This is a genomic window from Bacteroides sp. 90-K9/2, from assembly GCF_047310725.1.
Taxonomy (GTDB): Bacteria; Bacteroidota; Bacteroidia; order Bacteroidales; family Bacteroidaceae; genus Bacteroides; species Bacteroides vicugnae.
In genome coordinates this window covers 207,790-265,460 of sequence record NZ_JBCGVL010000006.1, presented here as the reverse complement: position 1 = coordinate 265,460, position 57,671 = coordinate 207,790, and the positions used below count along the sequence as shown (strand labels likewise).

Below are 57,671 nucleotides of genomic sequence, written 5' to 3'. Positions count from 1 at the left end.
TTATGGTAAGTATCCGGTAGAGGCTGTGAGAACAATGACTAAGATTGCTGCCCAGGCTGAAAAAGATAAATTGGAGGAAAATGATATCCGTATTCCATTGGATGAGAATAGTAATGATGTTACGGCATTCCTTGCTAAACAGGCAGTGAAAGCTACCTCTAAACTAAAAATACGTGCCATTATTACTGATAGCTATAGCGGACGCACTGCCCGTAACTTGGCAGCTTTCCGTGGAAAGTATCCGGTGTTGGCTATCTGTTATAAAGAAAAGACGATGCGTCATTTGGCTTTGTCTTATGGTGTGGAAGCTATCTATATGCCGGAACTGGCTAACGGGCAGGAGTATTACTTTGCAGCATTGCGTCGTTTGTTGAAAGAAGGTCGTTTACAGCCTTCTGACATGGTTGGTTATTTGAGTAGTGGTAAGGCGGGAACGAAAACATCATTCCTTGAAATTAATGTGGTGGAAGATGCTCTGAAGCATGCAGAGGAGACTGTATTGCCTAATAACAACCGCTATTTGTAATTTGTAAGAGCTACTTTTATGCAGGAAACCGAATCGATAGACGAATATATTTTGCAGCATATTGATCCCGAGAGCGATTATTTAAAATCGCTCTACCGGGACACACATGTAAAACTGCTCCGTCCTCGTATGGCTTCCGGGCATTTGCAGGGACGGATGCTGAAAATGTTTGTAGAAATGATTCGCCCCTGTCAGATATTGGAAATAGGAACGTATAGTGGTTATTCTGCCCTTTGTCTGGCGGAAGGTCTGGCCGAAGGTGGAATGTTGCATACGTTTGAGATCAATGATGAACAAGAGGATTTTACCCGTCCATGGTTGGAAAAATCACCATTTGCCGATAAAATTCGTTTTTATATAGGTGATGCTTTAGAACTTGTTCCGCGTTTAGGTGTTACCTTTGATATGGCTTTTATTGATGGTGATAAGCGTAAGTACATTGAATATTACGAGATGACGTTGGTGCATCTATCTGCAGGCGGATATATCATTGCTGATAATACTTTGTGGGACGGTCATGTTCTCGAACAGCCTCGCAACACGGATGCACAGACGATTGGTATTAAAGCCTTCAATGATTTGGTGGCGGAAGATGTGCGAGTGGAAAAAGTGATATTGCCTTTACGTGACGGATTAACGATCATAAGGAAGAAAATAGTAAGTAGTAAATCGTAAAATAGTAAATAACTTTATGGAAACAACCAGACAGAATAAGATATCTCGCCTATTGCAAAAAGAACTAAGTGAGATATTCCTGCTTCAAACAAAGTCCATGCCGGGTACACTGGTCTCTGTTAGCGCAGTTCGCATTAGTCCTGATATGAGTATTGCCCGTGTCTACCTCAGTGTTTTCCCTTCAGAGAAAGCAGAAGAGATGGTGAAGAATATCAATAACAATATGAAATCCATTCGTTATGAGCTTGGGACTCGTGTACGTCACCAGCTACGTATCATTCCTGAACTGAAATTCTTCGTGGATGATTCATTGGATTATATTGAGAAAATAGATTCATTGCTGAAGTGAAATAACTCATTGCAGAGGTGAACTTTCCTTTTTATATAGCCAGGCGTTATCTTTTTTCAAAGAAAAAGCATAATGCTATTAATATCATATCCGGCATTTCCGTATGTGGGGTGGCTCTTGCTACACTTGCTTTGGTTTGCACTCTTTCTGTTTTTAATGGTTTTCAGGATATGGTGGCCAGCTTTTTTACGGCTTTTGATCCGCAGTTGAAAATTACGGTCCGTGAAGGAAAGGTTTTTGATGCACAAGATGAACGGATTCGTGCGGTTTGTGCGCTTCCTGAAGTGGAGGTGTTTACAGAGACGCTCGAAGAGAATGCAATGGTGCAATACAAGGACCGTCAGGCTATGGTTGTACTAAAAGGGGTGGAGGATAATTTTGAAGAACTGACAGCCATAGACAGCATACTTTATGGCGCGGGAGAATTTGTTCTTCATGATTCGATCGTGAATTATGGCGTCATGGGAGTGGAATTGGTTGCGACCTTGGGAACTGGTTTGGAGTTTGTCGATCCTCTTCAGGTATATCTTCCCAAGCGAAATGCCAAAGTGAACATGGCAAATCCCGGCGCTTCTTTTAACCGTGATTATCTGTATTCTCCAGGTGTCGTATTTGTGGTGAATCAGCAAGAATATGATGGAAAATATATTCTGACTTCTCTTGATTTTCTTCGTCAGCTTCTGGATTATACAACAGAAGTCTCTGCGATGGAATTGAAATTGAAACCTAATGTAAATACTTCATCGGTACAATCTAAAATAGAAAACATACTAGGTGATGATTTTGTTGTTCAGAATCGTTATCAGCAACAGGCAGATGTTTTCCGTATTATGGAGATAGAGAAACTAATCTCTTATTTGTTCCTCACTTTTATTTTAATGATAGCCTGTTTTAATGTGATAGGCTCTCTTTCTATGTTGATCTTGGATAAGAAGGATGATGTAGTAACTTTGCGGAGTCTTGGAGCTAGTGATAAACTCATCTCCCGAATATTCCTCTTTGAAGGACGTCTCATTTCTCTTTTTGGCGCTATCTCCGGTATTGTCCTGGGCTTAATCCTATGTTTTATCCAACAGAAATTTGGTATAATTTCATTGGGAGGCGGTGGTGGTACTTTTGTTGTAGACGCCTATCCTGTCAGCGTTCATGCTTGGGATGTGGTACTTATTTTTATCACCGTTTTGGCAGTCGGATTCCTTTCTGTGTGGTATCCTGTACGTTATTTAAGTAAGAGGCTTTTATAAATCAATACTTGGGGCTTTCAAAAGTCCCGATGCTTTCTGATTGCTAAAAGCATCACTTTAAGTGACCATACAGGAAATGTTGAGAACATACCCTTCACTCTTCACCTTTTCTTCGAAATCCTTTATTCATCAGCGATAGCGGGTGAAGGGGCACTCCTTCACCTCGTATTTAATTAAAAAATTGAATTGTACCGGATGCAAATGCATGAATGATGATTGTGTCATTCTTTTATGTAATTTAGTAATAGCTTACATGTAGTCTATTACTGGATAAGTTGCTTTTGCTCCTATGCAAACTTCTTTTGGTCTAGGAGTAAAGTTGTTTTTCAATGGATGCAAACTATAAATACAAGTTTTGTTTTTATAAATGAAGCTTGCGTTTATAAAAACAAAGCTTGCATTTATATGATCAGAATTTGCGTTTATAGTTTCCATACTATCGGAAATAACTTTATTATTAGACGAAAGTAACTTTACTCCTAATGAAACAGAAGTTATCTATTAATAGATTGGAGATGAAGTAGTGGGTTACAATGACCAGTCAACTAAATTGAAAAAGAACCACTAGAGTAAGGACGGTACAACGTTCAGAGAGAGAAATTCGGTGAAAAGAAGAGCCTTCACCCGCTACCATCGATGAATAAAGGGTTTCGAAGAAAAGGTGAAAGGTGAACTCCATGTTTGAAAACTTATTGCGTGAGGCGTAAAAGAATCTATCTTTGATGGCACGTCCTGCCAAGTTACTTTTTAATCTTTCGTAATTGATAACTTTTAATCCGTTTTTGTGGTTTTTATTTTTATAATTGCTGATATACTACTATATTTGGCACAATTTTGTTAATTAGAAATAATCTGTAAAACACTTCCGTGAAACCTGAAAGTAATGACATAGACAGAATTATAAACAGTGATGAAGCGGCTTTTTGCCGTTTTATGGAACGTTATTCTTCACGTCTATATCATTATGTTTTTGCTTTGATTGGTCAAAAGGAACCGGCTGAAGAGGTTGTAAGTGATGTTTTCTATGAGGTTTGGAAAAACAGAAAAACCTTGGGTGGTATAGAAAATATGAATGCCTGGATACAGACGATTACTTATCGGAAAGCTATTTCTTATTTGAGGAAGGAAACGGGAAAAACTGAATTATCGCTTGACGGTATAGGGGATTTTATATTTGCTCCTATCCAGTCACCTGACGAGGCGATGATTAGTAAAGAGGAGATGGAGAAAATAAACAATGCTATCCAACAGCTACCACCTAAATGTAAACATGTCTTTTTCTTGGCGAAGATAGAAGGGTTACCTTACAAAGAGATTGCAGACATATTAAATATATCTGTGAAGACTATCAATAATCATATTGCTTTTGCTTTAGAAGAAATTGCTCAAAATCTGAATCTGGTTTTGCGTAAGAAATGATTGAAGACTTACTGTTAATTGTTTGTATTTTAAGGATTTAATTATTAAAAGGAGCTTCTTGCTATTTTTACTTTTCGAGAAAAATAGAAAAAGTTCATTTTTAACTAGGAGATTTTTTTGAATGTTGCGTCTTTATTTATAGAACAACATTAAAGAAGATTATGGACTTAAAAGGATACCATTGCCTTGCTGATTTATTTGGTAAACTGAATTCTCAAGAAAAGCTTGAGGATGATTTTACTACTATACCTGAAGGCGGGAAACTGAAATTCTTTTGGGAAAAATGCGGGCATGAAAAGATTGATGCTTCTTCTATAATAGAGCGAACTAAACAAAAAATCCGGAGAGATGTAATGAGGCGTCGAAGAAATTATTTCTTAGTAGCTTCTGCTTCTGTCGCAGCTTCTATTTTAATTTGCATTTCAACCATCCACTTCTTAACTCATAGTGAAAACACTAATTTAGATTTTCAGGCTATTGCCGAACAGATGGACAGCCAGTCTGTTGAAGAAGTGACTCTTATCACTGCTAAAGAACAGCTCAATTTGGATGAGGATGCTTTTGTTACCTATTCAAAAGAAGGAAAGGTTACTGTTAATTCTAAAGTAATAAGAGAAAAAGAGGAAAAGAAAGTAAAGGTCGAACCGGAATATAACCAGTTACTTGTTCCCGCAGGGAAAAGAGTGCGGGTTGAACTGTCTGACGGAACCCGATTGGTTGTCAACTCTCAATCAAAAGTGATTTATCCTTGTCGTTTTAATGGAGATATTCGTAAAATATATGCCCAGGGAGAGGTGTTTCTGGAAGTTGCTCATGATAAGCAACACCCTTTCATTGTAGAATCTGAAGATTTCAAATTACGGGTATTAGGTACGAAGTTTAATATTTCAAACTACAAGGGGGAGGCAACTAATATTGTATTGGTGGAAGGTTCTGTTGAGGTGACCGATAGGAATGAGAGAAAAGCGCAACTGGTACCTAGTGATTTGCTGAATATAGCCAATGGCGCAATTGCCTATCAGAAGCAAGTGGACGTAGCCGAATATATTAGCTGGGTGGATGGTGTCATGTTGTTAAATGGTAATGATTTATCTCATATTATTCAGAAGTTGAGTATTTATTATGGCATTCCTATTCAATGCGAACCGATGGTAGGTAAAGAAAAGGTTTATGGAAAACTGGATTTGAAAGATGATATTGATGAGGTGATTGAATGTATCCGGCAGACAATCCCTATTGAAGTAGAAAAAAGTGATACTAGTATATACTTGAGTAAATAATGACAATTTAATTAATCTTATAAAACCAATATAGCCTATGAGAAACAGATAATACTATTCATGATACACAAAAAAATCGGATAAATATTGCCGTATTTACCCGATAGTAATTCCTTGAGTTAAATCAATAAATCCAAAATTGTTAACCTAAAAAGAAATTTTTATGGTAAAGAAAAGTATTTTTTTACACTTAAAGAAAAGACTTAAGCTTTTTTGCATTATAAACGTCTTTTTTATGATTCCATTTTCTTCATTCGGTGCTAATTCTATTAGTTGGAATTCCGAAGAAGATCTATTCTCAGTACAGTATGAGAATGCTACAGTTAAAGATATTTTAGATTATATCGAAAAACATAGTAAATATATTTTTATATACTCTGCTAATGTTCAGAAAAATCTGAATAACAAAGTCTCCATTTCAGTTTCCAATAAGAAAATAGATGCTGTGTTAAAAGAGCTGTTTTCAGAGACAGGACTGAATTATAAGATGTCGGGAAGACAAATTACTATTTCGGTGCCAGAAACTCCTAAGGTACAGCAAACTACACAGCAAAAGGGTATTAAGGTAACAGGTAACGTTTCAGATGAAAAAGGTGAGCCTTTGATTGGTGTAACAATCATTTTGAAAAATGATTCTACAGTACATGCGTTGACAGACATGAATGGTAATTATAGTATTATTGTTCCTGAAAGAAAATCTGTACTTTCTTTTCGTTATATTGGTTTTGTTCCTAAAGAAGAGGTTGTTAATAACCGGAAGGTTGTTAATGTACAAATGGTAGAAGATGTTGGTCAATTAGATGAGGTTGTAGTGGTTGCCTATGGCGCACAAAAGAAAGAGTCTGTTGTTGGTTCTATCACAACGATTGAACCTGCTAAGTTAAAGGTTTCTACTACTCGTTCAATAAGTAATAATCTGGCTGGTACAGTTGCTGGTGTATTAGCTGTGCAACGTTCTGGTGAACCGGGATATGATAATTCTTCTTTCTGGATTCGTGGTATTAGTACATTCCAGGATGCCGGACAAAACCCATTGGTTTTGATTGATGGTATAGAACGCGATTTGAATAATATTGATCCTGAAGAGATAGAATCTTTTTCTGTGTTGAAAGATGCTGCTGCAAGTGCTGTTTATGGAGTGCGGGGAGCTAATGGTGTTATTTTAATTAATACAAAACGCGGACAAGTTGGTAAACCTCGTGTGACTGTAAAGGCTGAATTTGCAGCTACACAGCCAGTTAAACTTCCCGAGTATTTGGGTGCGGCAGATTATATGCAGGTTTTGGATGATATCTTGATGGATACAGGACAACAGCCTAAATATACAGATCGTATTGCAAAAACTCGTGCAGGTTATGATCCTGATTTATATCCGGACGTGAATTGGATGGATGCAATTGCAAATGATTATGCTTCGAATCAGCGTGTAACAGTAGATATTTCTGGTGGTACAGAGACATTACGTTATTCTTTTGTTGCTGCTGCGTATAATGAACGTGGTATTTTGAAACGTGATAAAAGTTATGATTGGGATCCTACTATTAAATTGCAACGTTATAACGTTCGTTCTAATGTGGATTTGAAATTAAGTCCTACTACGCAATTACGTTTTAATATTGGTGGATATTTGCAAGATAGAAATTCTACAACGAAAGATATATCTCAAATTTTCCAGAAAGCGTTCGTTGCTGTTCCTCATGCTTTCCCTGCACAATATTCCAGTGGGCAGATACCGACAACAGAGGAGCCAAACGTTTGGGCATGGGCTACTCAAAGTGGATATAAAAGAAGAAGCGACAGTAAGATTGAAACACTGTTTTCTGTAGAACAAGATTTGAAATTCTTACTTCCGGGATTGAAAGTAAAAGGTACATTCTCATTTGACAGGTTTTCTTCAGGTACTGTTTCTCGTGGAAAGACACCGGATTATTATGTACCTGCTACAGGACGTGATGATGAAGGTAATTTGATTATAGCATCAAAATCCAATGGTACTAATTTCCTGGATTACTCAAAAAGCGGTGATTATGGAAATAAGAGCGTATATATGGAAGCTACTTTGTCTTATGACCGTACATTCGCCGAGAAACATTCCGTTGCTGCAATGTTATTGTTTAATCGTCGTAATTATGATGATGGAAGCAAGTTGCCTTACCGTAATCAGGGATTGGCAGGACGTGCATCTTATACCTATTCGGGTAAATATGTAGGTGAATTTAATTTTGGCTATAATGGTTCTGAAAATTTTGCCAAAGGTAAACGTTATGGTTTTTTCCCTTCAGGAGCTATTGGTTGGATTGTATCGGAAGAGGCATTTATGCAACCATTGCGTAAGGTCATATCTAAATTGAAATTGCGTGCGTCCTATGGTCAGGTAGGTAATGCTAATTTAGGTGGACGCCGTTTTGCATACCTTTCTACAATTACTGATGACTATGATACATTAAACATGTATAAATGGGGATTGGATAGCAGTTATGGCTTAACTGGTATGGCAGAAGGTGAGTTTGCAGTACAAGATTTGACATGGGAGATTGTTAATAAGATGAATTTGGGGGTTGAGCTAGGTTTCCTGAATGGTATGATTGATTTGCAATTAGACTATTTCGATGAACGCCGTAAAGATATATTTATGCCACGTGAGTCTGTTCCGATGACGGCTGGATTTATGAAGCAACCTTGGAAGAATTTTGGAAAAGTGACTAATCAGGGTGTAGAAGTTTCTTTAAATGTTAATAAACAGTTTGGCAAAGACTTATTTGTCAGCTTAATGGGAACATTTACCTATGCTCATAATGAAATAACAGAAAAGGATGAACCTAGTGCAGTAGTTGGTACTAACCGTGCTGAAACAGGACATCCGGTAGGGCAATTAACTGGCTATATAGCAGAAGGTTTGTTTACAGAAGACGACTTTGAAGACGTAAGTACAGGTAAACTGAAAGAAGGAATTCCGACTCAAAGTTTTGTAGGTAAATTACGTCCGGGGGATATCAGATACAGGGATGTCAATGGTGATGGTAAAGTGGACGTATTTGATAAATCTCCAATCGGAGGAACAAAAGATCCGGAGATAGTATATGGCTTTGGACTGAATATGAAATATAAAGATATAGATTTTGGGGTTCTCTTTCAAGGAATAGGCCGTAGTTGGAATATATTAGGATCAAGCATTATTCCGGGTGCCAATAGAGGAGTGACAGGCAATATGTTTACTAATGCAAATGATCGTTGGACTGTAGACAACCCAAGTCAGAACGTATTTTATCCGCGTTTGGATGACGGTATAAATAGTAATAATAACCAACCATCTACATGGTGGCTGCGGAATATGAGTTTTTTACGTTTAAAAAACATTGAACTTGGTTATTCTTTACCAAAGAATTTGTGGAGAAATACTACAGTTATATCGGGCATTCGTCTTTTCGTGAGAGGAACAAATCTTTTAACATTCTCAAAATTTGATTTGTGGGATCCGGAAGTCGAGAATACTACAGGGGCTGCGTACCCAATTATGAAATCGTTATCTGCAGGTTTTGAAATTAAATTCTAATAATAGGGCATATGAAAAATAGCATATTAAAATTTATAGTATTAAGTATTATTACGACATTTGCTTTTTCTTCTTGTTCTGATTATCTGGATAAGCAACCGGATGACCAGTTGGACTTAGAATCAGTATTTGAGAATAAAAAGAATATGGAACGTTGGCTGGCATATGTTTATCGCGGCCTGCCTGAATATTATACTTATGATGGTCCGGATGCCATAGCTGATGAACTGATTCCTTCGGTTGGTTGGGAAGCGCAAGGATTTAAAGCCATTCAATATCAAAAAGGTAACTGGACAGCAGACAATCCCGGAGTAATTACTTATTGGAATACTTATCCTAAATATATCCGTTCCGCTTATTTGTTTATTAAACATGCTCACCCGCTGGAGGCTGTACCGGCTGAAGAAGTGGACTTTATGAAAGCTGAATGTCGTTTCTTTATAGCTTATTATAATTCTATGATGGCTATAGCTTATGGTTCGGTTCCCATTATTCGCGAGGCTAGTGAAAGTACTTCGGCTGATGATCTGATGTTGAAACAAGAGCCGTTTTATAATGTAATTGATTGGGCAGATCAAGAAATGCTGGAAGCTTCAAAACAATTGCCTGCCACTCAAACTGAAGATAAGAAATATGGCCGTGTGACTTCTGTTGGATGTTTGGCAATGCGTGCGCGTATGTTATTATTTGCTGCTAGTGACTTGGTGAATGGTAATCCTGCATTGGCGAATATAAAAAACATTGATGGAACTCCTATCTTTAATTCTGCACATGATCCGGAACGATGGAAAAGAGCAGTAGATGCTTGTAAACTGGTTATCGATGAGGCGGAAGCTGCTGGCTATCATTTGCATTATGAATATTTGGATAACGGTGATATTGATCCTTTTCTTTCTTATCAGAATGCAGTGATGAAGAGATGGAACGAAGCAAACAGAGAATTACTGTTTGTTCGTACAATGGATTCCGGTGGATGGTATGATAAAAACTGTATTCCACGTGGTTTGGGTATTAATGGAGTGGGAGCGATCGGAATAACCCAATCTTTGGTTGATGCTTTTTTCATGAGAAACGGTCAAAGACCTATTATAGGCTATAATTCGGATGGTTCTCCTAAAGTTAACCCTGATGCTAATTATTCAGAGACAGGCTTTAGTACGCAAAAAGAGACTTATTCTACAAAGTGGCAGTATGGGTCTTCAGAAGGAGATCGTAATAAAGATGAAAATGTAGTTGTAGATGCCAATACATATAAAATGTATTGTGACCGCGAACCTCGTTTTTATATTTCAGTATTGCATAACGAACAATGGCATATTGGTGGTAAGAGAAATACAGATTTCTATATGGATGGTAAAGACGGTGGTCCTTCTCACGACGCTCCATGGAGCGGCTATCTGGTACGTAAGAGAGTAGACCCATCTGCAAATCCCAAAGAAGGCAGTGGAGATTATAAAAACCGTCATGGTGCATTATGTCGTTTGGCAGAGATCTATTTAAGTTATGCTGAGGCGTTAAATGAATATAGCATTGAGAAGGGCACTTATACTGCTAATCAAAAAGAGATTCTGAAATATGTCAATTTGATTCGTGAGCGTGCGGGTATTCCTGAATATAGTGTTTCAGCTGAAGAAGGCAAGATAACAGCCCCATCAGATCCTGTAGAAATGCGCGAGTTAATTCGTCAAGAAAGGCGTGTGGAATTGAATTGTGAATCTGGACTTCGTTTTAATGATCTGCGTCGCTGGAAATTAGCCGAGAAAGTATTGGATGGTGATTTTTATGGCATGAATGCTTATATTAAAGTATCCGATGCGGACTATAGAAATAAATATTATACTCGTACAGTATATCAGACACGTAAATTTATAAGCTATTGGTGGCCTATTCCACAGGACGATATTGATAAGAATTGGAATTTGGTACAAACTCCTGACTGGACCGTCGGAAACCAATAAATAGTTATAATATTAATATATTGAATATAGATATGAAAAACGGATATATATTTAAGAAGAACCTTTTACGGTTCTTCTTCCTGACACTTGCTTCGTGTTTCATAGTAGCATGCAATGATGATGACGATGCTACTAATTCGCTCGACAATCGTACAAGTTTAGTTCTTACTCCTTCTGATTATGAAATAGAACTCAAGGAAGATACCCCGGATGAGGTTGCATTGACGTTAAACTGGACGGAAGCTGACCCAATAGGCTCTGACTATTATATTTCCTATCTTTATAAAATGGATCTGGAAAATAACAGTTTTGGAACAAACACAATGATAAGGGAGTATATTGATGATGATTTTTCTAAAAGTTATACTCATAAAGAATTGCAGAGTTTATTGGTGTCAAAGTGGAAGCAGCAGCCTGGTGATTTAGTAAAGTTACAAGCCCGTATTATCGGTTCTGTAGAAGGGCCTAAGTTTGTAAAACCGGAAGTTTCTACAGTTACTATAAAAGTAAAGATGTATTCTGAAAAGACTTTTGTAGCAGACCATCTTTATATGTCAGGCACAGCTGTTGATGGTGAAGATATTGAAATCTTGCCAATGGAAAGTCAGCCGAAGCGTTATGTTTCCATTTGTGACTTGAAGGCAGGTAATCTTCACTTCCCGATTGTTTGGAAAGATGAAAATAAGATTAATGCCATCTCACCAGTTGCTGCAGAACAACAGATAACTGATGGAGCAATGGAAGCTAAAATTAAGGGGATAGATAATGCTGGATATTGGGTGATTCCTGAAGATGGGCAGTATCGTGTAGTGGTAGATTTTGAAACACGTACCGTTACTATAGGTTTGGCTAGTAATTTTATAGAAGCTGATAAAATCTATATTGCCGGAACTTGTGTTAGCGCAGATGTAGAGATGACTCGCACGATAGAAGATGAAAATCAATATGCGTTCCATGCAGAACTGCAACCAGGTACTATTTATTTCCCGATCTTGTTTAATGGACAGAAAGATATGGCTATTGCTCCGGAAGAATCAGGCGATTTTACAGATGGTACAGCAATGAATATCTCGACAATGAGTCCGGAAACAGCTGCGCTTGGTTATCATTGGAATATTAAGATTGCGGGTGTCTATCGTATTGTGATTAACATAAATACTAAAAAGGTTACGATTTACTCCCCCGAAACAGATCCTAAACCAATGGTTGTTTCGTGGACATGGAACAATAATACGGTGACTACCACTATTGAAAGAGTCTTTATTTGGGGACCATACGATGGATGGGCTAAAGATGGCACTGGTGATACAGGATTCACTATGGCTCATTCTATGACACCTAGTTTGGCAAATCCTTATTTGTTTATATACAAAGGAGCGGAGTTACCCAGAAAGAATTCCATTAAAGATAAAGATGGAAATGCACATCCGGGTGGATTGAACTTTAAAGTCGGACCGCAAAGTGCAGGTTGCTATACCTTTGGCTCAACAGCAGATGCCATCAGAGGATCTTATGACGGTTGCCTTGATATTGCAGAGAGTGACTACAATCAAAAACAGACTGTAGTCGGTGGACAAGCTAACAACCGCTATGCTTTCTTTAGTGTACCTGTAGGAGTTAATTACATAGAATTAGATATTAAAGAACTGACAGTATTCTTTGATAAGAGATAATCAAGCAGGATAATATTAAGAGTGCTATATCAATCTCGTGATTTTTATATGAATAAAGAGAACAATGATATAGCACTCTTTAAAAAAACAATTAGTAGTATGGTTGTAAGAAAGATTAGTTATTATAGAGTAATTGTGTCTCTTTGTCTGTTTATGTTTCTTTTATCTCCTGTTTTCGGAGACGAGAATTCAGCCGTTTCATTTGATAAGGAACTATCAGAGAATAACATAGTTACGATTCAGCCTGATTCTTTGCGTATTCTTCATAACCCGCTTACAGGATGGGTGCTCTATGCAAGTATGGGAGTGGATGCTGCGGATTTTTGGGCACAGTATGACCATATGTATATTCCTGAACTGGGACACAATGTTAGTGTGACAGATTATGCTCATACGCTTTATATTCGCGCTAGTTGGACAGATTTTAATCCACAGGAAGATGTATATGGTTGGAAAATTGATTCTAATTTGAGAGCATATATTGAAGGAGCTTATCAGCGGAATATGCGTTTGGCATTTCGTGTTGTAGTTGACAGTCGTGATAAGAGAACAGAATTTACTCCTCAATTTGTAAAAGATGCCGGTGCAAAAGGATTTATGAATAAAAGTAAATGGTCACCTTATTCTGACGATCCTGTTTTTCAGAAGTACTATACTAAATTTGTGAAGGCTCTGGCTAAAGATTTCAACGATCCTTCGAAAGTTGAATTTATAGATGGATTCGGACTTGGGAAATGGGGAGAATATCATACAATGATTTATTCAACAGGTGATGATACTCCAAAGAAAGCTGTTTTCGATTGGGTGACAGATATATATTCTCAAGCTTTTGATAAAGTTCCGGTAGTAATTAACTACCATAGATGGATTGGTGCGGGAAAAGATTGGGTAGATGATGAACATTTTGCTGCTGACAGTGAAGAAATGCTGGAAGAAGCAATCAAGAAAGGATATTCATTACGTCATGATGCATTTGGTATGACAACCTATTATGGCAGTTGGGAACGTAGGTTTGCAGAAAAATATCGTAATATATGCCCTATTATTATGGAAGGTGGCTGGATTGTCAAATCACATAATTATTGGCAGGATCCTAGAGGATATCGCAAGGATTCACACGAGGACGTAAGACGCGGTGAGTTTGATGACAGCAAAGAGGCACATGTCAATATGATGGATTTTCGTTTTGGTGATACAGAGTCCTGGTTTAAAGATGCTTTTGATTTAGTACGCCGATTCCTTCGGGAAGGGGGGTATAGGCTCTATCCCAGTGAAATCTCTTTGCCGTTAGAAGTCTCTAAAAAAACAACGCCGACTATTAAACATTGCTGGAACAATCTGGGATGGGGGTACTGTCCTACTAATATTCCGCAATGGAATCAAAAATATAAAGTAGCTTTCGCTTTGCTTGATTCTGAAACGAATGAGGTGCGATATACATTTGTGGATACGGATACAGATTTATCCAAGTGGATAAAAGGAAGTCCCGCTGAATATGTATTTGAGCCGGATATGTCCAAAGCTGAAACAGGTACTTATGTTTGGGCTGTGGGCTTGGTTGACCGGAGTAATAAAGATCTCGTAGGGCTGGATATTGCCGCCAAAGGGGATATATTGGATTCGGGCTGGTTAAAATTGTCGAAAGTAAGCATAAATAAATAAGAGCTATAGGTATGAAGATTAATTTTCAAAATATGTGCAGTTTGAGAAAAATAAGTTGCGGGCTTATTTTTTCTATGGCTATATCATTAGTCGCTTGTGGCAGTGATAATGATAAAGAAGGAGGTGATAATGGTGATGATGGTTTGGTAGAAGATACTTCTATTCCTGGGAACAGCATTGTCACGGTAAAGCAGAATCGAAATATCATTTTGCATAATCCTCTTTCCGGATGGGTATTATATGCGGGTATTGGTGATGGTTTATCTTCCACATTCTGGCAGGATTATGATAATTTCCCGTCATCGGAAGGCACTGTAAAGGTCTCTGATTATGCAAATACCTTATACCTTCGTGGTGCCTGGGCTGATTTTAATCCTGAAGAAGGAAAATACGCATGGAATTCTGATTGTGATACCCCTTCGGCTAAGCGACTGAAGATGTTGATAGAGGGAGCTAAGCAAAGAAATATGAAATTGGCCTTTACTTTTGTGGTGGATAGCCGTGATAAGCACTATAATTTTACTCCGAATTTTGTAAAAGAGGCTGGCGCGAAAGGATATGAAACACAAACAGGTTCAGTAAAAGTATGGTCTCCCTATCCGGATGATCCTATTTTCCAGAAATATTATGAGAAATTTATCAGGGCTTTGGCTAAGGATTTTAATGATCCCGACAAAGTACAGTTTGTAAGTGGTTCAGGATTTGGAAAATGGGGAGAGTATCATAGTGTATGGTACTATCAGGTGCGTGAGTTGGGAAAACCGGAGCTGCCGACTCGTGAGGCTGTTTTCGATTGGGTGACAGATTTATATTCTCAAGTATTTGATAAAGTTCCTGTGTTTGTAAATTATCATCGTTGGATAGGTACAAGCAAGGAATGGGACGGCAATAATTATGATAAGGATACTGAAAGATTAATAGGAAAAGCAGTAGCTAAAGGATATTCATTACGTCACGATGCGTTTGGTATGAAAACTTACTATTCTACTTGGGAACGCAATTTTATAGCCAAGTGGAAGTATCTCGTTCCTGTAGTAATGGAAGGTGGCTGGGTGAAAAATTCTCATGGAAACTCGATTCAGGGAGATGGATATGCCAATTATGCAGAAGTACGTCAGGGTGAGTTTGATGAGGCTAAAACAGCCTGCGTCAATATGATGGATTTACGCTATAATTCAGACTTTCGCAATGGAGAAACTTATTCATGGTTTAATGAAGCTTTCCAATTAGTTAAACAATTCTGTACAGAAGGAAGCTATCGTTTATTTCCGGACAGAATTTCTTTGCCTACAACTATCTCTAATGGTAAACAGATTGAAATAGCGCACCGTTGGAATAATTTTGGTTGGGGATATTGTCCGACGAATATTCCCCAGTGGAAGAATAAATATAAAGTGGCTTTTGCTTTATTGGACACCAAGAATGATAAACCGAAGTATGTATTTGTTGATGGAGAACCGGAAGCTTGTGATTGGGTGAAAGGTACGGCTAAATCATATACGTTTACAACCCGGGTTGAAGGCGTGGAGGCAGGTAAATACATGTGGGCTGTTGGTATTGTTGATACGACAAAGCAGAATGAGATTGGAATTCACCTTGCTGTGAAGAACAATGTAACATCTGCCGGATGGTTGAAATTATTTGAAGTTACCGCTCGGTAAGTCATAGTCAATTGCTACGAGATACATTAATTGTTGGAAATGAATGTATTGGCAGGGCATAGTTCTCCGGCTCGTTGGGCATATATCTCCAATGAACTGATTGTAAGTGTCTGGTACTTAGCTAAATGATAAGAGCATGGAATGGCTGGAATAAGTATCTGCTTACGTATTGCTTGATATACATCTGAAAACTAGAAATAATAATTAACTGACGAAAACATTGATGAGAAAAAAAGTTTTGATTTTGGGATTGTGCCTATTGGGAGTCACACATTCTCTTTCGTCAAAAGATAAAAAGAGTATTCCTTTGTATAAGGATGCCAAAGCTCCAATTGAAAAACGTATTGATGATTTAATATCGCGTATGACATTGGAAGAGAAGGTTTTACAACTAAACCAATATACATTGGGACGAAATAACAATGTGAATAATGTTGGCGAAGAAGTGAAAAAAGTACCGTCAGAGATTGGTTCTTTGATTTACTTTGATATAAATCCAGAGTTGCGTAATAGTATGCAGAAAAAAGCGATGGAAGAATCTCGTTTGGGCATTCCCATCATTTTTGGCTACGATGCTATTCATGGATTTCGCACCATATATCCTATTTCGTTGGGGCAAGCCTGTTCATGGAATCCGGGATTGGTAGAACAGGCATGTGCGGTATCTGCACAAGAAGCCCGCATGTCTGGGGTTGATTGGACTTTTTCTCCCATGATCGACGTGGCACGTGATCCTCGATGGGGACGTGTAGCCGAAGGATATGGTGAAGATCCTTATACAAATGGAGTGTTTGCCGCTGCTTCGGTGCGTGGGTATCAGGGAGATGATATGGCAGCAGAGAACCGTATGGCTGCTTGTCTGAAACACTATGTAGGTTATGGTGCTTCGGAGGCTGGGCGAGATTATGTTTATACCGAAATTTCAGCTCAAACTCTTTGGGATACTTATCTACTGCCCTATGAGATGGGAGTGAAAGCTGGTGCGGCCACTTTGATGAGTTCTTTCAATGACATCAGTGGAGTACCTGGGTCAGCTAATCCTTATATCATGACCGAGATATTAAAGAAACGCTGGAAACATGACGGGTTCATTGTGTCTGACTGGGGGGCTGTGGAACAGTTAAAGAATCAGGGATTAGCCGCTACAAAGAAAGATGCTGCTCGGTATGCTTTTAATGCGGGGCTTGAAATGGATATGATGTCTCATGCCTACGATCGTCATCTGAAAGAGCTTGTAGAGGAAGGTAAGGTAACAATGGCACAAGTTGACGAATCAGTCCGTCGAGTATTGCGTGTAAAATTCCGTCTGGGTTTGTTCGAACGTCCTTATACTCCGGTTACTAATGAGAAGGATCGTTTTTTCCGTCCGCAAAGTATGGCTGTGGCCGCTCAACTGGCAGCAGAATCAATGGTGTTGTTGAAAAATGACAATCAGATATTACCACTTACAAACAAAAAAAAGATTGCCGTAGTAGGTCCAATGGCAAAAAATGGTTGGGACTTATTGGGTTCCTGGTGCGGACATGGAAAAGATACGGATGTGGAAATGCTCTATGATGGGTTGACTGCCGAGTTTGGAGGAGACGCCGAATTACGTTATGCAATGGGATGCAAACCGCAGGGCAATGACCGTTCAGGTTTTGCTGGCGCATTGGACGTTGCTCGTTGGTCTGATGTAGTCATTGTTTGTTTGGGTGAGATGCTTACCTGGAGTGGTGAGAATGCTTCCCGTTCTACGATTGCTTTGCCACAGATTCAGGAAGAATTGGTGAAAGAACTAAAGGAGGCTGGTAAACCTATTATATTGGTGCTTTCTAATGGACGTCCCTTGGAGTTAAATCGCATGGAACCTCTTTGTGATGCTATATTGGAGATATGGCAACCGGGTATAAATGGTGCGCGTTCAATGGCAGGAATTTTATCCGGGCGTATCAACCCTTCCGGTAAACTAGCCATGACGTTCCCTTATTCCACAGGACAAATTCCTATTTATTATAATCGCCGCAAGAGCGGACGCGGACATCAGGGATTTTATAAAGATATAACAAGCGATCCGTTATATCCGTTCGGGCATGGATTAAGTTATACCGAATTTAAGTATGGCACTGTTACCCCTTCTGCTACTAAGGTGAAGCGCGGCGATAAACTGTCGGCAGAAGTGACTGTCACCAACACCGGTTCCCGCGACGGAGCAGAGACTGTTCATTGGTTTATTTCCGATCCTTATTGCTCTATCACCCGTCCGGTGAAAGAACTGAAACACTTTGAGAAACAACTTATCAAAGCCGGAGAAACGAAGACTTTCCGTTTTGACATCGACCTGGAACGTGATTTCGGTTTTGTCAATGAGGATGGTAAACGCTTCCTTGAAGCCGGTGAATATCATATTCTGGTACAAGGACAGACCGTTAAAATAGAACTGATAGACTAAAAATGTAAAGAACAAAAGTGTGTGAAGAGCTGATAGCTAAGTTGGTTTTTTACACATGTTATATTAACACAGAATCACCATGAAAAAGAAAATAGGAGGCATAGGTTTATGTATGCTTGCATGGAGCATATTAACCTGTGCACAAACAATCACTCCCCAAGCCGAACAACGTGCGAAGGACATTGTATCAAAAATGACTTTGCAAGAGAAAATAGAGTATATCTCCGGATATACCAGTTTTTCTCTGCGTGCCATTCCCCGTTTGGGAATACCTGAAATCAAGTTGGCTGACGGGCCGCAGGGAATTCGTAATCATGTTCCCAAGAGCACTTTATATCCTTCCGGAATACTTTCCGCTTCTACTTGGAACCGGGAATTACTTTATAAGTTAGGGCAAGGCTTGGGACAGGATGCCAAGGCAAGAGGAGTTAGTATCCTGCTTGGTCCGGGCGTGAATATCTATCGTGCTCCGTTGTGCGGCCGTAACTTTGAATACTTCGGTGAAGACCCTTACTTGACAGGTGAAACGGCGAAACAATATATCCTGGGAGTACAATCGGAAGGAGTCATTGCTACAATCAAACACTTTGCTGCCAACAACCAGGAATGGAGCCGCCACCATGCCAGCTCTGACATAGACGAGCGTACTTTGCAGGAAATCTATTTCCCGGCTTTCCGGAAAGCAGTACAGGAAGCCAATGTCGGCGCCGTAATGAACAGCTACAATCTGTTGAACGGTGTCCATGCCACCGAACATAAATGGTTGAATATTGATGTCTTGCGCAATCTTTGGGGCTTCAAAGGTATTCTGATGTCTGACTGGACTTCTGTATATTCCGCCGTAGGCGCTGCTAACGCCGGACTTGACCTCGAAATGCCGAAAGGACGTTTTATGAATTTGGAGAATCTGTTGCCTGCTATCAAAGCCGGCACAGTGACAGAAGAAACCATCAACCTGAAAGTACAACACATCCTGCAAACTCTGATTGCTTATGGTATGCTGGATAAGGAACAGAAAGACAGCAACATCGCAGAGGATAATCCTTTCTCCCGCCAGACAGCTTTAGAGCTGGCGCGCGAGGGTGTAGTCCTGTTGAAGAATGAAGGAAACTTGCTCCCGCTGAAAGGAAAGACAGCCGTAATGGGACCTAATGCAAGTTTGATTCCTACCGGTGGCGGCAGTGGGTTTGTCACTCCTTTTTCTACCGTCTCAGTGGCTCAAGGCTTGAAGGAATTGAAGAAAAGGAATCTGTTACTATTGACGGATGATGTGATTTATGAAGATATTGTCCATGAGTTTTATACTGATGCTAATCGTCAGATGAAAGGCTTCAAAGCTGAATACTTTAAAAACAAGACTCTTTCGGGCCAGCCTGAAGTAATACGCACGGAATCCTCTGTTGATTATGACTGGGGATATGGAGCACCTTTGGACGGCTTTCCGACAGATGGATTCTCTGTCCGTTGGACAGCCTGCTACATGCCACAAACTGACGGTCAGTTGAAACTTCATATCGGTGGTGATGACGGTTATCGTCTGTTTGTGAATGACAAGCATATTACAGGAGATTGGGGAAATCATTCATACTCTAGCCGTGAAGTTGAACTGCCGGTTGAGGGTGGTAAGGAGTACCGTTTCCGGATTGAATTCTTTGATAATATTTCTTCGGCCATCATTCGTTTTAATGCTTATAGCCTTAATGAGGCGAAACTTCGTCAAGGATTGGCAAAGGTGGATAATGTTGTGTTCTGCACAGGTTTCAATAGTAATACCGAAGGCGAAGGCTTTGACCGTCCGTTTGCCTTGCTCCGCTATCAGGAATTGTTTATCAAGAAGATTGCGTCCATGCATCCCAATGTTGTGGTTGTACTGAACGCTGGTGGCGGTGTGGATTTCACCAACTGGTATGATGCTGCAAAAGCGATTCTTATGGCCTGGTATCCGGGACAGGAAGGCGGCCAGGCGATAGCTGAAATCCTGACCGGTAAGATTTCTCCAAGTGGAAAGCTACCGATTTCTATCGAGCGGAAATGGGAAGATAATCCGGTGCACGGCAGTTATTACGAGAACTTAAAGGCGGAGATTAAGCGTGTAGACTATTCCGAAGGTGTCTTTGTCGGTTATCGTGGATACGACCGTTCGGGAAAAGAACCTTTCTATCCGTTTGGCTACGGTTTGTCTTATACTACTTTCGCTTATAGTAATATGGCTGCGGAGCAAACGGGTGAGCATCAGGTTACCGTTAGCTTTGATATAGAGAATACAGGTAAGATGGATGCTTCGGAGGTGGCACAGGTGTATGTGCATGATGTACAATCTTCTGTTTCCCGTCCGTTGAAAGAACTGAAAGGATATGAAAAGGTATTCTTGAAGAAAGGGGAGAAGAAGCGGGTTTCTGTTGTGCTGGATGAGGATGCATTCTCTTTTTATGATATGAATCAACACCGCTTTGTAGTGGAAAAAGGAGACTTTGAGATCTTAGTCGGTCCTGCTTCCAGTCAATTGCCTTTAAAGGCTATGGTTGAACTGTAATGACCGAATGATAAACAAATAAATATATAATGAAAAAAACACTTTTATTGGGAGCGTCTCTGTTATGTTCCGTTTTTATAATGGCAACAGAGATTCCTTTTCAAAAAGCAGAAATAAAGTCTATCATGCGAAAGGTGGCGGATTGGCAGATTGCCAATCCACACCCCGCTCCTGAACATGACGACTTGAACTGGCCGCAAGGTGCTCTTTATGTCGGCATGGTGGATTGGGCGGAATTAACTGAAAAAGAAGACGGTGATGATACATATTATAAGTGGCTGACTCGTATCGGGCGGCGGAATTGTTGGCAGCCGGACAAACGGTTTTATCATGCTGATGACATCGCTGTTTCACAGTCCTTTTTGGATTTATACCGCAAGTACAAAGACGAAGCAATGATTATCCCTACGCTCGCCCGTACGGAATGGATTGTCAATCATCCGTCTGAAGGCAGTTTCAAGCTGGTGGAGGGAGACTTAAAGACCTTGGAACGTTGGACTTGGTGTGACGCTCTCTTTATGGCTCCCCCTGTATATGCCAAACTGTATATGCTGACCGGAGAGAAAAAATATATCAAATTTATGAATCGTGAGTATAAAGCGACTTATGGTTACTTGTTCGATAAAGAAGAAAACTTGTTTTACCGTGACTGGCGTTATTTTGATAAGCGCGAAGCCAATGGTAAGAAAGTCTTTTGGGGACGTGGCAACGGTTGGGTGCTTGGTGGTCTGGTTGAAATATTAAAGGAACTCCCCAAGAAAGACAAGAACCGCAAATTCTATGCGGAATTGTTTGTAAAACTGGCCACACGTGTTGCCGGATTACAGCATCCGGACGGTTTCTGGCATGCCAGTCTTTTGGATCCTGCCTCTTATCCATCGCCGGAAACGAGTTGCACTACTTTCATTGTCTATTCCATTGCTTATGGAATAAACGAAGGTTTATTGGATAAGGAAACCTATCTTCCAGTGTTGGTAAAAGGCTGGAATGCATTAGTCTCGGCTGTGGAACCGAATGGGAAACTGGGTTATGTGCAGCAAATCGGTGCCGACCCGAAGAAAGTGACTCGTGACATGACGGAAGTTTATGGAGTTGGTGCTTTTTTGATGGCAGGCAATGAAATTTATAAAATGGCGAGATAATCTGTTCCCTCTGTGAAGATAGTAAACAATAATCATAAAAACGCTGTACTGTGATGAAAAAATTCTTACTGATATGCATAGCCGTAGCCTGTAGCCTTGTGGCTGTAGCCGAAGAACTGCTCATCGAAGCAGAAAGCTTCAACCAGCGAGGCGGCTGGGTGCTCGACCAGCAGTTCATGGATCAAATGGGTTCACCCTATCTCATGGCACATGGCATGGGCATCCCTGTGGCGGATGCTACGGCAGAAATCAACATTCCCCAGGCGGGCACTTACTACGTATATGCCCGTACTTACAACTGGACTTCGCCTTGGACCAATGCCGAGGGTCCCGGAAAGTTCCGCCTGGCTTTAGGCGGCAAGTTACTGAAAATGACGTTAGGACATACTGGTAATTCCTGGCAATGGCAATTTGCCGGAAAGACAGTATTGAAAGCAGGGACTACCACCCTTGCCCTGAAAGACCTCACTGGTTTCGATGGTCGTTGCGATGCCATTTACCTTACGACCGATGCGAACACGCAGCCTGCTACCTGGGATGCGGCAGAGACAGCCGCACTTCGTACCCGCTTGCGACAACAACAGACGGTACCCGCTCATCAATACGACTTTGTGGTAGTAGGAGGGGGAATAGCCGGAATGTGTGCTGCCGCATCTGCTGCCCGATTAGGCTGTAAGGTAGCACTAGTGAACGACCGTCCTGTATTGGGCGGCAATAACTCGTCAGAGATTCGTGTACATCTCGGCGGTATCATCGAAATGGGGCCTAATCAGGGATTGGGTCGTATGATACGTGAGTTTGGCCATGAGCGTTCCGGCAATGCCCAACCGGGCGACTACTATGAAGACCAGAAGAAGGAAGACTTTATAGAGGCCGAAAAGAACATTACCCTTTATGCTTCTCAACGTGCGGTAGCCGTGAAGATGCAAGGAGACCGCATTTCGTCAGTCACTATCCAGCACATCGAGACAGGCGAACAAACCGAACTTACCGCTCCTCTCTTTAGCGACTGCACAGGTGATGCTACCATAGGCTATTTAGCCGGTGCCGATTGGGCTATGGGGCGTGAAGGTCGCGATGAATATGGCGAGAGCCTTGCTCCCGAGCAACCCGACTCATTGGTGATGGGCGCCTCTATACAATGGTATAGTAAGGATATGAAGAAGAAAACCTCATTCCCTCATTTTGAATATGGCGTACGTTTTGACGCTGAAAACTGTGAGTCTGTAACTATGGGCGAGTGGAAATGGGAAACGGGTATGAACCGCAATCAAGTCAGCGAAGCTGAACGTGTACGCGACTATGGACTTTTGGTGATATATTCCAACTGGAGCTATCTGAAGAATCACTATAAAGACCATAAGAAGTATGCCAACCGTTCCCTCGACTGGGTGGCGTATGTTTCAGGCAAACGCGAATCGCGCCGTCTCTTGGGCGACTACGTACTGTCACAGGACGATATTGATAAGAATGTGGCGCACGAGGATGCTTCGTTTACCACAACTTGGAGCATCGACCTTCACTTCCCCGACAGCGTGAACAGTGTCCGCTTTCCCGGCAATGAATTCAAGTCGGCTACGGTGCATCGTTGGATTCATCCTTATGCCGTTCCCTATCGCTGCCTCTATTCTCGCAATGTGGACAACCTCTTTATGGCAGGTCGCAATATGAGCTGCACCCATGTAGCTTTGGGTACGGTACGTGTGATGCGTACTACCGGCATGATGGGTGAAGTAGTAGGTATGGCAGCCGGACTCTGCCACAAGCATAGTGTAGAGCCGCGCGACATCTATCATCATCACCTGCCGGAACTGAAGCAACTTATGCAAGCGGGTCTGGGCAAACGCGATGTGCCCGATAACCAACGCTTCAACGAACCCAACAAATTGTTGGAAGTTCCGGGAGCTTACATCAAACCGTAGACAAACTATGAGCAAAAAAAATATTATCACGATATTTCTATCGGCAATATGGACATTGCCGCTTTGGGGAGGACAACAGTATTACGCTTTTCTGAAAGGTGACACGCTACGTATGGGCAATAACTATATGGAACGCGCCATGCTGTGGAATAACGGTGCGCCTGTTACCATCAGCCTTACTGACAAACAACACGGAAAAAACATTCCGGCACAGGGCAAACAACCCGATTTCTCGATTGTGAAAGGTATCCCTACGGATGCTACACTTACCGTGAACGAGATACCGACGAACGGCATCCACGCCAGTTATCTACAGGCTACCGTGGCTTGCACTATCGGTTCGCTGAATATAGAGCGTCGCTATCGCATTTACGCAGACTGTCCCGCCATTGCTTGCGACACCTATCTGAAAGGGCAAGTGGAACTTTATCAGAATAAGGAGGATAACCGTTCTAACGCCGACCGCAAAAATATAGAGCACACGACCGATATGGCTACGGGGGTGAAAACTCCCACGCTCGACAGGCTGCAACTATCCGGCAATCATTGGAGTGCCCGCACAATAGAGTTTTTCGACTACACCGATTGGAACGACAATCTGGTGACCGGGCGTACCTGGCTTCCTTATCGTCGCAATACGTATCGTGGTAATTTGCTTTTTGCTCATGACGTCACTACGTGTCAAGGCTTCTTTTTCTTGAAAGAGGCTCCTAGCAGCAGTACCCAATTACATTATCCGGGTTCTGACTTCGTGGCGGACTTTAGCGATTTTATGGTAGTGGGGCTGGGCATTGCGTCTCATGATGTAAAGCCGGATAGCTGGACCCGCGTTTATGGATGCGTTACCGGCATCTATACCGGCGGCGAGCAAGAAGCGCTTACTGCCTTGCGCCTTTATCAGAAACAACTGCGTCATCATACCGCCGCACAGGATGAGATGATTATGCTCAATACCTGGGGCGACCGTAGTCAGGATGCCAAAATAGATGAGGCTTTCTGTTTGGCAGAACTAGACCGTGCCGCACGCATGGGCATCACCCTCTTTCAACTGGACGATGGCTGGCAGAGCGGAAAAAGCCCTAACTCAAAGACCGCCGGAGGTAGTTTTAAGGATATCTGGAAAAGTGGCGATTACTGGACGCCCAACCCCATAAAGTTCCCTCATGGGCTGAAACCTATTGTAGAGAAAGGCAAGAAATTGGGTATTCGCATCGGATTATGGTTCAATCCCAGTATACAGAATGATTTTGCCGATTGGCAAAAAGATGCGCAAGCCATTATCGGACTTTATAAGAAGTACGGCATCTGCTGTTTTAAGATAGACGGTCTGCAGATACCTACCAAGATAGCCGAACAGAATCTACGCCGACTGTTTGATACCGTGTTGGAGCAAACCAACTATGAAGTGATTTTCAACCTCGATGCCACTGCCGGTCGTCGCGGCGGGTATCACTATATGAACGAGTATGGTAATATCTTCCTGGAAAACCGCTATACCGATTGGGGCAACTATTACCCTTATCGCACCTTGCGCAACCTCTGGATGCTGTCTCGCTATGTACCGGCGGAGAAGATGCAGATAGAGTTCCTTAATAAATGGCGTAATGCCGACAAGTATGACGCTGCCGACCCTTTTGCCCCCGCCCGTTACAGTTTCGATTACCTCTTTGCCATCACCTTGGCGGCACAGCCGTTGGCTTGGATGGAGGCTTCGAACCTGCCCGAAGAGGCTTATATTACGGCATCTCTGCTCAAGAAATACCAACCCTTGCAACTCCGGTTTCATCAAGGCGTCATACTGCCCATTGGTGAAGAACCTTCGGGACGTTCGTGGACAGGATTCCAATCGACCGTCTCCGGCACGCAAGGCTATCTTGTGGTTTACCGCGAAGATAATGAGCAAGCTAGGGGGACTATTGATACTTGGCTTCCTGAGGGTAAGAAAGTTACTTTTACCCCTGTAATGGGAAGTGGCAAAAAGTTTGCCGCAAAAGTCGGCGCACAGGGTAGAGTAAGTTTCGAGCTAAATGACAAGAACTCTTTCGCACTCTATCAATACGAAGTAAAACCATAAAAAGGCGGCTATCTGCATTTTACGCTAATGACGAATGATGTGTTAACTTCTGATTAGCAGAGTATTATGATGTGTGGAGAGGAGTATTAATATCTCTGCTGTTGGATGTTAATAGTTGAGTTGTTAGGTATTAATAGTTGGGCGGATAGGTATTAATAGTTGAGACAATGGGTATTAATAGCTGATAAATGGAATATTAATATAGCAATGACAAATGAAATAAAATAGGGAACTATGATAAAAAGTGTACGTTTTCTTCTTCTCCTGATAGCATTTGTCTCCATGCAGATAGTTGCATGGGGGCAGCCACAGGAAAGACTGGTTCAAGTGCAGGTCACTCCCGACCACACCAATTGGCTGTATAAACCGGGAGAAAAAGTGAAATTCAAAGTGGCGGTATTGAAATGCAATATCCCGCAGGATAATCTGGAAGTGCGCTATGAGATTTCGGAAGACATGATGAAACCTCATCAGACAGGCAAACAGCCTTTGAAGAATGAAAAGCTTGAAATTAACGCAGGGACTATGAAAAAAGAAGGGTTCCTGCGTTGCCGTGCTTTCGTCACTTGCCAAGGGCGTGAGTATGAAGGCGTGGCTACCGTCGGCTTTTCTCCTGAGAAATTGCAACCGACCACTCCGTTGCCTGCCGACTTTCTGGAATTTTGGAAAAGCACCAAAGAAGCCGCAGAAAAGTGGGCATTGGAACCGATAATGACTTTACTGCCAGAAAGGTGTACAGATAAGGTGAACGTATATCATGTCTCCTTCGCGAACAATGACTATGCGTCCCGTATGTACGGCATCCTTTGTGTTCCGAAGGCTTCCGGGAAATATCCGGCGATTCTGAAAGTGCCGGGTGCAGGTATCCGTGCCTATAACGGAGAAGCCGAACGTGCCGGAAAAGGTTTTATCATTCTGGAAATCGGTATCCACGGCATTCCGGTCAACCTGACGGGAGATGTGTATCACCGGCTTTATAACGGTGCTTTGAAGAATTACCACTCGTTCAATATGGACAATCGGGACAAGTACTATTACAAACGGGTTTATACAGGCTGTGTGAGAGCCATTGATTTCATTTACACACTTCCCGAATTCAATGGTAATCTGGCGACCTTTGGAGGAAGCCAGGGCGGTGCGCTTTCCATTGTAATTGCCGGACTGGATGACCGTGTCAAGGGATTGGTTTCTTTCTATCCAGCCTTGTGTGATATGGCGGGGTATGCTCACGGTCGTGCAGGCGGTTGGCCGCATATGTTGAAGGATGCGAAGAACCGGACACCGGAAAAGATGAAAACCATTCAGTATTTTGATGTGGTGAACTTTGCCCGACAGGTCAAAGTTCCGGGATTCTATACTTTTGGTTATAATGATATGGTTTGTCCGCCTACTACTACTTACTCCGCTTACAACGTGATTAATGCTCCGAAAGAGCTGTTTGTAGCTGAGACGACCGCTCATTATGCCTATGCCGAACAGTGGAGCGCAGCCTGGAACTGGGTAATGAATTTCCTGAAAAATAAATCGAAATAGCACGGATTACACGGATTAACACTGTTGTTTTACCTATTCTATTCTAAAAACCGTGAAATCCGTATAATCCGTGCCTGAACTTATTATATACACTAATTATAACAACATACTTAAATGAAAACAGGTGAGAAATTAAGTCTATGTCTATTGTTGCTAATCGTTTTTGCTGGAAGCGTTGCGGCACAGGAGCTGATAACGAATGTATATGGTCGCAACATCCATTCGCTGAATGGTAAATGGAATGCTATCATCGACCTGTACGACCAGGGGCAACGGATGAAAATCTATGAGAACCGGCAACCGGAAGGAAATATCGATTTCTACGAATACGCGTTTGAAGGCGGGTTGCGTCTTAATGTTCCGGGAGACTGGAACTCTCAATCGCCCGAATTGAAGTATTACGAAGGCACTGTATGGTATGCCCGTCACTTTGACGCCAAACGCTTGGCAGACAAACGCCAGTTCCTTTATTTCGGCGCTGTCAGCTATCGTTGCAAAGTCTACCTGAACGGAAAAGAGATAGCAGAGCACGAAGGCGGCTTCACCCCTTTTCAAGTGGAAGTGACAGACCTGTTGAAAGACGGCGACAACTTCCTGGCAATAGAAGTGAACAACCGCCGTACCAAAGACGCCATTCCCGCTTTGGCATTCGACTGGTGGAACTATGGCGGCATCACAAGAGATGTGCTGCTGGTGAAAACTCCTCGGACATTTATAGAAGATTATTTCGTCCAACTGGATAAAAATGCTCCCGATCGCATCATCGCCCGCGTGCGTCTTTCTGATAAAAAAGTAGGTGAGAAAGTAACAGTTGCCATCCCCGAACTCAAAATCAACGCGGAGCTCACCACCGACGCAGAAGGAAAGGCGGAAACCGTATTGAACGCGAAGAAGCTGCAACACTGGTCGCCGGAAGAACCGAAACTCTATGGCGTGACTGTATCTTCAAGTGCCGACCGTGTGGAAGAGCAAATAGGCTTCCGCAATATCACCGTGAAAGGAACTGATATTTACCTGAACGGGAAGCCGACATTTATGTGCTGTATCTCTTTCCACGAAGAAATCCCGCAACGTATGGGGCGTGCTTTCTCGGAAGCCGATGCAGCCATGTTACTAAATGAAGCGAAAGCGCTTGGCGTGAACATGATTCGCCTGGCTCATTATCCGCAGAATGAGTACACGGTACGCCTGGCGGAAAAGATGGGCTTCCTTCTCTGGCAGGAGATTCCCATTTGGCAAGGCATTGACTTTACAGACGATGATACCCGTAAGAAAGCGCAGAGGATGCTTTCTGAAATGATTAAGCGCGATCAAAACCGCTGCGCGGTAGGTTATTGGGGTGTTGCCAATGAAACACAGCCTTCCAAAGAACGGAATGAATTCCTTACTTCCCTGCTCGAAACGGGAAAACAGCTGGACACTACCCGCCTGTATGTTGCCGCTTTCGACCTTGTGCACTTCAATAGCGAAAAACAGCGTTTTGTAATGGAAGATTCTTTTACTTCCCAACTGGACGTCGTAGCTATCAATAAATATATGGGCTGGTATCATCCGTGGCCTGTGGAACCAAAAGACGCTATATGGGAAGTAGTGACGGACAAACCGTTGATTATCTCGGAATTTGGCGGCGAAGCATTGTACGGTCAGTCCGGTGATGAGAACGTAGTCAGCTCCTGGAGTGAAGAATACCAGGCACGCTTGTATAGAGACAATATCCGTATGTTCGACAATATCCCGAACCTGCGTGGTGTATCGCCCTGGATTCTGTTCGACTTCCGTTCGCCGTTCCGTTTCCACCCCACCAATCAGGATGGCTGGAACCGCAAAGGGCTCATATCCGACCAGGGTATGCGTAAGAAAGCGTGGTATCTGATGAGAGATTATTACATAAAAAAGAGAAATAATCGATAAGTTTAGCTATATTTGAATGTGATGAAGAAATATAAGATTGTAGTGATTTGTATGTGCATACTGCTCCTTCTTGCCGGAGGAGTGTATGCGCAGCAAAAAACGGTCAGGATACTTGCTATCGGCAACAGTTTCTCTCAGGATGCCGTGGAGCAATATCTGCATGAACTTGCCGAAGCCGAAGGCATTTCAACCATAATCGGCAATATGTTTATTGGCGGCTGTTCTCTAGAACGTCATGTGAAAAATGCCCGTGAAAATGCTCCTGCCTATGCCTACCGGAAAATCGGTACGGATGGAAAGAAAGGGGAAAAGGGCAAGATGTCTTTGGAAGCGGTGCTCGCAGATGAAGACTGGGATTACGTCAGCCTGCAACAGGCAAGTCCTTTTTCGGGAATGTATGAGACGTATGAAGCCTCTCTTCCCGAGCTCATAGAATATGTAAAAGCACGCCTTCCAAAGAAAACAAAGCTGATGCTGCACCAAACCTGGGCGTATGCGTCTACTTCCAAGCATAGTGGATTTAAAAACTACAACTGCAATCAACTGACCATGTATCAGGCAATTGCCGATGCTGTGAAGAAAGCGGCTAAGGTGAATAAGATAAAGATTGTCATCCCTTCGGGCACTGCCATACAAAATGCGCGCACCTCTTTCATCGGCGACCATCTGAATCGGGATGGCTATCATCTGGATGTGAAGATTGGGCGTTATACCGCTGCCTGTACCTGGTTCGAACGCATCTTCAAACACAATGTAGTCGGGAATCCTTATGCCCCGGAAGGGTTGGATGAGGCGAGGAAAGCTGTTGCCCAGAAAGCTGCCCATGCAGCAGTAAAGCATCCGTATAAGGTAACCGAGCTGTCTATTACTAACTAACAATGGACATTGCCGCCTGTCTTGTAGCAACCCCATGGTATTATAGATGACTTGACTCAAATGTAAATGCAGCACACCAAAGGCGATTTGATTGCTCGTGGTAACCTAATGGTGTACTGCATTTATTTTTCGTATATCGTATGGTTTACTCCATTAAGAACTGGCGTATAGGACAATGACGTATGCCCTCATAGCTATTTCCGCTGAATGTATCTTCTGTTACCACTATTTTGGGATAGTTGTCCTGTATCTTTAGTAAGTTTCCAAATTCTCTTTCTGCTGTGTCGCCATCTATTTTTTAAGCGACCTGTATGTATAGTTTTTCTCCATTCTTTTCTCCGATAAAATCAATTTCCTTATCTCCGTAATAGCCAACCTTAATGTCGTAACCTTTGTATAAAAGGTGGTTATACACTAGATTTTAACAAAAGTATGCTTTCTTATAGGTATACACTTTGTTATACTAAATCCCGCATACAGAAAACTAAACTTTAGCTATTACGTATGCGGGATTTAGTACAACAAATGGTTTCATGGTATGAAACAAACCACGGCTTGTGGGGTGACGTCCAGCATGCTGTGGGATGACTGAAGATGACCTTTAAGCAAGCTTGAGGTGTATTTATAATGAAAGCTGGAGAAAGGGATGTTTTATCCTTCCTCCAGCTCTTTTATTATTGATGAGCAGTGAATTACTTCACTTCCCAAGTATCATTCGTCATCAACAGCTCCTGGAAATTATGATATTTCTTCTTGCCTTTGATTTCTTCAATCTGTCCAATTACAGCATCATTGTAGGTTGGAGCATCTACATCGCGGATCACACCGAGTGCAATCGGGAAATCAGGACCTTCCATTAACGCTAGTTTCAACTGAAGCGTATTATCTTGGCAGTGGGCATCGTGAATAAGAATATCTTTTTCTGTGATACCATTTTCACCAAGTTTCACCACTTTCAGTCCGAAACCTTCCTGCATCAATCCGAATTCCTTGTTTTCACCAAACAACATGGGTTTGCCATGTTCCAGATAGATAGCGTTCTTGGCACGTCCTTCTTTGGTGGCTACAGAAGCATGAGTGCCATCGTTGAAGATCACGCAGTTTTGCAGAACTTCTATAACAGAGGCGCCTTTGTGATTAGCAGCAGCTTTCAATACCTCTACAGAAGCGGCACCGTCTACTGCAATACAACGTGCAAAGAAATGTCCACGGGCACCAAAAGCAAGTTCTGCCGGATGGAATGGATCTTCTACGGTACCGTAAGGAGATGATTTCGTAACAAGTCCACGTTCCGAAGTCGGTGAATATTGTCCCTTTGTCAAACCGTAGATACGGTTGTTCAGCAGGATCATATTCAAATCGATGTTACGGCGTAATGCGTGGATGAAGTGGTTACCACCAATTGCCAGACCGTCACCGTCACCGGAAATTTGCCAGATTGTCAAATCAGGGTTGGCCACTTTTGCACCTGTTGCAACAGCAGCGGCACGTCCGTGAATCGTGTGGAAGCCATACGTATTTACATAGTAGGGCAGGCGGGAAGAACAACCGATACCGGAAATGACGGCAATATTGTGCGGAGCTACTCCCAATTCGGCCATAGCTTTGTGCAGTGAGTTCAGGAAAGCGTGGTCACCGCATCCCGGACACCAGCGAGGTTGGCCTGATTTATAATCTTGTACGGTATATACTTTATCGCTCATCTTTTATTCCTCCAATAATTTAGTGAATGCATCTATCAATTCTCTCGTAACGAAAGGTTGTCCTTTCACTTGGTTGAACTGGCTGATGTTCAATCCGGGTATCTTCATCCGTAAAAAACCTGCGAATTGTCCCAAATTCTGTTCAGCTACTACGATCTTCTTGTATTTACGCAATACATCGGCTGTATTCTTTGGCAGCGGGTTGATGTACTGGAAGTGTGCGAAAGCCACTTTCTTTCCATGATCGCGCATAAAGTCCATAGCCAGACGGAGATGACCATACGTGCCGCCCCAACCAACAATCAGTAAATCTGCATCTTCATCACCCAGTACTTCGAGTTCGGGGATATAGTCTGCAATCTTATCCACTTTAGCTTGGCGGAGATGAACCATCTTATTATGGTTTTCAGGTTCGGTAGAGATCGCACCTGTTTCATTGCTCTTTTCAAGACCACCGATGCGGTGCATGAATCCTTCAGTTCCCGGAATCGCCCAGTAGCGTGCACCGGTTTCTTCATTGCGTTGGTATGGAGTCCAGTTACCAGCCATGTCCGGAGTCACGTATGGAGGATTGATGGCAGGATATTCGTTTAAGTTAGGAAGTTTCCAGGCAGCCGAGCCGTTAGCAACGAAAGCATCTGTCAGCAGTACAACCGGAGTCATGTGTTCCAGAGCAATCTTACATGCCATGTATGCGGCATCGAAACAGTTTGTCGGTGAAGTTGCGGCAATCACCGGCATTGGACTTTCACCATTGCGTCCGTAAAGTGCCTGCAATAAGTCTGTCTGTTCTGATTTAGTAGGCAAACCTGTTGACGGACCGCCACGTTGCACATTCACAATCACCAATGGAAGTTCGCCAATTACAGCAAGGTTCATAGCCTCACTTTTCAAACAAATACCGGGGCCGGAAGTAGTCGTTACAGCCAAAGCACCGGCAAAAGCGGCACCAACGGCAGAAGCACAACCTGCGATTTCATCTTCGCACTGTACGGTTTTTACTCCCAGTGATTTATGTTTAGCTAATTCGTGCAGAATATCAGTGGCCGGAGTGATAGGATAAGAACCCAGGTAGAGTTCCAGACCTGCTTTCTCGGCAGCAGCAATCAAGCCATAAGCCGTTGCTTTATTTCCGTTGATATCTGTATAAAGTCCTTTTGATTTCGGAGCTTTACTTTCAATTTTATAAGTAGAGACAGAAGCATGTGTGTTGGCACCATAGTTGAAACCATCGTTCAATACCTTAATATTAGCTTCTGCAATTTCGGGTTTCTTGGCGAATTTCTCACGCAACATTTTTTCAGCAGCGGCAAGGTTGCGGTTGAACAACCAGCAAACCAGTCCGAGTGCGAACATGTTCTTACAACGGAGTGCTGATTTATTGTCTAGTCCGGAGTCTTTCAGGCTCTCTTTACACATGGAAGAGATGGGAACTTCCAGCACTTCCTGTTTTATGCCTAATTCCTCAAAAGGATTGTCAGTCTTGAATTGTGCTTTTTCCAAATCTCTGGCTTCGAATGAGTCGGAGTCGGTAATGATAAGTCCTTGCGGTTTACAGAATTTGATTTGTGTTTTCAGTGCGGAAGGATTCATAGCCACTAATACGTGGCAACGGTCTCCGGGAGTGTAAACCTGTCCGGCACCGATGTGGACCTGAAAACCGGAAACACCGGTCAGTGAACCTTGCGGGGCGCGGATGTCTGCCGGGTAGTCGGGGAATGTACAGATGTCATTTCCTACCGTAGCCGACACGTTCGAGAAGATGTTGCCGGCCAGCTGCATACCGTCGCCGGAGTCGCCGGAGAAACGTACTACTACTTCCTCCAATTCTTTAACCATCATTTCGTCTGCCATAACTTTAATTACTATATTTAATTTAAAAACTGATTTTACTTTCAATTTGTGAGCGCAAAGGTCGGAAAGTTAATCGAATTATCAAAATAAATCGAACTTTATTGTCCTATTGACGCCAATTATTTGAAATATCTGAAAGGAACCTGTATTTTTATTCTTGTTAAATCGACAGAAACCGTTATCTTTGCAAGCAAATTTGAAGCGGCCTTGTAGTTCAACGGATAGAATAGAAGTTTCCTAAACTTTAGATAGGGGTTCGATTCCCCTCGGGGCTACTACGGAGAATCTGTGAGAAGTTGTTTTGGTTTGCTTTCATGCTGTATCTGGTTTTAAGTTTAACAATGGCCTCTTTTAAGATGAACGTCTTATAGCTTCTATTTGTTTTAATAATCAATAGAAAAAGCCTCTACCGAATTGTTCGGAAGAGGCTTTTTCTATTTCTGGAATTTATTATTCTTCCGTAGTTACTGGTACAACTTTTTTGTTCTTCATCATGTTGTATGCAATCGGAGATGCAATGAACAGTGATGACAATGTACCGATAACAACACCCAAGATCATTGCGAATGCAAAGCTGCGGATTGAATCACCGCCAAGGATGAAGATACACAGCAATACGATCAATGTACTTAATGATGTATTGATAGTACGTGCAAGTGTAGTGTTCAATGAATCGTTGAACAACTGACGTTTGTCACGTTTCGGATACAGGCCGAAGAACTCACGCACACGGTCGAAGATTACCACCTTGTCATTGATAGAGTAACCGATAGCTGTCAGGATAGCCCCAATGAATGTTTGATCGATTTCCAGTGAGAATGGAACGATGCCCCATAACAATGAGTAAGCACCGATAATCATGATGGTATCGCACGATAGAGCTACGATAGAGCCAATACTATATGCGATGTTGCGGAAACGGATTAAGATATACAGACCGATAGCGATCAATGCCAATACTACAGAATAAATAGCACCTGTCTTGATATCGTCTGCGATACTTGGACCCACTTTTTGAGAACTTACAATACTACCACCAGTGTGATTATCACGGTCGATAAAGGTAGCTAGAGTGATGTTTTGAGTCAGCACAGGTTTCAAAGTCTCATATAAGTATGCTTCGATTTGAGAGTCAACATCGTTTCCTGCATCTTCAATACGGTAGTTGGTACTGATACGTACAGTTTTCTTGTCTGTACCGATAGCGATAACACTAACGTTAGCATCACCGAACTTGCTGGAGATCAATTCACGAATCTGTTCGGGTTCTACCGGATTCTCGAATTGTACTTTGAAATTACGTCCACCGGTAAAGTCGATACTCTGACTTAAACCACGCATGGCAAATGAACCGATACAAACGAGGATGATGGCTACAGTGATGATAAGGGATTTTTTGTTTGTTCCCATAAAATCAAAACGTGTGTTGGTCATCAAGTTTCTTGAAACAGGGGTTGTGAATGTAAGGTTCAACAGTTTGTCCTTGTTCATGAAGTGTTCGTAAACTATACGAGTCATGAACACAGCGGTGAAGAAGGATACCAGAATACCGATAATCAATGTCGTGGCAAAACCACGGATCGGACCGGTACCGAAGTTAAACAGAATGATACCTGTGATGATGGATGTCAGGTTCGAGTCGAAGATAGCGGAGAATGCGTTGGAATAACCGTCAGCAAGTGCTTTCTTCACACCTTTACCCGCACGAAGTTCTTCTTTTGTACGTTCGTAGATAAGTACGTTCGCATCCACTGCCATACCTAGTGACAACACCATACCGGCAATACCGGACATTGTCAATGCTGCCTGGAAGGAGGAGAGGACACCTAATACGAAGAAGAAGTTCAGGAACAATGCACCATTGGCAATCATACCCGGTATGAAGCCGTACATCATACACATATAGATCATCAACAGAATCAGAGCCACTACGAATGAGAATACACCTGCATTGATAGATTCTTGACCCAATGACGGACCAACGATATCTTCCTGTACGATGTGAGCCGGAGCCGGCATCTTACCTGATTTCAATACGTTTGCCAAGTCTTTTGCTTGTTCAGGGGTAAAATGACCTGTAATCTGTGAACGTCCACCTGTGATTTCAGAGTTTACGTTTGGTGCAGAATATACATAGTTATCAAGAACGATAGCAATAGAGCGGCCGATGTTCTGTTTGGTCAACTGTGCCCAACGACGTGCACCGTCAGAGTTCATTGTCATGCTGACAGCCGGTTTGCTGTATTGGTCGAATTCGTCTTTCGCATCTGTTACTACATCGCCTTCCAACGGAGCTTTGCCGTTACGTTCGGTAGACTTGATAGCATATAATTCGAAAGTCTGTCCTTTCTTGTCAAATTCAGAAGGAGAAACACCCCATTTCAGACGAAGGTCTTTCGGGAGTTCTGCTTTAACTTCCGGCATAGCCAGATATTTGTTGATATCAGCAGTATCTTTGTAGTTAGCGTAACCGATGACAGGACCTTGTCCGCTAGAGTTTAATTGCAGGATAGCCAGCAGAGGATATTGTTTTTTAATTTCTGCCAGGTTGGCTGTTGAATTCTCTTCAGCAACTGCATCTCCTTTCAGGGCAGCAGCAAGACTGTCGGCAGCACTTACGCTTTTCTTGGCCGGAGTAGCTTCTGCAAGCGGAGCTTCTTTGGAAGAATCTACAGCGGCAGAGTCTACATCTGTCTCCTGTGCCAATATAGCGCGCAATTTAGCGTCTGCAGATTGCATGGCAGGAAGAACTTCTTTAGCTGTATAAGTTTCCCAGAATTCCAGGTTAGCAGAACCTTGGAGAAGTTTTCTCACACGTTCCGGCTCTTTGATACCCGGCAATTCCACCATGATACGCCCCATTTTGTCTTCCAGGCTCTGGATATTCGGCTGAACAACACCGAAACGGTCGATACGGGTACGAAGTACGTTATATGAGTTCTCAACAGCAGCTTTTACTTCTGTTCTCAATACTTTTTCAACTTCTGCATCCGATGATTTTTGGTTAACTTTGTCTTTCAACTGTTGTGTTGCGAAGAGTTCGGAAAGTTTTGCGTTAGGAGCAGCTTTGTGATATTCTCTAACAAACAGGGTGATGATATCGTCCTGGCTGTTGACAGCCTGTTTTGCAGCTTCTGCCAATGCATTGTTGAAAGCTTCATCCGGCTTGTTGTCAGCCAGTGCTTTGATAACATCAGGTACAGATACTTCAAGGATAACGTTCATACCACCCTTTAGGTCCAAACCTAAACTAATCTCCATCTCACGACATTGTTTCAGCGTCCAGTTACCCAACCATACTTTCTCATTGGAGAGAGAGTCGAGGTAGTCTTGTTCCACTTTCGGGTCACCGTTCGCAACTTCTTTCGCCTTGTTGGTATAATGGCGTGTTACGAAGGAGAAGGAAAGGTAGAACAAACATACCAATGTGAGTAGTACCGCAAAAACCTTTACAAATCCTTTGTTTTGCATTTTACTTTTAATTTATGATGATTACTTTTTTAATTTAATTTTCAGTTAAATTCTGTCGTACACAAGTTCTTTTTGCCGTATACAAGGCTGCAAATATAGTTTTTTTTTCACATTTATATGTAAGAAGCCCTCAAATATTTGATGTTTAAGGGCTTTTTTGCTGAATTATTTCATTCCTCTGTTTTTCAGTAGTGGTTCCAGGCTTGGTTCCGTTCCACGGAAATTTTTATAAAGCACCATCGGGTCTTCGCTGTCTCCCTTCTCCAATACGTTATGGCGGAACAGGTCGGCGGTGTTTTTATCAAAGATTCCGTGTTCTTTGAAAGCTTCGAAAGCATCATTGTCCAATACGTTGGCCCATAGGTAACTATAGTATCCGGCCGCGTATCCGCCAATGATATGGTTGAAGTAAGTCACACGATAACGCGGTGCTATTTCGGGAATCAAATTAAGCTTGTCCATCGCTTCTTTTTCGAATGCAAGCATATCCGGATTCTTTACATCTGTCATCGTGTGCAGGTTCATGTCGAGGATGGCGGCAGCCAGTAATTCGGTGGTCATGAAGCCCTGGTTGAAAGTTTTCTGTTGCAGTATCTTCTCGATGATTTCGTCGGGTATCACTTCTCCTGTCTGATAATGTTTGGCATACATTTTCAGCACTTCCGGTTCAGTCGCCCAGTGCTCGTTGATTTGAGAAGGAAGTTCTACAAAGTCACGTACCACATTGGTTCCTGATGTTCCTTTGTATTCACATTTGGTCAGCAGTCCGTGCAGGGCGTGACCAAATTCGTGGAACAAGGTTTCCACTTCATCCATGGTCAATAAAGAAGGAGTGTCGCCTACCGGCTTGGTAAAACTACAAACATTGCATACCAACGGACGGGTTGTTCCACATTGCTCACGGTAGTTGCTCATCCATGCACCCCCGCTTTTCCCGGAACGTGGGAAATAGTCTACATAGAAGATACCGAGCTGGGATCCGTCTGCATCTTTCACCTCAAAGACTTCTACATCCGGGTGATAAGTCGGTATGCCTTCCAGTTTGCTTAGGGTGATGCCATATAATTTGTTGGCTACGGCGAAAGCACCATCGCGTACATTTTCCAGTTTGAAGTAAGGTTTTGTATCTTCTTCTGACAGATTGTATTTTTCTTTCCGCAATTTTTCGGTGTAATACCACCAGTCCCATGCTTCCAACTTTTCTCCTTTTCCTTCCTTGTCCATTAACTTTTGGAGTTCGCCAGCTTCTGTTTTCGCTTTGGGGAGTGCATAGCTCCATAGATTGTTCAGAAGGCTCATTACGTTGCTGGCGTTCTTTGCCATGGTTTCATCCAGGACGAAGTTTGCGTAACAGTCGAAACCTAATAAGTTCGCTTTTTCCAGGCGGAGAGAAACGATTTTGCGGATATTTTCCTTGTTGTCATTTCCATCGTTGTTGTTGCCGCGGTTGATATAGGCTTTGTATATTTGCTCCCGGAGAGGGCGATTTTCTGAATATTGCAGGAAAGGCAGACGGCTGGCGTTGTGCAAGGTGAACAGCCATTTTCCCGGTTGTCCGGCTGCTTTCGCTTCTTCAGCGGCACTTTGGCGGAACCATTCAGGCAATCCTGCCAGATCTTCTTCCTTGTCAACGAAAAGTTGGAAAGCATTATTCTCATTCAACACATTGTTGCTGAAAGTGATACCAAGTGTAGAAAGCTCCTTGTTGATTTCGCGGAGGCGAGCTTGATCTTTTTCGCTAAGGTTTGCTCCGGAACGGACAAATCTTTTATAAGTCTTGTCCAGCAGACGTTCTTGCTCCGACGTCAGATTCAATGAATCTTTCTTTTGGTAGACATCGTTCACCCGTTTGAATAGTTTCCCATTCAGGGAGATATTATCATTATGTTCCGAAAGAACCGGTGCCAGTTTGATGGAAAGTGCGGTCAGCGAATCAGTAGTTTCCGCATCTGTCATATTGAAGAAAATGGCGCTTACCCGGTCTAAGATAGGTGCGCTGTTATCTAAAGCTACAATCGTATTTTCGAATGTCGGAATTTCCGGACTTTCGATGATGGCTTCGATGTTTTGATTCTGTTCTTCTATACCTTTTAAAAAGGCAGGTTCATAGTGCTCTAATTCAATCTTGTCAAAAGAAGGAACACCATACTCGGTTTGAAACTCTGTAAAGAAAGGATTGCTTTCTGTTTTCGTAGCACAGGAGTACATCATACAACTTACTGCTAAAATGGTTAGTGTCTTTTTAATCATCATAAGTGTTTTTTTATTAGAGTTTTCAGTTCTCATCGTTTACTGATATAGCACCAGATCGGGTAATGGTCTGATGCCTTGATAGACCGGTCTACGGTGTAATTGTAGGCCTTCAGGTTGGGACTGATCAAGATGTTGTCTATGCGGAAATAGAACTTGTTCAGATTGTAGGAGATCCCCAGACCTTTGCCGGATTGTGTGAATGCGTCGTCCAGCTCTTGAGTCAGGATGCGGTGTGTGTACGAAATGGAACCATCGTTGAAATCACCGCATACGATGGTTGTCGGGTATTTACTTTCGGCAATGACTCTCGCCACGGAATCTGCTTGTGAAGCCCGAATGGCCGATGCTTCCGCTAGTTTTCTTATTAACTGTCTGAGTCCGGTTTTTACTTTCCTGGCATTCGGGTCTTTAATCATATCTTCATAAATCCCTCTGTCTTCTTTGGTGAGTTTGTTAGATTCCAGATGATTGTTGATTAATGTAAGAGTGTCGTTATTCACATTCAGTACATATCTCATGGAACCGTTATAATTGCTTTTATATTCGATAGGATGTATCGAAAGTATAGGGAATTTGGAGAAACAGGCAAGCTGAACATCTCCTTTTCCTTGCTGGTGGATGGATTGGTAAGGATAGGCCTTCAATGCTTTTTTTACATCCTGTTCTGTCAGATACTTTTTGTTGGTAGCAGTGTTATATTCTTGCAGACAGATAATATCGGCATTGCTATCTGCAAGATAAGACAATATCGGGTTCTTTCCGCCTTTCTTCTCCAGATTGCTGAAACTCATTACATTGTACGACAGGATTTTGATGCTTCCTTCCGGAATAGTTTTAGTGGTGGAGTTGAAAGGGATATAAGTCCGTATCTGTGGAATACAAATGAGAAGGCCAATGGCGGGCAAAAGAGCATAGCGGTAATTGACGAATGCCCAGAAACCGATAAAAATTAGATTAATAGTCAGGAATATCGGAAATGCAAGTCCCAGACTGGAGGCAAGTGGATTTATTTTCGGGTTAAGGTAAGGGCTATAAGCACTTAATATCAACGTTCCCACAAAGAGAGCGTTGACAGCAAGTATCAGATATGTGACAAATTTGCCAATATGTTCCATTCTTTTATCTTTTGCTTGCGTCGAACAAGCTTTTCTTTTCTTCTGTTGTCAGACTGTCGTAGCCGGATTTTTTTAGTTTTTCCAGGATACGGTCTACTTCATCAGACTGTGCTTTCTTTTGAGCGTTGTAATCATAATCCTTCTCACGACCGGTAGCACTGTTGCCATAGTGTACTTTCATTTTCGGTTTTCGTTTCCATGTTTTTTTCTGAAACAGGGAGATGAAACCATCCAGAATCCGGTTGATCCAGGAAGTTAAATCAGTTCCTTTGCTTAGGCTGGCGGCAAACCAAAGTCCTGCAAGGGCACCGCCTAAGTGGGCGATATGTCCTCCGGCATTGCTTGAGGTAATGGACAATACATCAATTCCGATAACGATCAGTGCCAGGTATTTGAGACGGATGGCACCGAAAAGAAAAAGTTGTACCCTGTAATTAGGCTCACGATAAGCTGTGGCAGCTACGATGGCTAACACGGAGGCCGATGCTCCTACTAATGTTGCCCCCGCTACTTGCGAGCTGAATAAAGGAAATACATTGTAGGCAACCATATACAGCAACCCTCCACAAATACCTCCCAGTACGTATAAACCTCTTAAATGTTTTGCCGAGAAAAAGTAGAGAAACAAACTTCCGAACCAATACAGCCAAAGCATATTGAATAGAATATGCAGGATGCCGGCATGCATAAACATATAAGTAAATAACGACCACGGCTGATGAATAAATCCGATAAAGGATGCCGGCAGGGCAAATATACCGAATATATCGGGGGTGCTTACTTCAAACAGTCGCAAGAAAACGTTGATCAACGTGCCGATTACAAAGATGCCTACGTTGATATAAATCAGTTGGATAAAAATATTTCCTCTTCTGAATGTCTCCTTTAAATCAGCTATGATATGTCCCATTGTTATTGCTTTTTTTTCTCCAGTACAAAATCAGGATCAATCCGAACAGCATTCCTCCCAAATGTGCAAAGTGAGCGACATTGTCTCCGGCGCTATTGGCAAGTCCTGACCATAATTCAATTGCGGCATATCCTATAACGAAGAACTTCGCTTTGATAGGAAAAGGCAGCGGGAAGATAAACAACCGGTTATTGGGAAATAGCATACCGAATGCCAGCAATATGGCGTAAACGGCTCCCGAAGCACCTACGGTAGTCATCATGTTCAGATACTCTTCCATTGGGATAACGCCTGTACCTATATTCACTTGTGCGTAGTGACTAAGTTCCGTTACATATTGAATATACTGTACTCCTTCTTGAATAAGTCCCGCACCGATACCGCATAGAATATAGTAGAAGAGGAAACGTTTGGGGCCCCAGGTTTGTTCGAGAATCGGTCCGAACATAAAAACGGCAAACATATTAAAGAAAATGTGGCTGAATCCGCCGTGCATGAACATATAAGTGATTAGCTGCGCCGGATTAAAGTCACTTGCAAGGAAAAAATGTAATCCCAGATAATTCGTTAAATCCAGACCGTAACGTTGGGCTACGATTGTTCCGAAAAATACTAGTACATTGATAATTATCAGGTTTTTAGTTACAGTTGGCATCATTTTAATTTCTGAATATTTAGATAATAGACGCAAAAGTACGAATAAATTCTGTTTTAAAGCATGAAAAATGCTTCCTATTAGCTCTTTTTCAATAATTTGCTGCGTTTTTTTTATGTTTTTATTTGATATGTTGTTTTGTTCGGCTATATTTGTGAAATCAATCCATTGTGGGATAATCTTTTGTGTAACATATATATTAATTAATCATTTTACGTATTATGAATAAGTCTGATCTTATTAGTGCAATGGCTGCTGAAGCTCAAATGAGCAAAGCCGATGCAAAAAAAGCACTTGATGCTTTCATCACTTCAGTTACTAACGCTATGAAAGCTGGTGACAAAGTATCTCTCGTAGGTTTTGGTACTTTCTCAGTAAGCGAAAGAGCTGAAAGAACTGGTATTAACCCTTCTACAAAGGCAACTATTACTATTCCTGCTAAGAAAGTAGCTAAATTTAAAGCTGGTGCTGAATTATCTGCAGCTGTTGAATAAGATAGATAGTTGAAAGAAATTAAGAGAGGAGACGTGATGCGTCTCCTTTTTTTGTATCTTTGCGCGCAAGAAATAACTTGATTATGAAGATAGAAGATAAACTTGTAGCGTCCGTTATCAGCGGACTCAAAGCACTTTACGGTCAGGAAGTCCCTGAAAAGATGGTGCAGTTGCAGAAAACGAAGAAAGAATTTGAAGGACATTTGACGTTGGTGGTATTTCCTTTCCTGAAGATGTCAAAAAAAGGACCGGAACAAACGGCACAGGAAATTGGTGAATATCTGAAGGTAAACGATCCGGCTGTAGCAGCGTTTAATGTGATAAAAGGCTTCTTGAACCTGACTATTGCATCGGCTACATGGATTGAGTTGCTGAACGAAATCCAGGCAGATGAACAGTACGGCTTGGTGCAGGTTACTGACGCTTCTCCATTGGTGATGATTGAGTATTCTTCTCCGAATACAAACAAACCGCTTCACTTGGGACACGTGCGTAATAACCTTTTAGGCAACGCATTGGCTAACATTGTAGCGGCAAACGGCAATAAGGTAGTCAAAACAAATATTGTAAACGACCGTGGTATCCACATCTGTAAGTCCATGCTGGCATGGAAGAAATACGGAAACGGTGAAACTCCTGAAACTTCGGGTAAGAAGGGTGACCATCTGGTAGGCGATTATTATGTATCTTTCGATAAGCATTATAAAGCGGAAGTAAAGGAGCTGATGGCTAAATTTACAGCGCAGGGAATGAGTGATGATGAGGCGAAGGCAAAGGCTGAAGCTGAATCTCCGTTGATGCAGGAAGCCCGCGAAATGCTGGTGAAGTGGGAAGCCGGTGATCCGGAAGTACGCGGATTGTGGGAAATGATGAACAATTGGGTATATGCCGGATTCGACGAAACCTACAAGAAGATGGGTGTCAGCTTCGATAAGATCTATTATGAATCCAATACTTACCTCGAAGGAAAAGAAAAGGTTATGGAAGGTCTGGAAAAAGGTTTCTTCTACAAGAAAGAAGACGGTTCCGTATGGGCCGACCTGACTGCCGAAGGACTGGATCATAAACTCCTTCTCCGTGGTGACGGTACTTCTGTTTATATGACACAGGATATCGGTACGGCTAAACTTCGTTTTGCCGATTACCCGATTAATAAGATGATTTATGTAGTAGGTAACGAACAGAACTATCACTTCCAGGTGCTTTCTATCTTGCTCGATAAACTTGGTTTCGAATGGGGTAAGAGTCTGGTACACTTCTCTTACGGAATGGTGGAACTGCCGGAAGGTAAGATGAAATCCCGTGAGGGTACGGTAGTTGATGCTGACGACTTGATGGAGGAAATGATTGCCACTGCTAAAGAAACTTCACAAGAACTTGGAAAACTGGATGGTTTGACACAGGAAGAAGCTGATGATATTGCCCGTATTGTGGGGCTGGGAGCATTGAAATATTTCATTCTGAAAGTCGATGCCCGTAAGAATATGACATTCAATCCGAAAGAATCTATCGACTTCAACGGTAATACAGGTCCGTTTATCCAATACACCTACGCACGTATCCAGTCTGTACTTCGGAAAGCTGCCGAATCAGGTATCACAATTCCTGAACAGATTCCGGCTGGTATTGAACTGAGTGAGAAGGAAGAAGGGTTGATTCAGATGGTTGCCGACTTTGCTGCTGTTGTAAAACAAGCCGGTGAAGATTACAGCCCGTCTATTATTGCCAATTATACTTATGACTTGGTGAAAGAATACAATCAGTTCTATCATGACTATAGTATTCTGCGCGAAGAGAATGAAGCGGTGAAAGTATTCCGTATCGCTCTGTCTGCTAATGTGGCTAAAGTCATTCGCTTAGGAATGAATTTACTGGGTATCGAGGTTCCTTCCAGAATGTAAGACTTTCTCTGAATAAAATATACTTTTGCGGGGTTTCTTTTATATAAAAGGAACCCCGCATGTTTTATTCTCCCCATCCAATATCCGGCCTGCTCTTATTTAAATCGTATTAATCTTTATTTGTACCAATCTTTATTTTGTTTTCCATTCGATGATACCCATCCTGCGAACTTAGGATATGATTGATCGATTCGTTTCCCTTCCTCCGGAACCGGGAGATTACTTACCGGCATATTGATAGCAAACGGCATCAAGTCTGCTGAAACATAATACATCCCTTCTTCCGGTCTGTAGATGTCTTTTCCGGTTCCCAGTATTGATAAGTCGGCTTTGTCAGTCGGGGGGTAATTTATCAGATGTAATTCTTTGCCTCTACCCTCATTGGAACTGATGAAGATAAACGGATTGTAAGGAGGTACCACATCTTTCTCACTGGCTCCATCAAGCGTGATGGTTACAGTATATTCTTTCTTTGATTCATCAGTGACGTTTTTGAATTTGGTCATGTCGTCATACAACAAAATGGTTGGGTGAGACTGTCCAGGCTCTGTTTCTTTTCCTTCCATGTATATAGAACTTGATAAACCATTGGCATCAGGCCCCGTTATTTTTACACTCTTGACATTGCTGTTTGAGAGCTTGTGGAATTGATATCCAAATCCGTTTTGCAGATAACCTCCACAGTGCTGTAAGATAAACTTGTCTTCTATTTCGTAAATGCGATTGTCGAGAGCGTTTCGGGTCATGGTACTGGTGTACTTTACCATTACGTCATTCATATCGTAATCACCTAACTTAGGCCATAAATCTTCAAAAGCCAGTGTGCCGGAATAAGAAATTTTATATTGCTCAGGAATTGCTTCGGGGTCCTCAGGCAGTGAAGGCAATGTCGGGTCAATCGCATTCTTTTCTGACGTATGAATATAGAATATGGCATCTGCATAATCAAAGTCAGTATTATCTTCAAATCCTACCGCTACAATCTGCCCGGACTTGGAATCACGGAGAGATACGGTTCTTTGTGTATTATTCGTGTTTAGATTCCTGGTGGAGTAGCGTGCTCCCATACCTTTTATAATATCACCCACTTTGTCTTTATCTGTTTCTGAGGTGAGTTTGCTCTTGAATCCCATACCTTGCAGGCACCAGCCAATTGTGACTCCGGCGGGAAATTTGTCCTCGTATTCTTGTGTAGCTTCATTCCAATATTTGAGTTTTATTTCTTCGCCACACACTAATGCTCCTGCTCCTAAAGTCTTGTAAATAGGAGAGGTGTTTGGAAATGCGATTATTTGTTTTATATCACTTGCGCTCTGGGGCGGATTATCGGTCGGATAGGTATAATATCCAACTGTATTGTACCATGCAGCAGAGCTGGTTATAAATACGAGGCTCACTTCGGTCGGGTTAACAATTGGAATATCTGAAGTCATTTTAATGGTACCATCAAAAAACTCCGGATAATTCTGACTGATGTTCATAACCTTGTTTTTACCGTTTTCATCTTTGACTGTAACCTTTCGGAAAACATACTTGATGTTGTATAGTACGTCTGCCGGCGGTATATTTATTTTAGGTTCCAGGTTGGTTGGTCTTCCTCTGTCATCCCAGTCTGCATCGGGAAGAACATTCCATTCTTTTAGATAGGTATGTTGGTTCGTGGTTACTCCTCTGGTTTTTGATGCCGTTTGTGAACGTAAGGCAGCGATATATGCATCTTGATTAAATAAAAGCCGATGACTCTCGTCAATCGTTAGTTTAAGAGGAGATACGGTAGCTAAATAATCCGATGATAACCATACTTCCGAGATGTCCGCCGAGATATTATTCATCTCCCCGCTGAATTTGCCATCTTCATCTGTAACTGCGCGGTAGATAGGCTCTATGTCTTTTTTGGACGCGGTGCCGTCAGTTGAGTATTCAATGGGATCTTGATCGTAAACATCAAAAAGGACACGATAATTTTCGCTTTTAAAACAATAATCAATATCCAAAGCAACAGCTTGGGTCATGTTGAAGTCGAAGTATGCTTCTTTTGGCATATGTCTTCTCTCCCAGGATAAGTCACGCTCTTTGTCCATGCAACTGATGGAAGATATGATAAGTGCTCCTGTCATTAAATACTTTAAATTTGTTTGCTTCATAAGTTTGTGTATTAAATAGATAAAGAGCAAATATATACATTTAATTATATAATTTGCTCTTTTTCTGTTTTTTTTTATTTCTTTTTTGCGAATCGTCCTTTTTTTGTGGTCGCTGGTCCTTTTTCATCTTGCAATTTGATGAGTTCTAAACAGCTAGCCAAACTCAAATCCTGCGGGACGATATCTTTAGGTATTTTATAATTGGAACCCTTATAGGTAATATAAGGTCCGTAACGTCCATTCAGAATCTCAAGTTCCGGCTCCTCTTCAAACGTCTTGATGTGGCGTTCCGCTTCCTTCTGGCGTTTCTCCAGAATCAACTGTTCTGCCTCTTCCAAAGTAATTTCCATCGGGTCAAGTGTTTTCGGGAGCGATACATATACCTTATTATGCAGGATATACGGACCGAAACGGCCTACGCCTACACTGACTGATTTTCCTTCATATTCGCCCAGTGTACGAGGTAATTTGAATAATTCCAGTGCATCTTCCAAAGTGATGGTTTCCATGGATTGACCTTTTTTCATTTGTGCAAAGCGTGGTTTTTCTTCATCTTCTACAGTACCAATCTGTACAACAGGACCGAAGCGACCAATCTTAACAGAAACAGTCTTACCTGTTCCCGGTTCTTCTCCCAGAATACGTTCGCCTACTTTATGTTCCGTCTTGATAGCCAATGTGTTTTCTACAGACGGATGGAACTTATCATAGAAATTCTTCATGATAGAAGTCCATTTCACTTCTCCTTCTGCAATCTCGTCAAATTCCTTTTCTACGCTGGCGGTAAAGTTGAAATCCAGAATGTCCGGGAAATATTCGGTAAGGAAATCATTTACCACAGTGCCGGTGTCTGTCGGGAATAACTTCGCCTTTTCTGCACCGGTAATTTCAGTATGGTTTTCATCCTTAATCTGACGATCTTTCAATGTCATGACATTAAACTGCCGTTCTTCCCCGTCTTTATTACCTTTTTCCACATATTCGCGTTGCTGGATGGTAGAGATAGTAGGTGCATACGTAGACGGACGTCCGATACCCAGTTCTTCCAACTTGCGTACAAGACTTGCTTCCGTATAGCGTGGAGGACGTTGGGTGAAACGTTCTGTTGCGGTGATAGGGCCGTGTTCCAACTTCTGGCCTTTTTTCAGAGGAGGAAGCAGGTGGCTCTCATCTTCCTGTTCGTTGTCATCGTCATAAGATTCACGGTATACACGCAGGAATCCGTCAAACTTAATCACTTCACCGATGGCTGTAAATACATCGCTGCTGCCACTTATTGTTATGGTAGCAGTTGTTTTTTCCAGTTCCGCATCTGCCATTTGTGAGGCAATGGTACGTTTCCATATCAAGTCGTACAGTTTCTTTTCCTGTGCTGTTCCTTCAATGGACTGGTTTTCCATATAGGTAGGACGGATGGCCTCATGCGCTTCTTGTGCACCCTTAGTCTTTGTTTCGAAATGGCGGGGATGTACGTAACGGTCGCCCATCATTTTAATGATAGCGTCTTTACTGCCTGCTGTCGCAAATTCCGAGAGGTTGACAGAGTCCGTACGCATATAAGTGATGAATCCCGATTCGTATAAGCGTTGCGCGAGCATCATGGTCTGCGCTACGGTATATCCCAGTTTACGTGCGGCTTCCTGTTGCAACGTAGATGTTGTGAACGGAGCAGGAGGTGTTTTCTTGACCGGGCGGGTAGTGATATCGTCGATAGCAAAGCTTGCTCCCTGACATGCGTTGAGGAAAGCTTTTGCTTCTTCTTTTGTTTTGATACGGCGAGCCAGTTCAGCTTTCATTTCCACCAGTTTTCCGTCCGTGTCCGGAACGAGGAATACGGCAGTGATACGATAAGCAGCTTCCGTTTGGAAAGCATGTATTTCACGTTCACGTTCAACGATCAGGCGGACAGCAACTGATTGAACACGTCCGGCAGAAAGTGCCGGTTTCACTTTTCTCCAAAGCACGGGCGAGAGTTCGAAACCTACGATACGGTCCAGAATCCGTCGTGCTTGCTGTGCATTTACGAGATTGAGGTCTATGTCTCGTGGTTGTTCAATCGCTTTTAAGATAGCGCTTTTCGTAATTTCATGAAATACGATTCGTTTTGTGTTTTCCGGTTTTAGTTTTAAGACCTCATAAAGATGCCAGGCAATCGCTTCTCCTTCGCGGTCCTCATCGGATGCGAGCCATACGGTTTCTGCGTCTTTAGCTTCTGTCTTCAGCGTGTTAACCAGAGCCTTTTTGTCTGCCGGAATTTCGTAGCTGGGTGTAAAATTCTTCTCTACGTCGATGCTGAATTCTTTTTTCTTCAGATCACGTATATGTCCGTAACTAGAAAGGACTTTAAAATCTTTCCCAAGAAACTTTTCAATCGTTTTTGCTTTTGCCGGAGACTCGACAATGACAAGGTTTTTCTGCATAATTCTTTCTTTTATAATGGCTTGTACCACAATATTCGGGGACAAAAGTAAAAAAAAAGATTCTCCCTACCTTATAATATAAGGAGAATTTAATAAAATCTTAAGATTTACATTTTATTGCAGGAAATAAAATATCAATTGGTATAGGTTAGTTTCTCTATATTCTACGTACATTTGTCTCATTAGTAAGTTGGTTTTCGTTTGACTTAAGTTGAACTATCGCTTGACTTAACTAAAACTATCGCTTGACTTAAGTCGAACGAAGATTCAATAGCATGATAAATAATTAATAATAGGGAAGTGGAGTTTAATCTTTCCTAATGAAATACTAATAGATAATGAGTGTAAATTATGATCTTTATGAGACTCCCGATCTCACAAAAAGTGGGGAAGAACAACCTTTGCATGCACGTGTCGTTTTGAAGGGAAGTTATACAGCCGAAGAATTTGTAGAACAAGTGACTGCATTTCAGCATATGCCTCATGCACAAGTGGTGGGTGTCATAGAAGCTATTTCGAAAGAATTGAGACATTTGCTTTTGAAGGGATTTTCCGTTGAATTGGGTGATATTGGCTATTTTACTCTTTCTTTGAGTGTGAACAAAGAAGTGACTGATTCAAAAGACTTGCGTTCACCGTCAGTATCTCTTAAAGATATTAATTTGAGAATCAACCGTCAGTTTAAGAAGGATATTGAGACTGAATTGGTATTACAACGTTATCATTCGCCTTTTCGTGTGAAGAATCTATTGGCAGAAGAAAAGTGCTTGCAGCGACTTAATAAATTCTTGGAAAAGAATCCATGTATTAACCGGCAGGATTATGCCTTACTTGTTGGAAAGACAAAAACACAGGCATTGCAGGATATTAATGCATTTATTGAAAAAGGAATTTTGAAAAAATATGGTTCAGGACGTTCGGTCGTATATATTAAGGCTGGATGAACCATTTTATCGGATATATACTTGATATTAAACATTTTCTGCTTACCTTTGTTTGCATGAAAAAAGAAAATGGGAAAGGAGACGAACCTATGGCCAGTAATTATATTCGTTTCGATTGGGCTATGAAACGCTTATTGCGTAATAAAGCCAATTTTGCAGTTCTTGAAGGCTTTCTGACTACTCTTCTCAATGAAAAGATTGTCATTCAGAAATTGTTGGAAAGTGAAGGTAATCAAGAAGATGAGTTTGATAAGTATAATCGTGTTGATATGCTTGCGGAGAACTCTAAAGGAGAACTTATTCTGATTGAAGTTCAGAATAACAATGAGTATGCTTATTTCCAACGTATGTTGTTTGGTACTTCTAAATTGGTGACCGAGTACATCAATCGTGGAGAAGGTTATGATAAAGTACGTAAAGTGTATAGCGTCAATATTGTCTATTTTTCATTAGGCAATGGAAAGGATATAGTATATCATGGTAAAACGGAATTCAGAGGGATTCATCAGAATGATGTACTGGAGTTGACTCCGTTCCAAAAACAGACGTTTAAGGTCGATGCTGTCAGCCAGCTTTATCCTGAATATTATATACTAAAGGTGAATGACTTTAATCAGGTTGCCAAGAGCCCGTTGGAAGAATGGATTGGCTATCTGAATACAGGTGATATTCCTGATAGTGCTACTGCTCCCGGTTTGACGGAGGCTCGTGAACGATTGAAACTTGATAAAATGACGAAAACCGAACTTGAAGCATATTATCGTCATTTGGATAATATTGTAATATTGAAAGATAATATATTAACAGAACGTGCGGAAGGTCGTGCGGAAGGTCGTGCAGAAGGTCGTGCAGAAGGTCGTGCAGAAGAAAAAAAAGAAACAGCACGTAATATGAAGATTTTGAATATTCCTATTAATACTATTTCACAGATAACAGGTCTGTCGGTAGAAGAAATACAAGGCTTATAAATCTATTGGTGGCGGATTTGTGGTGAAGACAACGGAATAATTGAAGTTTAAGTTTTTGAGAAGGGGCGTTATCCGGAAATGGAAACGCCCCTTTCATTAATTTAGAACCGGAAACTCAATCCTCCTAAGAAGTTGAATCCTTCTGTAGGATAACCCAAATAATATTGATATTTCTTATTCAGCAGGTTATGTACTTGCGCATAAACGGATACTCCTTTGAATACATTATAGCTGGCTCCGATATGCAAATCATTAATTGCGGTCATTTTTGCATATTCTTTCACTTCTTTCCGGCTGATGTAATCATAGCCCAGATTTATGTTAAGAGCAGAGATCGGATGAATACGTACATTGAAAGACATTTCACTGACGGGTTTCACAGCCAACAGATATTCCTCTGTTTTGCTGTCCCAATTATGATAAGTGTATTTAGCTGATATTCCGAGGATATCTTTGTAATCGTAACTGATTTCACCGCCAAGGTAGAGATTATCTGTATTATCTTGAGCAAAAGTAAGATAAGAGCCTGAATGAATATTACTCGGGTCAAAACCTAAATAAGATAAGTCGTTCTTTAGATTTTGATAACCACCGAACACGTTGAACCAAAGTCCCGGATAAGGGCTTGCTTTGAATCCGATACTACCGTTGATTTGCTCGTAAGTATCATAAGGACGTTGTACATATCCCAAAGTAGCAGTGGTATTTGCCTCCGGCAGTTCACCGTAAGGACAGATGTTTTCTAATCTGCGGAAATCATTCAGTTGCTTACCGCCAGTTGCTTTTGCATAAACAATGTAGCTGTCAGAAAAAATATACTGTGCAGTGATATCGGGTGAGATACGGAAAGACTTGTCAAATCCGAAAGATAAATCTACATTGGCTCCGATATGCAGTTTCCAGTCATCATTATCCAGTTCATAATATGGATTTAAAAGAAGCGTTGTGTAGTTCTTGAAATATTCATCTCCGGTGGAAACATTCTTTGTATATCCGCTGTAGAGAAGATTGTTCATTTCCAAAGCGATAGTTATTGATTGTTGGTCGCCGATAGCTCCCGTGACATCGCCTTTGGTACGTATGATTGTCTCCTTGATACCTGTATTGGCTTCAGATTCATTGAACATATTATGCTGACGTTCATACATCAACAGATTTGTTTCTGCATTGAAATGCAGTGGTGCAGTCTCATCAATGAAATGAATGCCTGCATGAAAGTCACCGGATGTGAATTTCTGCTTGCTGTTTACGCTTTCCGGTTGGAAGTTGAAGTTGCTCAATCCGAAGTTTCCGGCAATATTTAAATCCAATTGATCGAATTGATGCGTATAATCCACATTAGCACGTGTGCGGTAGTAGAAAGCGTTCCATTTCTCTCCATCTGTGAAAGGAAGAGTTAACTTACCATCCATCCCATCCATTTGGAAACGTACATTCAGCTTATCTTTCTTCGACAGGCGGAATAGATAATTGGCAAGAACATCCAAATTGCCATAATTGCCATATCCGGCACGTACATATCCGGGAGTAGTGCCTGGCTGAATTTCTTTTCCGGTATAGGGACGCATCAGACCTGCCGGAACAGAAGTAGCCGGAAAGAATGTCGTAGCATATTCCACCTCTTTCTTACTCACTGTCGGTTCTTCTACTTTAGGCAGGACGTTCACTTTCGAAGCATCCATAATGTCCGGGTTATATTCTTGTTCCACAACGACCGTGCGGTTCATTGTCGTATCCTTCGGTTGGGTAGTTTGGGCTTGAAGGCAGGATGGCATTGAGATTGCCAATGCGAGTCCTCCTATTATATAATAAGATCGTTTCATACTTTTCTATTTTTTAATTCTCAATTCTCAACTTTCAATTTATGAAGTCTGCTTTCAATCATACTTTGAATATCGTCATTACCCTGGTAATTCTGTTGCAAACTTAACAGATACTGACGTGCATCCAGATCTTTACCCGTAGCGTGGTAAACATCAGACAGAAGGACAAAACTACGTGCCAGCCAATAAGCATGAGGTGTGCTCTGTTCTATATAGTTGAGCAACTCTTTCTCTGCAGCGGCATATTCTTTTGCATCGTAAAGTGATTGTGCAACCTGATATTTTGCTTCGGCACCATAAGAGTTACGCGTATCTTTAGCCAGTTCACGGTAGTCTTCCAGTGCTTTTTTGTCAGCCTTTTGCTTGGCGTAGGCTTTAGCACGGTAATAAAGAGCTTCGTTCCTTAACTCCGGACTTAGTTTGGCTTCTGCAAGCAGGTCAGTAGCTGCATGGATGGTTTCTATATCATCTCTCAACAGGAAGGCGCAACGCAAAATACCTGTTTCGGCAAGTTGGCGACGTTCTACGCTAGTTGCTTTTTCTTTCAGCATTTTATAGCTAGCCAATGCTTCAGCCATGTTTTGTTGGTTGAACTGCACTTCGGCACGCAAGATTAGCGCTTCTTCTGCAAATGGGTTGTTAGGATATTCCAATAACTTATCGGAATGGAGAAGTACCATATCGTAATTCTTCTGTTCGTTACCAATCAGGCAGAGGTAATAATGCGCATTCAGACTGAAAGCACCTTCCGGGAAAGTCTGCAAGTATTTGTTGAAACTTGTTTTGGCTTCTTCCATCCGGCCTTTTATATAAATCTTTTCTGCAGCGGCATACGTAAGTGAGTCTTGTTCATTGGCATCGAAACGGATATGTCCCGGCATGGCATTTGCTAAAGCTGCAAATTCGTCGATGCGGTTCAGGTCTACATAAATAGATTTCAAGTCACGCATGGCAAGGCGGGCTTCTTCGCTGCCCGGATATTTCTCGATCACTTCCTTGTAAGCTCCGATAGCCTGATTGTAGTCTCCTTTCTGATAGTACAATAATCCGATTTCTGCAGCGGCTTTCCGGCTGACAGGGCTTTCGGGGTATTTGTTCAGTAATTCTTTAAAAGAGGTAATGGCTTGATTGTTGTTATCCATCAGGACATAAGAACGTCCTTTCTCATAAATGGCATTTACTGCATAAGGAGAAGAAGGATATTTACCCACCAGTCGGTTTAATAAAGTGATTTTGCCGGAATAGTCTTTCTGTAATCCCGATACGAGAGCGAGTTGATAGAAAGAATAGTCGCCGGAAGAAGTATTCATTTGTTCCGCTTGTGAGTAGTAATGTTTGGCCTCTTCGAAGCTGCGTACATGCAGGTAGCAGTCGCCGATACGGTTATAGGCATCGGCAAGTGCGGTTGTATTTTCACCTTTTTCCAGTTGAATATATTTCTGAAAGTAGTTACTTGCCTGTGTATAGTCTTTGCGGTGGAAAGCGATATACCCTAAGTTGTAGTTGGCAAGTGCGTACATTTCGTTATTGGGCTGGGTGGTGAGTTGCAGGTAAGCGTTGAAGTCACGGGTTGCTTCCGTCATTCGGTTAAGGCGATAGTAAGATTCGCCGCACCAGTAGTAAGCGTCTGCTTTGGTCTGCCGGTTGTATTGTCCGATGGCGATGGATTGATTCAGATATTTAATAGCCTGTGTGAAATCAGCATTGGCAAATGCTTGTGTACCTAGTTGGAACAGGATTTTTTGTTTGGCTTCCAATATTTGTGCACTTGGTTTGGCAATCCGGTCGATGGATTTCAGGGCTGCATCATAACTGCGGGTATTCATGTAAACTTCTACCAAATAGCTGCTGACTTTTTCAGCGTAAGGAGAAGTCGGAAATTCATTCAGGAACTTTTCGAAGGCAGTGACGGATTCGCCGAAAGCGGAGAAGGAAGTTTCATGCAGGCAAAGAGCGTAATTGTAAGCTGCCTGTTCCTTGATTTGCATATTGGCACTGGAGGCGGCTGCCTGTTCGAAAGCCATGCGGGCTTTGCTTTTTTCCGCCAGTTGCAGATAAGAGAGCCCCATGTGGAGATATGCGTTTTGAGTAAGGGCATCATTGGCAGTTGTAACTTTGCCTAATGTTTCGGCTGCTTTGGAATAGACTTTCGTCTGATAGTAGGAGAGCCCTAACATATAAAGAGCATCGCGACGTGGAGCCGAATGATCTTTGTTCAGGTAATTGTTGAATGCTTCTACAGCTTGGTGATATTGTCCGAAGTGGTAGTAGGCATCTCCCAGAATGCGATACATTTCTGCGGCATGTTCATTATTTGGATAGGCCGACAGATAGTTTTGTGCTACAATCTGTGCCTTATCATAGTTTTGGAGCTGTGCATAAATTTCGGCAATGTAATAGGGGACAAGTGCCTTGTATTTTGAATCGTCCTGCAACGGCAAGAAACCTTTCAGTGCTTCGTTATAGCGTTTTTGCGTATAGCGGATATAAGAGAGATAATAATCACAGTCTTTAGCATATTTGGGACTGTTGGAGCGCAATGTTTCAAACCAAATTGCGGCTTCTCGTAGATTATCGGTTTTCAGATAACAGGTAGCCAATTGGTAAGTGCAGTCATCCCGTTCCTCATTACCCAGTAGACCGAGGTCGGCAGAGTTGAAGAGTGCCAGTGCTTCGTCGTATTTTCCTTCATAGAAATAGCAGGAGGCTAATAGTGCATAAATACGGTTGGCGTAAGGAGTGTCAGGATAGCGGTCGAGATACTTGCGCAGGATTTCGATCCGGTTCTTGTCTTTCAGTTCATAAGCGGAACTGGCCAGCATGTATTCAGCGTCTTGAAGAAGGCTGGCGGCAGGCTTTTGTTTTACAAATGCTTTCAGTGCCGGTAGGGCGGCTGCATAATTTTTTTCCTGGAAAAGTTCTTTCCCTTCTTTATAAAGGTTGTCGGTCGAAGTGAACTTATCACTTGTCTGGGCAAATCCTATCATAGGAGTGCAGCAGATAGCCGCACAAATGAGTCTAGTAATTTCTTTTTTCATAATCGGGTGTTTATGCAAAAGTACAGAATGAAAGGGGATATGTTTCTGTAGTTTGTTATATTTTAACGAATTATCTGCCAGATAAGAACTTTTTAAGTCCTCGCCGGATAGAATCCAGCCCAAAATCTTCCGGTTGAATCTCGGAGAGAGGTAGGAAGAGAGAATCTGCTACATCATCCATGGCGGAGAAATGGCTCATGTCTTCTACGGTACAGAGGAAAAACATATCAAGTGTGTGTACAGGAAAACCTGAATAAACATAAATATTGGGAAGTGTGAACTGGTAAACGGCTTTTTTAACTTTCAGCCCTGTTTCTTCCAGTACTTCGCGGGTAACACCTTCTTCGCCTGTTTCATTCATGTCGATGAATCCGCCGGGTAGGTCGAGAGTTCCTTTGGCCGGCTCTTTGGCACGTCGGCAGACAAGCAGTTCATTTTTCTCATTCAAGATAAGTGCTACTGTGGCGGCAGAAGGATTGAAGTAATAGACAAAGCCGCAATCTGCACATTTTTTAGATTTCTCGTTGTTGACCTCAAAATGAGGGGAACCGCATTCAGGGCAATATAGGAATTGGGCAAGAGGATGTTCCATGATCGTATATATTTTCAGGTTTTTGTTTATGCTTGCAAAGTTATAAAATGCTTTTATTAATTTCATCTATCATGGCATAGAAATATTCGATTGGACTTTTTTTGCAAAGGCGGGGGGGCTGCCTTTATCTTTGCATCAGAAACAAAAAACAAAACGTTGTTTCTGATGTTATAAGTCAAATCAATTAATAACAATAAAAGCAATAAAGATTATGGAACCAATTTTAAATTCTCAACTTCCTGAATTCAGCGTTCAGGCTTTTCACAACGGAGCTTTCAAAACTGTAACCAACAATGACCTGAAAGGTAAATGGGCGATTCTTTTCTTCTATCCTGCTGACTTTACTTTCGTATGTCCTACTGAATTGGTGGATATGGCTGAAAAGTACGATCAGTTCAAAGCGATGGGGGTAGAAATCTACTCGGTAAGTACTGACTCTCATTTCGTGCACAAAGCTTGGCATGATGCTTCTGAAAGTATTCGCAAGATTCAATATCCGATGTTGGCAGACCCGACTGGCGCTTTGAGCCGTGCACTGGGTGTATATATCGAAGAAGAGGGTATGGCTTATCGCGGTACATTCGTTGTCAATCCGGAAGGAAAGATTAAAGTGGTGGAATTGAATGATAACAATATTGGCCGTGATGCAAGTGAATTGCTTCGTAAAGTGGAAGCTGCACAGTTTGTAGCCAGCCATGACGGAGAAGTTTGCCCGGCTAAATGGAAGAAGGGTGAGTCTACCCTGAAACCAAGCATCGACCTGGTAGGTAAGATTTGATAGATCTTGATAATGGTGATTATGGGAGGTCGGTAACGGAAGACGCTGCCGGCCTTTTTTCTCAAAAAACGAAAGGAAAAAGATATGTTAGAATCTGCATTAAAAGAACAACTAAGGGGTATTTTTGCTGGGCTGGAGGCAAACTTTACTTTTGATATATCCGTATCATCCGGCCACGAAAACAAA

Annotated in this window: 37 protein-coding genes, 1 tRNA gene and 1 pseudogene (2 of these 39 only partly in view); 26 read left to right on the top strand and 13 right to left on the bottom strand. The window is 42.0% G+C overall.

Annotated features, from left to right (window positions below; genetic code table 11):
• The 19 genes from pyk to AAHJ11_RS15470 all read left to right on the top strand — a co-directional run.
• A protein-coding gene (gene pyk, locus AAHJ11_RS15560) for a pyruvate kinase (protein ID WP_148365624.1) crosses the window boundary here: on the top strand, positions 1-526 show its final stretch. 932 nt of this gene lie to the left of the window's left edge; the window shows 526 of its 1,458 coding nt (coding positions 933-1,458); its start codon lies beyond the left edge, outside the window; it ends in the stop codon at positions 524-526.
• An 18-nt stretch (positions 527-544) separates the two neighbouring features.
• Entirely contained in the window at positions 545-1,201 is a 657-nt protein-coding gene (locus tag AAHJ11_RS15555) for an O-methyltransferase (protein ID WP_148365622.1), read from the top strand.
• Positions 1,202-1,217: 16 nt separating this feature from the next.
• On the top strand, positions 1,218-1,550 hold the full coding sequence (rbfA, locus tag AAHJ11_RS15550) for a 30S ribosome-binding factor RbfA (protein WP_004296522.1): 333 nt from the start codon (positions 1,218-1,220) through the stop codon (positions 1,548-1,550).
• 17 nt (positions 1,551-1,567) lie between these two features.
• Positions 1,568-2,794 carry an FtsX-like permease family protein gene (locus AAHJ11_RS15545; RefSeq protein ID WP_009038886.1) on the top strand — a complete coding sequence of 409 codons (1,227 nt, stop codon included), beginning with the start codon at positions 1,568-1,570 and terminating at the stop codon, positions 2,792-2,794.
• Between the two features lie 867 nt (positions 2,795-3,661).
• Complete coding sequence (locus AAHJ11_RS15540; protein ID WP_074635427.1) at positions 3,662-4,213, top strand: RNA polymerase sigma factor; 552 nt, start codon at positions 3,662-3,664, stop codon at positions 4,211-4,213.
• Between the two features lie 161 nt (positions 4,214-4,374).
• Positions 4,375-5,493: a FecR family protein gene (locus tag AAHJ11_RS15535; RefSeq protein WP_074558037.1), complete on the top strand. Its 1,119-nt coding sequence runs from the start codon at positions 4,375-4,377 to the stop codon at positions 5,491-5,493.
• A 163-nt stretch (positions 5,494-5,656) separates the two neighbouring features.
• Positions 5,657-9,046, top strand: a complete 3,390-nt coding sequence (locus AAHJ11_RS15530; RefSeq protein ID WP_074558036.1) for a TonB-dependent receptor — start codon at positions 5,657-5,659, stop codon at positions 9,044-9,046.
• A gap of 11 nt (positions 9,047-9,057) precedes the next feature.
• On the top strand, positions 9,058-11,004 hold the full coding sequence (locus AAHJ11_RS15525) for a RagB/SusD family nutrient uptake outer membrane protein (RefSeq protein ID WP_074558034.1): 1,947 nt from the start codon (positions 9,058-9,060) through the stop codon (positions 11,002-11,004).
• A 32-nt stretch (positions 11,005-11,036) separates the two neighbouring features.
• A complete protein-coding gene (locus AAHJ11_RS15520; protein ID WP_148365620.1) occupies positions 11,037-12,677 on the top strand; it encodes a SusE domain-containing protein in 1,641 nt (546 codons plus the stop codon).
• Positions 12,678-12,776: 99 nt separating this feature from the next.
• On the top strand, positions 12,777-14,339 hold the full coding sequence (locus tag AAHJ11_RS15515; protein ID WP_148365618.1) for a DUF4832 domain-containing protein: 1,563 nt from the start codon (positions 12,777-12,779) through the stop codon (positions 14,337-14,339).
• Positions 14,340-14,350: 11 nt separating this feature from the next.
• On the top strand, positions 14,351-16,000 hold the full coding sequence (locus AAHJ11_RS15510; protein ID WP_148365616.1) for a DUF4832 domain-containing protein: 1,650 nt from the start codon (positions 14,351-14,353) through the stop codon (positions 15,998-16,000).
• Between the two features lie 223 nt (positions 16,001-16,223).
• Entirely contained in the window at positions 16,224-18,431 is a 2,208-nt protein-coding gene (locus AAHJ11_RS15505; protein WP_148365614.1) for a glycoside hydrolase family 3 N-terminal domain-containing protein, read from the top strand.
• Between the two features lie 79 nt (positions 18,432-18,510).
• Complete coding sequence (locus tag AAHJ11_RS15500) at positions 18,511-20,964, top strand: beta-glucosidase (protein ID WP_148365612.1); 2,454 nt, start codon at positions 18,511-18,513, stop codon at positions 20,962-20,964.
• Positions 20,965-20,993: 29 nt separating this feature from the next.
• Entirely contained in the window at positions 20,994-22,106 is a 1,113-nt protein-coding gene (locus AAHJ11_RS15495; RefSeq protein ID WP_148365610.1) for a glycoside hydrolase family 105 protein, read from the top strand.
• A 53-nt stretch (positions 22,107-22,159) separates the two neighbouring features.
• Positions 22,160-24,028, top strand: a complete 1,869-nt coding sequence (locus tag AAHJ11_RS15490; protein WP_148365608.1) for an FAD-dependent oxidoreductase — start codon at positions 22,160-22,162, stop codon at positions 24,026-24,028.
• A 7-nt stretch (positions 24,029-24,035) separates the two neighbouring features.
• Positions 24,036-26,102, top strand: coding sequence for an alpha-galactosidase (locus AAHJ11_RS15485; RefSeq protein ID WP_148365606.1), 2,067 nt, complete (start codon positions 24,036-24,038; stop codon positions 26,100-26,102).
• Positions 26,103-26,336: 234 nt separating this feature from the next.
• Positions 26,337-27,635, top strand: coding sequence for an acetylxylan esterase (locus AAHJ11_RS15480; protein ID WP_148365604.1), 1,299 nt, complete (start codon positions 26,337-26,339; stop codon positions 27,633-27,635).
• A 114-nt stretch (positions 27,636-27,749) separates the two neighbouring features.
• Positions 27,750-29,546 carry a glycoside hydrolase family 2 protein gene (locus tag AAHJ11_RS15475; protein ID WP_320978916.1) on the top strand — a complete coding sequence of 599 codons (1,797 nt, stop codon included), beginning with the start codon at positions 27,750-27,752 and terminating at the stop codon, positions 29,544-29,546.
• A 21-nt stretch (positions 29,547-29,567) separates the two neighbouring features.
• Positions 29,568-30,422 (top strand): DUF4886 domain-containing protein, encoded by an 855-nt coding sequence (locus tag AAHJ11_RS15470; protein WP_148365845.1) that lies wholly within the window; start codon positions 29,568-29,570, stop codon positions 30,420-30,422.
• Positions 30,423-30,567: 145 nt separating this feature from the next.
• On the opposite strand, the pseudogene AAHJ11_RS15465 reads toward AAHJ11_RS15470, so the two are convergent.
• The 3 genes and pseudogenes from AAHJ11_RS15465 to AAHJ11_RS15455 form a co-directional block, all read right to left on the bottom strand.
• Positions 30,568-30,843: pseudogene (locus AAHJ11_RS15465) on the bottom strand (ATPase); the annotation flags it as partial.
• Between the two features lie 271 nt (positions 30,844-31,114).
• Positions 31,115-32,125: a 2-oxoacid:ferredoxin oxidoreductase subunit beta gene (locus tag AAHJ11_RS15460; protein WP_148365601.1), complete on the bottom strand. Its 1,011-nt coding sequence runs from the start codon at positions 32,123-32,125 to the stop codon at positions 31,115-31,117.
• A gap of 3 nt (positions 32,126-32,128) precedes the next feature.
• Complete coding sequence (locus AAHJ11_RS15455; RefSeq protein WP_217720947.1) at positions 32,129-33,979, bottom strand: 2-oxoacid:acceptor oxidoreductase subunit alpha; 1,851 nt, start codon at positions 33,977-33,979, stop codon at positions 32,129-32,131.
• Between the two features lie 203 nt (positions 33,980-34,182).
• On the opposite strand from AAHJ11_RS15455, the gene AAHJ11_RS15450 reads away from it, so the two are divergent.
• Positions 34,183-34,254 (top strand) — tRNA-Arg (locus AAHJ11_RS15450).
• Positions 34,255-34,429: 175 nt separating this feature from the next.
• Here AAHJ11_RS15450 and secDF read toward each other — a convergent pair.
• From secDF to AAHJ11_RS15425, 5 genes are all read right to left on the bottom strand, one after another.
• Positions 34,430-37,450, bottom strand: a complete 3,021-nt coding sequence (gene secDF / locus AAHJ11_RS15445) for a protein translocase subunit SecDF (protein ID WP_148365599.1) — start codon at positions 37,448-37,450, stop codon at positions 34,430-34,432.
• A gap of 165 nt (positions 37,451-37,615) precedes the next feature.
• Entirely contained in the window at positions 37,616-39,700 is a 2,085-nt protein-coding gene (locus tag AAHJ11_RS15440; protein WP_258981863.1) for a M3 family metallopeptidase, read from the bottom strand.
• Positions 39,701-39,732: 32 nt separating this feature from the next.
• Positions 39,733-40,818: an endonuclease/exonuclease/phosphatase family protein gene (locus tag AAHJ11_RS15435; protein ID WP_413579769.1), complete on the bottom strand. Its 1,086-nt coding sequence runs from the start codon at positions 40,816-40,818 to the stop codon at positions 39,733-39,735.
• Positions 40,819-40,822: 4 nt separating this feature from the next.
• Positions 40,823-41,728, bottom strand: coding sequence for a rhomboid family protein (locus AAHJ11_RS15430; RefSeq protein ID WP_234133057.1), 906 nt, complete (start codon positions 41,726-41,728; stop codon positions 40,823-40,825).
• The gene (locus tag AAHJ11_RS15425; protein WP_217721032.1) at positions 41,709-42,383 is read right to left on the bottom strand and encodes a rhomboid family intramembrane serine protease; all 675 of its coding nucleotides are present in this window, start codon (positions 42,381-42,383) and stop codon (positions 41,709-41,711) included. Before AAHJ11_RS15425 ends, AAHJ11_RS15430 begins: the two co-directional genes overlap by 20 nt.
• Positions 42,384-42,604: 221 nt before the next feature.
• Here AAHJ11_RS15425 and AAHJ11_RS15420 point away from each other — a divergent pair, with 221 nt between their 5' ends.
• Together AAHJ11_RS15420 and argS are read left to right on the top strand one after the other, a co-directional pair.
• Positions 42,605-42,877 (top strand): HU family DNA-binding protein, encoded by a 273-nt coding sequence (locus tag AAHJ11_RS15420; RefSeq protein ID WP_004296482.1) that lies wholly within the window; start codon positions 42,605-42,607, stop codon positions 42,875-42,877.
• An 83-nt stretch (positions 42,878-42,960) separates the two neighbouring features.
• Complete coding sequence (gene argS / locus AAHJ11_RS15415) at positions 42,961-44,778, top strand: arginine--tRNA ligase (RefSeq protein WP_259021674.1); 1,818 nt, start codon at positions 42,961-42,963, stop codon at positions 44,776-44,778.
• Between the two features lie 116 nt (positions 44,779-44,894).
• Here argS and AAHJ11_RS15410 read toward each other — a convergent pair whose 3' ends face one another.
• The gene (locus tag AAHJ11_RS15410; RefSeq protein WP_413579766.1) at positions 44,895-46,922 is read right to left on the bottom strand and encodes an LruC domain-containing protein; all 2,028 of its coding nucleotides are present in this window, start codon (positions 46,920-46,922) and stop codon (positions 44,895-44,897) included.
• A 74-nt stretch (positions 46,923-46,996) separates the two neighbouring features.
• Entirely contained in the window at positions 46,997-49,342 is a 2,346-nt protein-coding gene (topA, locus tag AAHJ11_RS15405; protein ID WP_413579765.1) for a type I DNA topoisomerase, read from the bottom strand.
• 338 nt (positions 49,343-49,680) lie between these two features.
• Here topA and AAHJ11_RS15400 point away from each other — a divergent pair, with 338 nt between their 5' ends.
• Both AAHJ11_RS15400 and AAHJ11_RS15395 read left to right on the top strand, forming a co-directional pair.
• Entirely contained in the window at positions 49,681-50,286 is a 606-nt protein-coding gene (locus AAHJ11_RS15400) for a DNA-binding protein (protein WP_148365593.1), read from the top strand.
• A 56-nt stretch (positions 50,287-50,342) separates the two neighbouring features.
• Positions 50,343-51,254, top strand: a complete 912-nt coding sequence (locus AAHJ11_RS15395; RefSeq protein ID WP_148365592.1) for an Rpn family recombination-promoting nuclease/putative transposase — start codon at positions 50,343-50,345, stop codon at positions 51,252-51,254.
• 101 nt (positions 51,255-51,355) lie between these two features.
• Here AAHJ11_RS15395 and AAHJ11_RS15390 read toward each other — a convergent pair whose 3' ends face one another.
• From AAHJ11_RS15390 to AAHJ11_RS15380, 3 genes are all read right to left on the bottom strand, one after another.
• Positions 51,356-53,077 carry a TonB-dependent receptor gene (locus tag AAHJ11_RS15390; protein WP_322019543.1) on the bottom strand — a complete coding sequence of 574 codons (1,722 nt, stop codon included), beginning with the start codon at positions 53,075-53,077 and terminating at the stop codon, positions 51,356-51,358.
• Positions 53,078-53,097: 20 nt separating this feature from the next.
• The gene (locus tag AAHJ11_RS15385) at positions 53,098-56,115 is read right to left on the bottom strand and encodes a tetratricopeptide repeat protein (protein WP_322019542.1); all 3,018 of its coding nucleotides are present in this window, start codon (positions 56,113-56,115) and stop codon (positions 53,098-53,100) included.
• Positions 56,116-56,185: 70 nt separating this feature from the next.
• Positions 56,186-56,707: an NUDIX hydrolase gene (locus AAHJ11_RS15380; protein WP_217720967.1), complete on the bottom strand. Its 522-nt coding sequence runs from the start codon at positions 56,705-56,707 to the stop codon at positions 56,186-56,188.
• 211 nt (positions 56,708-56,918) lie between these two features.
• On the opposite strand from AAHJ11_RS15380, the gene ahpC reads away from it, so the two are divergent.
• Positions 56,919-57,485, top strand: a complete 567-nt coding sequence (ahpC, locus tag AAHJ11_RS15375; protein WP_004307892.1) for an alkyl hydroperoxide reductase subunit C — start codon at positions 56,919-56,921, stop codon at positions 57,483-57,485.
• Between the two features lie 84 nt (positions 57,486-57,569).
• Positions 57,570-57,671, top strand: partial view of an alkyl hydroperoxide reductase subunit F gene (gene ahpF, locus AAHJ11_RS15370; RefSeq protein ID WP_148365588.1) — the 5' end (the start) only. It continues 1,449 nt past the right edge of the window; only the first 102 of its 1,551 coding nucleotides appear in the window; it begins with the start codon at positions 57,570-57,572; its stop codon lies beyond the right edge, outside the window.

Coding starts and splice junctions, on each gene's coding strand:
- AAHJ11_RS15520 (WP_148365620.1), top strand. CDS start 11,037: ATGAAAAACGGATATATATTTAAGAAGAACCTTTTACGGTTCTTCTTC.
- rbfA (WP_004296522.1), top strand. CDS start 1,218: ATGGAAACAACCAGACAGAATAAGATATCTCGCCTATTGCAAAAAGAA.
- AAHJ11_RS15495 (WP_148365610.1), top strand. CDS start 20,994: ATGAAAAAAACACTTTTATTGGGAGCGTCTCTGTTATGTTCCGTTTTT.
- AAHJ11_RS15440 (WP_258981863.1), bottom strand. CDS start 39,700: ATGATTAAAAAGACACTAACCATTTTAGCAGTAAGTTGTATGATGTAC.
- topA (WP_413579765.1), bottom strand. CDS start 49,342: ATGCAGAAAAACCTTGTCATTGTCGAGTCTCCGGCAAAAGCAAAAACG.
- secDF (WP_148365599.1), bottom strand. CDS start 37,450: ATGCAAAACAAAGGATTTGTAAAGGTTTTTGCGGTACTACTCACATTG.
- AAHJ11_RS15480 (WP_148365604.1), top strand. CDS start 26,337: ATGATAAAAAGTGTACGTTTTCTTCTTCTCCTGATAGCATTTGTCTCC.
- AAHJ11_RS15490 (WP_148365608.1), top strand. CDS start 22,160: ATGAAAAAATTCTTACTGATATGCATAGCCGTAGCCTGTAGCCTTGTG.
- AAHJ11_RS15535 (WP_074558037.1), top strand. CDS start 4,375: ATGGACTTAAAAGGATACCATTGCCTTGCTGATTTATTTGGTAAACTG.
- AAHJ11_RS15505 (WP_148365614.1), top strand. CDS start 16,224: ATGAGAAAAAAAGTTTTGATTTTGGGATTGTGCCTATTGGGAGTCACA.
- AAHJ11_RS15470 (WP_148365845.1), top strand. CDS start 29,568: ATGAAGAAATATAAGATTGTAGTGATTTGTATGTGCATACTGCTCCTT.
- ahpC (WP_004307892.1), top strand. CDS start 56,919: ATGGAACCAATTTTAAATTCTCAACTTCCTGAATTCAGCGTTCAGGCT.
- AAHJ11_RS15475 (WP_320978916.1), top strand. CDS start 27,750: ATGAAAACAGGTGAGAAATTAAGTCTATGTCTATTGTTGCTAATCGTT.
- AAHJ11_RS15525 (WP_074558034.1), top strand. CDS start 9,058: ATGAAAAATAGCATATTAAAATTTATAGTATTAAGTATTATTACGACA.
- AAHJ11_RS15510 (WP_148365616.1), top strand. CDS start 14,351: ATGAAGATTAATTTTCAAAATATGTGCAGTTTGAGAAAAATAAGTTGC.
- AAHJ11_RS15385 (WP_322019542.1), bottom strand. CDS start 56,115: ATGAAAAAAGAAATTACTAGACTCATTTGTGCGGCTATCTGCTGCACT.
- AAHJ11_RS15410 (WP_413579766.1), bottom strand. CDS start 46,922: ATGAAGCAAACAAATTTAAAGTATTTAATGACAGGAGCACTTATCATA.
- AAHJ11_RS15530 (WP_074558036.1), top strand. CDS start 5,657: ATGGTAAAGAAAAGTATTTTTTTACACTTAAAGAAAAGACTTAAGCTT.
- AAHJ11_RS15460 (WP_148365601.1), bottom strand. CDS start 32,125: ATGAGCGATAAAGTATATACCGTACAAGATTATAAATCAGGCCAACCT.
- AAHJ11_RS15400 (WP_148365593.1), top strand. CDS start 49,681: ATGAGTGTAAATTATGATCTTTATGAGACTCCCGATCTCACAAAAAGT.
- AAHJ11_RS15515 (WP_148365618.1), top strand. CDS start 12,777: ATGGTTGTAAGAAAGATTAGTTATTATAGAGTAATTGTGTCTCTTTGT.
- AAHJ11_RS15390 (WP_322019543.1), bottom strand. CDS start 53,077: ATGAAACGATCTTATTATATAATAGGAGGACTCGCATTGGCAATCTCA.
- AAHJ11_RS15395 (WP_148365592.1), top strand. CDS start 50,343: ATGAAAAAAGAAAATGGGAAAGGAGACGAACCTATGGCCAGTAATTAT.
- AAHJ11_RS15455 (WP_217720947.1), bottom strand. CDS start 33,979: ATGGCAGACGAAATGATGGTTAAAGAATTGGAGGAAGTAGTAGTACGT.
- AAHJ11_RS15500 (WP_148365612.1), top strand. CDS start 18,511: ATGAAAAAGAAAATAGGAGGCATAGGTTTATGTATGCTTGCATGGAGC.
- argS (WP_259021674.1), top strand. CDS start 42,961: ATGAAGATAGAAGATAAACTTGTAGCGTCCGTTATCAGCGGACTCAAA.
- AAHJ11_RS15435 (WP_413579769.1), bottom strand. CDS start 40,818: ATGGAACATATTGGCAAATTTGTCACATATCTGATACTTGCTGTCAAC.
- AAHJ11_RS15420 (WP_004296482.1), top strand. CDS start 42,605: ATGAATAAGTCTGATCTTATTAGTGCAATGGCTGCTGAAGCTCAAATG.
- AAHJ11_RS15485 (WP_148365606.1), top strand. CDS start 24,036: ATGAGCAAAAAAAATATTATCACGATATTTCTATCGGCAATATGGACA.
- AAHJ11_RS15380 (WP_217720967.1), bottom strand. CDS start 56,707: ATGGAACATCCTCTTGCCCAATTCCTATATTGCCCTGAATGCGGTTCC.
- AAHJ11_RS15425 (WP_217721032.1), bottom strand. CDS start 42,383: ATGCCAACTGTAACTAAAAACCTGATAATTATCAATGTACTAGTATTT.
- AAHJ11_RS15430 (WP_234133057.1), bottom strand. CDS start 41,728: ATGGGACATATCATAGCTGATTTAAAGGAGACATTCAGAAGAGGAAAT.
- AAHJ11_RS15555 (WP_148365622.1), top strand. CDS start 545: ATGCAGGAAACCGAATCGATAGACGAATATATTTTGCAGCATATTGAT.